At 61.0% G+C, this 56,164-nt stretch carries 54 protein-coding genes and 3 pseudogenes (2 of these 57 running past the window's edge); 38 read left to right on the top strand and 19 right to left on the bottom strand.

What is annotated here, in order from left to right; all coding sequences use genetic code 11:
* Together NPS56_RS02915 and edd are read right to left on the bottom strand one after the other, a co-directional pair.
* A protein-coding gene (locus tag NPS56_RS02915) for a glucokinase (protein WP_274073379.1) crosses the window boundary here: on the bottom strand, positions 1–314 show its 5' portion. 646 nt of this gene lie to the left of the window's left edge; the window shows 314 of its 960 coding nt (coding positions 1–314); the start codon lies at positions 312–314; its stop codon lies beyond the left edge, outside the window.
* Positions 311–2,137 (bottom strand): phosphogluconate dehydratase, encoded by a 1,827-nt coding sequence (gene edd / locus NPS56_RS02910; RefSeq protein WP_008056761.1) that lies wholly within the window; start codon positions 2,135–2,137, stop codon positions 311–313. Before edd ends, NPS56_RS02915 begins: the two co-directional genes overlap by 4 nt.
* A 220-nt stretch (positions 2,138–2,357) precedes the next feature.
* On the opposite strand from edd, the gene gap reads away from it, so the two are divergent.
* The 12 genes and pseudogenes from gap (at position 2,358) to NPS56_RS02855 (ending at position 14,820) form a co-directional block, all read left to right on the top strand.
* Positions 2,358–3,359 carry a type I glyceraldehyde-3-phosphate dehydrogenase gene (gene gap / locus NPS56_RS02905; protein WP_274073378.1) on the top strand — a complete coding sequence of 334 codons (1,002 nt, stop codon included), beginning with the start codon at positions 2,358–2,360 and terminating at the stop codon, positions 3,357–3,359.
* Positions 3,360–3,493: 134 nt separating this feature from the next.
* On the top strand, positions 3,494–3,958 hold the full coding sequence (locus NPS56_RS02900; protein ID WP_274073377.1) for a methylglyoxal synthase: 465 nt from the start codon (positions 3,494–3,496) through the stop codon (positions 3,956–3,958).
* A 77-nt stretch (positions 3,959–4,035) separates the two neighbouring features.
* Positions 4,036–4,557 carry an RNA polymerase sigma factor gene (locus NPS56_RS02895; protein WP_274073376.1) on the top strand — a complete coding sequence of 174 codons (522 nt, stop codon included), beginning with the start codon at positions 4,036–4,038 and terminating at the stop codon, positions 4,555–4,557.
* Between the two features lie 84 nt (positions 4,558–4,641).
* Positions 4,642–5,607 (top strand): FecR family protein, encoded by a 966-nt coding sequence (locus tag NPS56_RS02890; protein WP_274073375.1) that lies wholly within the window; start codon positions 4,642–4,644, stop codon positions 5,605–5,607.
* Positions 5,608–5,728: 121 nt separating this feature from the next.
* The gene (locus NPS56_RS02885) at positions 5,729–8,320 is read left to right on the top strand and encodes a TonB-dependent receptor (RefSeq protein ID WP_274073374.1); all 2,592 of its coding nucleotides are present in this window, start codon (positions 5,729–5,731) and stop codon (positions 8,318–8,320) included.
* Positions 8,321–8,431: 111 nt separating this feature from the next.
* On the top strand, positions 8,432–9,040 hold the full coding sequence (locus NPS56_RS02880; protein ID WP_274073373.1) for a biliverdin-producing heme oxygenase: 609 nt from the start codon (positions 8,432–8,434) through the stop codon (positions 9,038–9,040).
* Between the two features lie 145 nt (positions 9,041–9,185).
* Positions 9,186–9,566 (top strand): YbaN family protein, encoded by a 381-nt coding sequence (locus NPS56_RS02875; RefSeq protein WP_274073372.1) that lies wholly within the window; start codon positions 9,186–9,188, stop codon positions 9,564–9,566.
* 131 nt (positions 9,567–9,697) lie between these two features.
* Positions 9,698–10,996, top strand: a pseudogene (locus NPS56_RS31275) (PDC sensor domain-containing protein); the annotation flags it as partial.
* 150 nt (positions 10,997–11,146) lie between these two features.
* Complete coding sequence (locus tag NPS56_RS31270; RefSeq protein ID WP_408601063.1) at positions 11,147–11,902, top strand: methyl-accepting chemotaxis protein; 756 nt, start codon at positions 11,147–11,149, stop codon at positions 11,900–11,902.
* A gap of 147 nt (positions 11,903–12,049) precedes the next feature.
* Positions 12,050–13,396, top strand: coding sequence for a CoA transferase (locus NPS56_RS02865; RefSeq protein ID WP_274073370.1), 1,347 nt, complete (start codon positions 12,050–12,052; stop codon positions 13,394–13,396).
* A 4-nt stretch (positions 13,397–13,400) separates the two neighbouring features.
* On the top strand, positions 13,401–14,369 hold the full coding sequence (locus NPS56_RS02860) for a hypothetical protein (protein WP_274073369.1): 969 nt from the start codon (positions 13,401–13,403) through the stop codon (positions 14,367–14,369).
* A 133-nt stretch (positions 14,370–14,502) separates the two neighbouring features.
* Positions 14,503–14,820, top strand: a complete 318-nt coding sequence (locus tag NPS56_RS02855) for an XRE family transcriptional regulator (RefSeq protein ID WP_274073368.1) — start codon at positions 14,503–14,505, stop codon at positions 14,818–14,820.
* A 50-nt stretch (positions 14,821–14,870) separates the two neighbouring features.
* Here NPS56_RS02855 and NPS56_RS02850 read toward each other — a convergent pair whose 3' ends face one another.
* A complete protein-coding gene (locus NPS56_RS02850) occupies positions 14,871–16,349 on the bottom strand; it encodes an amidase family protein (RefSeq protein WP_274073367.1) in 1,479 nt (492 codons plus the stop codon).
* 152 nt (positions 16,350–16,501) lie between these two features.
* Entirely contained in the window at positions 16,502–17,560 is a 1,059-nt protein-coding gene (locus NPS56_RS02845) for an MBL fold metallo-hydrolase (protein WP_274073366.1), read from the bottom strand.
* Positions 17,561–17,775: 215 nt separating this feature from the next.
* On the opposite strand from NPS56_RS02845, the gene NPS56_RS02840 reads away from it, so the two are divergent.
* Positions 17,776–18,387, top strand: coding sequence for a TetR/AcrR family transcriptional regulator (locus NPS56_RS02840; protein ID WP_274073365.1), 612 nt, complete (start codon positions 17,776–17,778; stop codon positions 18,385–18,387).
* A 124-nt stretch (positions 18,388–18,511) separates the two neighbouring features.
* Positions 18,512–19,045 carry a DUF1003 domain-containing protein gene (locus tag NPS56_RS02835; RefSeq protein ID WP_274073364.1) on the top strand — a complete coding sequence of 178 codons (534 nt, stop codon included), beginning with the start codon at positions 18,512–18,514 and terminating at the stop codon, positions 19,043–19,045.
* Between the two features lie 5 nt (positions 19,046–19,050).
* Here the strand turns inward: NPS56_RS02835 and NPS56_RS02830 are convergent, their stop codons facing one another.
* Positions 19,051–19,992 (bottom strand): LysR family transcriptional regulator, encoded by a 942-nt coding sequence (locus NPS56_RS02830; protein ID WP_274073363.1) that lies wholly within the window; start codon positions 19,990–19,992, stop codon positions 19,051–19,053.
* A gap of 15 nt (positions 19,993–20,007) precedes the next feature.
* On the opposite strand from NPS56_RS02830, the gene NPS56_RS02825 reads away from it, so the two are divergent.
* Positions 20,008–20,715: a CTP synthase C-terminal region-related (seleno)protein gene (locus NPS56_RS02825; protein WP_274073362.1), complete on the top strand. Its 708-nt coding sequence runs from the start codon at positions 20,008–20,010 to the stop codon at positions 20,713–20,715.
* Positions 20,712–21,059 (top strand): antibiotic biosynthesis monooxygenase family protein, encoded by a 348-nt coding sequence (locus NPS56_RS02820; protein ID WP_274073361.1) that lies wholly within the window; start codon positions 20,712–20,714, stop codon positions 21,057–21,059. Before NPS56_RS02825 ends, NPS56_RS02820 begins: the two co-directional genes overlap by 4 nt.
* Before the next feature lie 245 nt (positions 21,060–21,304).
* Here NPS56_RS02820 and NPS56_RS02815 read toward each other — a convergent pair whose 3' ends face one another.
* A complete protein-coding gene (locus tag NPS56_RS02815) occupies positions 21,305–21,631 on the bottom strand; it encodes a DUF2025 family protein (RefSeq protein ID WP_274073360.1) in 327 nt (108 codons plus the stop codon).
* On the opposite strand from NPS56_RS02815, the gene NPS56_RS02810 reads away from it, so the two are divergent.
* The 5 genes from NPS56_RS02810 (at position 21,630) to NPS56_RS02790 (ending at position 26,322) form a co-directional block, all read left to right on the top strand.
* A complete protein-coding gene (locus NPS56_RS02810; RefSeq protein ID WP_274073359.1) occupies positions 21,630–21,812 on the top strand; it encodes a hypothetical protein in 183 nt (60 codons plus the stop codon). The two genes, NPS56_RS02815 and NPS56_RS02810, sit on opposite strands and share 2 nt — an antisense overlap.
* 40 nt (positions 21,813–21,852) lie before the next feature.
* Positions 21,853–22,980: a glycerophosphodiester phosphodiesterase gene (locus NPS56_RS02805; protein WP_274073358.1), complete on the top strand. Its 1,128-nt coding sequence runs from the start codon at positions 21,853–21,855 to the stop codon at positions 22,978–22,980.
* Positions 22,981–23,068: 88 nt separating this feature from the next.
* Positions 23,069–23,374, top strand: a complete 306-nt coding sequence (locus NPS56_RS02800; protein WP_274073357.1) for a PepSY domain-containing protein — start codon at positions 23,069–23,071, stop codon at positions 23,372–23,374.
* A gap of 162 nt (positions 23,375–23,536) precedes the next feature.
* On the top strand, positions 23,537–24,559 hold the full coding sequence (locus tag NPS56_RS02795; RefSeq protein WP_274073598.1) for a transporter: 1,023 nt from the start codon (positions 23,537–23,539) through the stop codon (positions 24,557–24,559).
* A 149-nt stretch (positions 24,560–24,708) separates the two neighbouring features.
* Positions 24,709–26,322 (top strand): inorganic phosphate transporter, encoded by a 1,614-nt coding sequence (locus tag NPS56_RS02790; protein ID WP_274073356.1) that lies wholly within the window; start codon positions 24,709–24,711, stop codon positions 26,320–26,322.
* Between the two features lie 101 nt (positions 26,323–26,423).
* Here NPS56_RS02790 and NPS56_RS02785 read toward each other — a convergent pair whose 3' ends face one another.
* Entirely contained in the window at positions 26,424–26,861 is a 438-nt protein-coding gene (locus NPS56_RS02785) for a multidrug/biocide efflux PACE transporter (protein WP_274073355.1), read from the bottom strand.
* 89 nt (positions 26,862–26,950) lie between these two features.
* Between NPS56_RS02785 and NPS56_RS02780 the strand changes: the two genes are divergently transcribed.
* The gene (locus NPS56_RS02780; RefSeq protein ID WP_274073354.1) at positions 26,951–27,805 is read left to right on the top strand and encodes a LysR family transcriptional regulator; all 855 of its coding nucleotides are present in this window, start codon (positions 26,951–26,953) and stop codon (positions 27,803–27,805) included.
* 129 nt (positions 27,806–27,934) lie between these two features.
* Here NPS56_RS02780 and NPS56_RS02775 read toward each other — a convergent pair whose 3' ends face one another.
* The 3 genes from NPS56_RS02775 to NPS56_RS02765 form a co-directional block, all read right to left on the bottom strand.
* Positions 27,935–29,170: an RNA polymerase sigma factor gene (locus tag NPS56_RS02775; protein ID WP_274073353.1), complete on the bottom strand. Its 1,236-nt coding sequence runs from the start codon at positions 29,168–29,170 to the stop codon at positions 27,935–27,937.
* A gap of 1 nt (position 29,171) precedes the next feature.
* Positions 29,172–29,516, bottom strand: a complete 345-nt coding sequence (locus tag NPS56_RS02770; RefSeq protein WP_274073352.1) for a YciI family protein — start codon at positions 29,514–29,516, stop codon at positions 29,172–29,174.
* A gap of 67 nt (positions 29,517–29,583) precedes the next feature.
* On the bottom strand, positions 29,584–30,009 hold the full coding sequence (locus NPS56_RS02765) for a YybH family protein (protein WP_274073351.1): 426 nt from the start codon (positions 30,007–30,009) through the stop codon (positions 29,584–29,586).
* A 140-nt stretch (positions 30,010–30,149) separates the two neighbouring features.
* Between NPS56_RS02765 and NPS56_RS02760 the strand changes: the two genes are divergently transcribed.
* Positions 30,150–30,635, top strand: a complete 486-nt coding sequence (locus NPS56_RS02760; RefSeq protein ID WP_274073350.1) for a GNAT family N-acetyltransferase — start codon at positions 30,150–30,152, stop codon at positions 30,633–30,635.
* A gap of 123 nt (positions 30,636–30,758) precedes the next feature.
* Here the strand turns inward: NPS56_RS02760 and NPS56_RS02755 are convergent, their stop codons facing one another.
* The 3 genes from NPS56_RS02755 to NPS56_RS02745 all read right to left on the bottom strand — a co-directional run bounded on the left by NPS56_RS02755 (position 30,759) and on the right by NPS56_RS02745 (position 32,560).
* Complete coding sequence (locus tag NPS56_RS02755; protein ID WP_274073349.1) at positions 30,759–31,247, bottom strand: GNAT family N-acetyltransferase; 489 nt, start codon at positions 31,245–31,247, stop codon at positions 30,759–30,761.
* Between the two features lie 98 nt (positions 31,248–31,345).
* A complete protein-coding gene (locus NPS56_RS02750; RefSeq protein WP_274073348.1) occupies positions 31,346–31,831 on the bottom strand; it encodes a GyrI-like domain-containing protein in 486 nt (161 codons plus the stop codon).
* A 66-nt stretch (positions 31,832–31,897) separates the two neighbouring features.
* Positions 31,898–32,560: a LysE family translocator gene (locus NPS56_RS02745; protein ID WP_274073347.1), complete on the bottom strand. Its 663-nt coding sequence runs from the start codon at positions 32,558–32,560 to the stop codon at positions 31,898–31,900.
* Between the two features lie 139 nt (positions 32,561–32,699).
* On the opposite strand from NPS56_RS02745, the gene alaC reads away from it, so the two are divergent.
* Together alaC and NPS56_RS02735 are read left to right on the top strand one after the other, a co-directional pair.
* Positions 32,700–33,917 (top strand): alanine transaminase, encoded by a 1,218-nt coding sequence (gene alaC, locus NPS56_RS02740; RefSeq protein WP_274073346.1) that lies wholly within the window; start codon positions 32,700–32,702, stop codon positions 33,915–33,917.
* A gap of 199 nt (positions 33,918–34,116) precedes the next feature.
* The gene (locus tag NPS56_RS02735; RefSeq protein ID WP_274073345.1) at positions 34,117–34,368 is read left to right on the top strand and encodes a hypothetical protein; all 252 of its coding nucleotides are present in this window, start codon (positions 34,117–34,119) and stop codon (positions 34,366–34,368) included.
* Positions 34,369–34,904: 536 nt separating this feature from the next.
* Here NPS56_RS02735 and NPS56_RS02730 read toward each other — a convergent pair.
* Positions 34,905–36,257: a GntP family permease gene (locus NPS56_RS02730; RefSeq protein WP_274073344.1), complete on the bottom strand. Its 1,353-nt coding sequence runs from the start codon at positions 36,255–36,257 to the stop codon at positions 34,905–34,907.
* Between the two features lie 81 nt (positions 36,258–36,338).
* Positions 36,339–36,872, bottom strand: coding sequence for a gluconokinase (locus NPS56_RS02725; protein WP_274073343.1), 534 nt, complete (start codon positions 36,870–36,872; stop codon positions 36,339–36,341).
* Between the two features lie 215 nt (positions 36,873–37,087).
* On the opposite strand from NPS56_RS02725, the gene NPS56_RS02720 reads away from it, so the two are divergent.
* The 3 genes from NPS56_RS02720 (at position 37,088) to NPS56_RS02710 (ending at position 40,454) form a co-directional block, all read left to right on the top strand.
* Positions 37,088–38,119, top strand: coding sequence for a LacI family DNA-binding transcriptional regulator (locus NPS56_RS02720; protein WP_274073342.1), 1,032 nt, complete (start codon positions 37,088–37,090; stop codon positions 38,117–38,119).
* 134 nt (positions 38,120–38,253) lie between these two features.
* Entirely contained in the window at positions 38,254–38,892 is a 639-nt protein-coding gene (locus NPS56_RS02715) for a glutathione S-transferase family protein (protein ID WP_274073341.1), read from the top strand.
* A gap of 140 nt (positions 38,893–39,032) precedes the next feature.
* Positions 39,033–40,454 (top strand): MFS transporter, encoded by a 1,422-nt coding sequence (locus NPS56_RS02710; protein WP_274073340.1) that lies wholly within the window; start codon positions 39,033–39,035, stop codon positions 40,452–40,454.
* Between the two features lie 49 nt (positions 40,455–40,503).
* Here NPS56_RS02710 and NPS56_RS31265 read toward each other — a convergent pair.
* From NPS56_RS31265 to NPS56_RS02700, 3 genes and pseudogenes are all read right to left on the bottom strand, one after another.
* Positions 40,504–40,920, bottom strand: a pseudogene (locus NPS56_RS31265) (methyl-accepting chemotaxis protein); the annotation flags it as partial.
* A 129-nt stretch (positions 40,921–41,049) separates the two neighbouring features.
* Positions 41,050–41,718 (bottom strand): annotated as a pseudogene (locus tag NPS56_RS31260) (PAS domain-containing protein); the annotation flags it as partial.
* Between the two features lie 528 nt (positions 41,719–42,246).
* Entirely contained in the window at positions 42,247–42,906 is a 660-nt protein-coding gene (locus tag NPS56_RS02700; protein WP_274073338.1) for a peptidase inhibitor family I36 protein, read from the bottom strand.
* 226 nt (positions 42,907–43,132) lie between these two features.
* Here NPS56_RS02700 and NPS56_RS02695 point away from each other — a divergent pair, with 226 nt between their 5' ends.
* The 8 genes from NPS56_RS02695 (at position 43,133) to NPS56_RS02660 (ending at position 52,897) form a co-directional block, all read left to right on the top strand.
* Complete coding sequence (locus tag NPS56_RS02695) at positions 43,133–45,583, top strand: penicillin acylase family protein (protein WP_274073337.1); 2,451 nt, start codon at positions 43,133–43,135, stop codon at positions 45,581–45,583.
* 193 nt (positions 45,584–45,776) lie between these two features.
* Complete coding sequence (locus NPS56_RS02690) at positions 45,777–46,802, top strand: ligase-associated DNA damage response exonuclease (RefSeq protein ID WP_274073336.1); 1,026 nt, start codon at positions 45,777–45,779, stop codon at positions 46,800–46,802.
* Positions 46,799–48,484: an ATP-dependent DNA ligase gene (locus tag NPS56_RS02685; protein ID WP_274073335.1), complete on the top strand. Its 1,686-nt coding sequence runs from the start codon at positions 46,799–46,801 to the stop codon at positions 48,482–48,484. The genes NPS56_RS02690 and NPS56_RS02685 overlap by 4 nt, the downstream gene beginning before the upstream one ends.
* A 217-nt stretch (positions 48,485–48,701) precedes the next feature.
* Positions 48,702–49,484 (top strand): transporter substrate-binding domain-containing protein, encoded by a 783-nt coding sequence (locus tag NPS56_RS02680; RefSeq protein WP_274073334.1) that lies wholly within the window; start codon positions 48,702–48,704, stop codon positions 49,482–49,484.
* 56 nt (positions 49,485–49,540) lie between these two features.
* Complete coding sequence (locus NPS56_RS02675) at positions 49,541–50,269, top strand: ABC transporter permease (protein ID WP_274073333.1); 729 nt, start codon at positions 49,541–49,543, stop codon at positions 50,267–50,269.
* Positions 50,266–50,976 (top strand): ABC transporter permease, encoded by a 711-nt coding sequence (locus tag NPS56_RS02670; RefSeq protein ID WP_274073332.1) that lies wholly within the window; start codon positions 50,266–50,268, stop codon positions 50,974–50,976. The genes NPS56_RS02675 and NPS56_RS02670 overlap by 4 nt, the downstream gene beginning before the upstream one ends.
* Before the next feature lie 24 nt (positions 50,977–51,000).
* Positions 51,001–52,119, top strand: a complete 1,119-nt coding sequence (locus NPS56_RS02665; protein WP_274073331.1) for a succinylglutamate desuccinylase/aspartoacylase family protein — start codon at positions 51,001–51,003, stop codon at positions 52,117–52,119.
* Positions 52,120–52,132: 13 nt separating this feature from the next.
* The gene (locus NPS56_RS02660; protein WP_020797089.1) at positions 52,133–52,897 is read left to right on the top strand and encodes an ABC transporter ATP-binding protein; all 765 of its coding nucleotides are present in this window, start codon (positions 52,133–52,135) and stop codon (positions 52,895–52,897) included.
* Positions 52,898–52,943: 46 nt separating this feature from the next.
* Here the strand turns inward: NPS56_RS02660 and NPS56_RS02655 are convergent, their stop codons facing one another.
* Complete coding sequence (locus NPS56_RS02655) at positions 52,944–53,324, bottom strand: hypothetical protein (protein ID WP_274073330.1); 381 nt, start codon at positions 53,322–53,324, stop codon at positions 52,944–52,946.
* A gap of 188 nt (positions 53,325–53,512) precedes the next feature.
* On the opposite strand from NPS56_RS02655, the gene NPS56_RS02650 reads away from it, so the two are divergent.
* The gene (locus tag NPS56_RS02650) at positions 53,513–55,999 is read left to right on the top strand and encodes a ligase-associated DNA damage response DEXH box helicase (protein WP_274073329.1); all 2,487 of its coding nucleotides are present in this window, start codon (positions 53,513–53,515) and stop codon (positions 55,997–55,999) included.
* Positions 55,999–56,164 carry the beginning of a ligase-associated DNA damage response endonuclease PdeM gene (gene pdeM, locus NPS56_RS02645; protein ID WP_274073328.1) on the top strand. Its footprint extends 500 nt past the window's final position, so 166 of the gene's 666 nt are visible here — the first part of the coding sequence; the start codon lies at positions 55,999–56,001; its stop codon lies beyond the right edge, outside the window. The genes NPS56_RS02650 and pdeM overlap by 1 nt, the downstream gene beginning before the upstream one ends.

Below are 56,164 nucleotides of genomic sequence, written 5' to 3'. Positions count from 1 at the left end.
GCCATGGCCGAGAAATCGTTGACCAGCAGCAGCTGATCGACCTGCAAGGTCTTGCAGAAACCCTTGCGGCTCAAACGCCAGTGATTGTTGGTGAATTTGAATTCGTCGCCGCTCACGGGGCCTGCCACCGACAGGCATACCGAGCCGATGGAACCCGGCGCCAAGCCGAGTCCGCTCAGGTAGAGGCTGATCGCCTCTTCCGGGCTGGCGTGATCGGCCGTCGCCAGCACCTGGACGCTTTCCAATTGCTGGTTTTTCCACAACGCGAAACGTGCGTTGGTGCCTCCGATGTCACCGACCAAAGCCAGTTTCAATTAAGCGTCTCCAGGGCAGAAGTGAAGGCGCTGGCCCCCTGCTCCGCCGAGCTGAAGGCCATGCGCATGAAACCAAACAGTTCGCGACCGGTGCCGATGTTGTTGCCCAACAAACCCTTGGCTGGTGTGCGCGCTGCAAATTCTTCGGCGTCCACCTTAAGCTCCAGGGTGCCTTTGACGCCATCGACGCGGATGATATCGCCCTCTTGCACCCGTGCCAAAGCGCCGCCCACATAAGCTTCGGGGCTGACATGGATGGCCGCCGGGATTTTCCCCGAGGCACCGGACATGCGCCCGTCGGTGACCAGTGCCACCTTGAAGCCGCGATCCTGCAGCACGCCAAGGAACGGCGTCATCTTGTGCAGTTCCGGCATGCCGTTGGAACGCGGGCCCTGGAAGCGCATCACCGCGACAAAATCCTTCTCCAGCAAACCGGCCTTGAACGCATCGGCCAGGTCCTGCTGATCCTGAAACACCATGGCGGGCGCTTCGACGATCTGGTTTTCCAGTGCTACGGCGGAAACTTTCATGACGCCGCGACCGAGGTTGCCTTCCATCACCCGCAAGCCGCCCTCGGGCGAGAATGCGCGGGCGACCGGACGCAGGATGCTTTCATCGAGGCTTTCGGTAATGCCTTCGCGCCAGACCAGTTCGCCGTTGTCGAGGAACGGCTCCATGGTGTAACGGCGCAGGCCGTGACCGAGCACGGTGTTGACGTTTTCGTGGAGCAGCCCGGCGTCCAGCAGTTCGCGAATCAGGAACGACATGCCGCCCGCAGCCTGGAAGTGGTTGATGTCGGCCTTGCCGTTCGGGTAGACGTGGCTCAGGGTCGGCACCACCTCGGAGAGGTCGGCCATGTCCTGCCAGGTCAGCTGGATGCCTGCCGCCATGGCGATCGCCGGCATGTGCAAGGTGTGGTTGGTCGAGCCGCCGGTGGCGTGCAGGGCGACGATGGAGTTGACCAGCGAACGCTCGTCGACGATTTCACCGATCGGCAGGTAGTCGCCGTTCTGCTTGGTGATGCGCGTCACCTGGTGCGCCGCTTCGCGGGTCAGGGCGTCGCGCAACGGCGTGTTCGGGTTGACGAAGGAAGCGCCCGGCAAGTGCAGGCCCATGACTTCCATCAACAGCTGGTTGGTGTTGGCGGTGCCGTAGAAGGTGCAGGTGCCGGGGCTGTGGTAGGAGTTCATTTCCGACTCCAGCAGTTCTTCGCGGCTGGCTTTGCCTTCGGCGTAGCGCTGGCGCACGTCGGCTTTCTGCTTGTTGGAAATACCCGACACCATCGGCCCGCCCGGGACGAAGATCATCGGCAGGTGGCCGAAGCGCAGCGCGCCCATCATCAGGCCCGGGACGATCTTGTCGCAGATGCCGAGCATCAGCGCGCCATCGAACATGTTGTGGGACAGCGCCACGGCGGTGGACAGCGCGATGACTTCGCGGCTCGGCAGGCTCAGCTCCATGCCCGGCTCGCCCTGGGTCACGCCATCGCACATGGCCGGGGTACCGCCGGCGAACTGGCCGACGGAGCCGATTTCGCGCAGGGCCTTCTTGATCAGTTCGGGGAAGACTTCATACGGCTGGTGCGCCGAGAGCATGTCGTTATATGACGAAACAATTGCGATGTTGGCGGAGTTCATCATCCGCAGGCTGTTCTTGTCGTCGCTGCCGCAACCGGCCACGCCGTGGGCGAAGTTGGCGCATTGCAGCTTGCCGCGCATAGGACCGTCGCTGGCGGCATCGCGAATCAGTGCAAGGTAAGCCTCACGCGTGGCGCGACTGCGGGCGATAAGCCGTTCGGTGACCTCAAGGACGCGGGGATGCATGTGTAGAACTCCAGGCTAACGGATGTGGCGACCTGATTGTCTATGCTGATCAAAGGCCGGTGTCGATGGGATGACAGACGGTTTTCTTGATCGGTTGGACCAGTTGATTCAGGTCACTCGTTGTAGATTGAATAAAATATTGCCATTAAAAAGGCTTGTTTTCTATTTTTTTGCGAATAATCTTGTAATTCCAACAACAAAACGACGGCGGCGCTGATAAATGACTCTACGAATCGCAATCAATGGTTTTGGCCGCATTGGTCGTAACGTCCTTCGAGCACTCTATACCCAAGGCTATCGCCAGGATTTGCAGATCGTCGCCATCAACGACCTGGGAGACAGCGCTATCAATGCGCACTTGCTCAAGTACGACACGGTTCACGGCACGTTCGAAGCCGATGTCCAGCATGACCAGGAAAGTCTGACCGTCAACGGCGACCGCATTTCGGTTAGCGCCATTCGCAATCCGGCCGACCTGCCCTGGGCCGCGGAAAAGATCGATGTGGTGTTCGAATGCACCGGTCTGTTCACCGACCGCGCCAAAGCCGCCGCGCATATTACGGCCGGCGCACGCAAAGTGATCATCTCGGCCCCGGCCGCAGGCGCCGACGCCACCGTGGTATATGGAGTCAACCACGACATTCTGCGCCAGTCGCACCAGATTATTTCCAACGCCTCGTGCACCACCAACTGCCTGGCCCCGGTGGCTCAGGTGCTGCACCGCGAACTGGGCATCGAAAGCGGCCTGATGACCACCATCCATGCCTACACCAACGACCAGAACCTGACCGACGTCTACCACAGCGACCCGTACCGCGCCCGTTCGGCCACCCAGAACATGATCCCGAGCAAGACCGGGGCTGCCGAAGCGGTCGGCCTGGTGCTGCCGGAACTGGCGGGCAAACTGACCGGCATGGCCGTGCGCGTGCCGGTGATCAACGTCTCCCTGGTCGACCTGACCGTGCAGCTCAAGCGCGAAGCGTCGAAGGAAGAAGTCAACGAACTGCTCAAGCAAGCCGCCCAGCACTCGAAAATCCTCGGCTACAACACCTTGCCGCTGGTTTCCAGCGACTTCAACCACAACCCGCTGTCGTCGATCTTCGACGCCAACCACACCAAGTCCAGCGGCAAGCTGCTCAAGGTGCTGGCCTGGTACGACAACGAATGGGGCTTCTCCAACCGCATGCTCGATAACTGCCTGGCGCTATGCCACGCCGAATAATTCGGCGCCTGCATGATCGCCATCGCCAGCAAGCCGGCTCCTACAGGAATCGCATACGACGCGCCTTGTAGGAGCCGGCTTGCTGGCGATGGCGTCCTCAGAATCACCCTCGCAAATCGCCTGTGGAACACTCCATGATCGGTATCAGCTTCACCCAAAAATCCATCGCCGCGCGCAAGCGCATCGCCCTGGTCGCCCACGACCACTGCAAGGTATTCCTGCTGGACTGGGCAGAGCGCCAGAAAGACCGCCTGGCCCAACATGAACTGGTCGCCACCGGCACCACCGGGTTGTTGTTGCAACAACGCCTGGACCTGCCCGTGGAGAGCATGATCAGCGGCCCCCTGGGCGGTGACCAACAGCTCGGCGCACGCATCGCCGAGCAAAGGGTCGACATGCTGGTGTTCTTCTGGGACCCGTTCGAACCACAGCCACACGACCCCGACATCAAGGCATTGCTGCGGGTCGCGGCGGTCTGGAACATCCCGGTGGCATGCAACGAATGCAGCGCCGACTACCTGCTCAGCAGCCCGCTGATGGATCAGGCACACGCCCATCGGATTCCCGATTACGCGACGTATTTGCAGGGTCGTGCGTAAACCTTCACAAATCAGGACTTGACCATTCAAGTAGATGATAAGCATTATCATTCGCTTAAAATGGATCAGGTCCTCCCGTGAGTCAATCGCGCTTCAACGACGTCTTCATCACCCAGCGAGTCTCCCTGCTGCGCACGCTGGAGCGGATGGTCAACAATCACAGCACCGCCGAAGACCTCCTGCAGGAGACCTACCTGCGCGTGACCCGGGCGCTCGGCGAGCGGGCCATCGATCACCTCGAACCCTTCGTTTTCCAGACCGCCCGCAACCTGGCGCTGGACCACCTGCGTGCGCGGCGCATCCACTCGCGCACCATGGTCGACGACGTGCCACTGGAGGTGGTGGAAAGCGTCGCCGCCCCCGCCAGCAGTGCCGAAGACGCCGCCCATGCCGAACAACTGCTCGAGCGTTTGAACGTGCGCCTCAGTCAACTCAGTGCCCGCCAGCAGCAAATTTTCATCCTCAGCCGCCTGCACGGCCACAGCTACCTGGAGATCGCCGAGAAACTCGGCGTCTCGCTCAGTACCGTGCAGAAAGAGCTGAAACTGATCATGACGATATGTATGGCTGTCGCAGAGAACAGCAGCGGCAAGCTTTAAGCTGCAAGCTCCACCGCCGAACCGAGCTTGCAGCATGTAGCTTGAAGCTTGAAACTGCATCTCTCAACCTTCCGAGTAAACACCGTGACGGACACCCACCGCGCCCCTTCGCCTGCCCCGGCGCAGGCTACAGCCGAGGCGATGGACCAGGCCCTGGACTGGCTGATCGTGCTGGACAGCCCGAGCGAAGAGCAGACCCGCCAGTTCCACCAATGGCTCGCGGCCGACCCGGCGCACGCCGAAGCGTTTGCCAGGGCCCAGGCGATCTGGAACGGTGCGCCAGTCACCCAATGCGCGCAAACCCTGGCAACGCAGCCCACAAAAGTCAGCGTGCTGTCGCGCCTGCGTCCGCACTGGAAACCCCTGGCCACGGCCGCCGTGCTGATCCTCGGTTTGTTCAGTTTCAGCAATCTGCCCATGCGCCTGCAGGCCGATCACCTGACCGTGGTCGGTGAGCGCCAGCGCCTGCAACTGGAGGACGGCTCGCAAGTCCTGCTCAACACCAACTCGGCCTTATCCAGCACCATCAACGATCAGAAGCGCGTGGCCCGCCTGTATCAGGGCGAGGCGTTTTTCGACGTGCAGCCCCATCGCGGCCTGCCGCTGGAAATCGACGCCGGGCGAGTTACGGCGAGTGTCCGCGATACCGCGTTTGCCGTGCGTTACCTCGACGGAGTGACCCAGGTTCGGGTGCAGCGAGGGGATGTCGACTTGCGCGCCAGCGGCGACAACGCCCTGGTACGCCTGACCGCTGGGGAAAGCATCCGCATCGGCCCCAACGGTTTCGACCGCCCGGCCAAACTGGATGCAGCCACCGACCTGGCCTGGGTCCAGGGCCGCCTGGTATTTGAAAACTGCCCGCTGAGCCAGGTGCTGGCGGAATTGCGTCGCTACTATCCGGGCTGGATCATCAACAACAACGAGCAGTTGGCTGATGTCGCCGTGACCGGAAACTACCGTCTCGACCAGCCGCTGGACGTGGTCCGCTCCCTGGCGCACATCACATCGGCCCGGCTCCAGGAATTCCCGGCACTGGTCATCTTGAACTGAATGAGAATTATTTTTACTCGATAGCCGAAGCTCGTACGTCTCGTTATAGCCAATGCAATTGATTCGCATCCTTGATGCCAATCAGCACCTATAAAGATTCGTGCGACACGGAGCGCTATCGATGTCCTCTCGCCTTACCCGCCCAGCCTCTTCACCTTCCCGCGTACTGTCGCTGCTGACCGCCGCCATCCTGATGGCCGGTACTGCACCGGTCATGGCCGCCACTGCAGCCGAGCAGCCGTCGCGCAAAATGGGCGATTACGCGTTCACCATTGCGCCACAGCCGCTGGTCTCGGCACTCAATGCCTTTACCGCCGTGACAGGTTGGCAAGTGGGCTTGCCGGCAGAACTGGCAGAAGGTGTGTCGTCGCCGGGCGTGCGCGGCTCGCTGCCCCCGGAAAAAGCCCTGGATCGCCTGTTGGTGGGGACCAACCTGAGCTATCGAAAACTGGGCAGCAACAACATCGTGCTGGAGCGCCGCAGCAATGCCGGCACCCTGAACCTGCAACAGGTGACGATCAGCGCCACGCGTAACGAGCAGGACGTGAACAGCGTCCCCAGCACCGTCACCGTCCACACCCGTGAAGAGCTGGACCGCAACAACGTCAACACCATCAAGGACCTGGTGCGCTACGAGCCAGGCGTTTCGGTGGGTGGTGCCGGTACCCGTGGCGGGATCAGCGGCTACAACATCCGCGGCATCGACGGAAACCGAGTTCTGACCCAGATCGACGGTGTCGAGATTCCCAACGGTTTCTTCAACGGTCCCTACGCCAAGACCCAGCGCAACTACGTCGACCCCGAGATCATCAAGCGCGTGGAAATCCTTCGCGGTCCGGCTTCGGTGCTCTACGGCAGCAACGCCATCGGTGGTGCCGTCAGCTACTACACCCTGGACCCGGACGACATCATCAAGCCAGGCCAGGACGTCGGTGCCCGCCTGAAGACCGGCTACAGCTCCGCGGACGAAAGCTGGCTGAAATCCGCCACCGTGGCCGGTCGCGCCGACCAGTTCGACGGCCTGCTGCACTACAGCCAGCGCGACGGTCATGAAACCGAATCCTACGGCAGCAACAACAGCACCGGCCTGACCCGCACCGCCGCCAACCCTGAAGATGTGCGCGCCACCAACGTGCTGGCCAAGCTCGGCTGGAACTACAAGGACGATGCACGCCTGGGCCTGACCTACGAGAAATACAAGGACGATCGCGACACCGATCAGAAAAGCGCCTATGGCGGTCCTTACTTTGCAGGCGCGCCGACCATTCCCGACAGCATCCTGCCCGGCGGCATGTACCAGTCGCGTACCGGCAACGACACCATTACCCGTGAACGCTTCGGCCTGGAGCACAGCTTCGCGCTCGACAGCCTGTTGGTGGATAACGTCAAGTGGAGCCTGAACCACCAGATCGCCAAGACCGACCAGAGCACTGACGAGGTCTACTTCCCGATCACCCGCAAGGTGTTGCGTACCCGGGACACGGTCTACGAAGAAAAGCAGTGGGTCTTCGACGCCCAATTTGAGAAGGGCTTCAGCATTGCCGACACCGAACACCTTCTGACCTACGGCACTACCCTCAAGCAGCAGAAAGTCACCGGCTCACGCAGCGGCAACGCCACCTGCCTGGCGGTCGGTCGCGGCTGCACCGCCATCGGTGCTCCCAGCCCGGCGGACGTGCTGAAGAAATCCAGCGACTTCCCGGACCCGACCATCAACACCTACAGCCTGTTCGCACAGGACCAGATCAGCTGGAACGACTGGACCTTCCTGCCCGGCCTGCGCTACGACTACACCGAACTCAAGCCGGACATCACCCAGGAGTTCCTCAACACCGTGGACCCGGACGGCCTTGGTACCGTCAGCGACGGCAACAAGACCTGGCACAAAGTCTCGCCCAAATTCGGCCTGACCTATGCCCTGACGGAAAACTACACCTGGTATGGCCAGTACGCCGAAGGGTTCCGCACCCCGACCGCCAAGGCGCTGTACGGGCGCTTTGAAAACTCCGCTACCGGCTACCGGGTGGAACCGAACCCGGACCTGGACCCGGAAAAAAGCCAGAGCTACGAGACCGGCCTGCGGGGCAACTTCGAGCAGGGCTCCTTCGATGTGGCGGTGTTCTATAACAAGTACCGCGACTTCATCAACGAAGACGCGGTCACCCCGGGCTACGACGAACCGACCTTCCAGAGCGCCAACATCAAGCACGCCACCATCAAGGGTGCGGAGGTCAAGGGCCGCCTGAACCTCGACGCCTTTGGCGCCCCCCAAGGCCTCTATACCCAGGGCTCGGTGGCCTACGCCTACGGTCGCAACAACGACAACGGCGAGCCGATCAACAGTGTCAATCCACTGACCGGCGTGTTCGGCCTCGGTTATGACCAGGACCATTACGGCGGCCTGCTCAGCTGGACTCTGGTGAAAAAGAAGGACCGCGTCGACGACAGCAACTTCAAGTCTCCGGACGGCGTCAGCAGCCAGTTCAAGACCCCGGGCTTCGGCATTCTCGACCTGAGCGCCTACTACAAGGTCACCGACGACGTGACCGTCAGCGGCGGCGTCTACAACCTGACCGACAAGAAGTACTGGCTGTGGGATGACGTGCGTGGCTACGACAACGTCGGCGAAGCGTCGGTGACGCAACCGGCCAACCTCGATCGCCTGACTCAGCCTGGACGCAACTTCGCGATCAATCTGGTCTGGGACATCTGAACCTGTGCACACCGGGCGGCGCTCTGATAGCCGCCCGGTGAGGATTTTTTACTGTCACGCGCCTGCTCATTCGTCTCGTTACCAAGCGCCTCTTCTTTTAAAGGATTTGCCATGACCACCCAGGACACCGCCCAACGCCCCACCCTGCGCTCGCAACGCTTGAACCAGGTCACCAACGAGCCCCACAGCAAGCTCGATGCACTGGTCAAAGCCCACGCACCCTTTGAAACCCAGGCCAACTTCGCCCGTTTTGTGGTGGCGCAATACCTGTTCCAATCGGAGCTGGTGGCGCTGTACAACGATGCCGAACTGACAGCCATCGTCCCGGACCTGCCGGCCCGATGCCGTGCCGATGCAGCCAAGGCCGACCTGGCAGACCTCGACACCGAAGTTCCGGCGCCCGTGGCCGGTGCGCTGCAAAACCCGAGCAAGGCCCAGGCCCTGGGCTGGCTTTTCGTCTCCGAAGGCTCGAAGCTGGGCGCAGCGTTCCTGATCAAGCGTGCCGTGGGCCTAGGCCTGAGCGAAACCTTCGGCGCCCGCCACCTTGGCGAACCTGAAGGTGGCCGCGCGCAAGGCTGGAAAAATTTCGTCAAGACCCTCGATGAACTGAAACTCAGCGCAGAGGAAGAAGCCGAACTGGACAAAGGCGCCATCGACGCCTTCAACCGCTTCACGGTATTGCTGGAACAAGCGTACGCCACCACCCCGGAAATCGCCTGACACCCCACCCCTCCCCTGTGGGAGCGGGCTTGCTCGCGAAGGCGTCGTGTCAGTGATATCAATGTCGCCTGACACACCGCCTTCGCGAGCAAGCCCGCTCCCACAGGGGACCGAGTCAGTCCAAAGAATTCTGATCAAGCGCCCCATGCCTGCCTCCTCCAAACTCGCCCGCTTCCTCTTCGGCCTGCTGGCCTACGTCAGCCTCGGCATCGGCCTGGTCGCCATTGTCATACCCGGCCTGCCGACCACCGAATTCATCCTGCTGGCCGCCTGGGCTGCCACCCGAAGCTCACCGCGCCTGAGTGCCTGGCTGGAAAACCATCGGCTGTTCGGGCCCATTCTCAGTAACTGGCGCAACGGCAAAATCATTGCGCGCCGGGCCAAGGTCAGCGCCACTGTCAGCATGCTGTTATGTGCCGGGCTCATGCTGGTGATGCTCGATCATGGCTGGCCGATCTACCTGGCGATTGCCGGCATGAGCCTGGGCAACCTGTGGATCTGGTCGCGACCGGAATCACTGGCATAACGCCGACAAACTTCCCCGTTTTTCACCGGCTTTTCGGCACATTCCCCCGCGCAAACGTTCAAACATGACCGTTCGTCGGCAGCCCACTCATGCAATCTGTCCCCCCCGCCGATGTGCTGGAATGGCGCTAAATGGATTTGGCGTGTCGAGCCGCCATGGCTCACAGCCAACCTCTCATCCATTCGCGAGCTCGCCCCATGTTCGACTCACTGTCCATCCGCCTGAAAATCGTCCTGCTGTCCGGTCTGTGCCTGCTTGGCGTGGTCGCAGCGATCGTGGGCATGAACCTCTACCAGACCAATCAGAACGATGAACTGGTCAGCGCTTCCAGCAGCACAATGCTCACCGACAGTGTGCAAGACCTGCTCCAGGCCAAGGCCGCCGAGCAAGCGGTGCGGGTGCAGAAGACGTTCGGTGAAACCCTGACGGTGGTGACCGCCCTGGCGGACCAGATCAAGGACCTGCGCACCATGGCCGCCAAGCGTTCGCTGGACGCCGGCACCCTGCGCGAGGAGCTCAACCAGAGCCTGAAGACCGCCTTCGAGCGCAACGGCAAGGTGCTGGGGATCTGGCTGGCGTTCGAACCCAATGGCCTGGATGGCAAGGACAGCGAATTCGTCGGAGACGCCGCCCGCCAGTCCAACGAAATCGGTCGTTTCGCCTCTTACTGGAGCCGTAGCGCAGGGACCGCACTCAACACGATCATGGTCGAAGAAGACATGACCAAGACCACCCTGAACCTCAGCGGCACACCCTACAACGTGTGGTACACCTGCCCCCGGGACAGCAAGCGTACCTGCCTGCTGGACCCGTACGCCGACACCGTCGCGGACAAGGAAGTGTTGATGACCACCATTTCCCTGCCGCTGCTGGTGGATGGCAAGGTCATCGGCGTCGTCGGTATCGATATCGCCCTCGACACCCTGCAAGCCGCGGCCTTCGACTCCCAGCGCGAGCTGTTCAACAACGCCGGGCACATGCTGATCGTCTCCGGCACGGGCGTGCTCGCCGCCTACAGTGTCGACGCTGGCAAGGTCGGCAAAAGCATCGGCGACACCCTGGGCGCAGAGGGTAAGGACATCCAGCAATCGCTGGCCGGCGGTGCGCCGAAGATTCTTCAACAGGGCGACCTGATCCGCGCGGTGTACCCGGTCAGCCCGATTGCCGACGCCAAGCCCTGGGGCGTGGTGATCGACTTGCCCAAGCAAGTGCTGCTGGCCGATTCGGTGAAGTTGCAAGCAGTGCTCGACGATGCCCAGCAAAGCGGCACGCTCAAGGCGATCCTGGTCGCCGTCGTTGCCGGCCTGCTCGGCCTGCTGCTGATGTGGCTGACCGCGTCAGGCGTGACCCGGCCGATCAATAGCGTGGCCGTGATGCTCAAGGCGATTGCCAGTGGCGACGGCGACCTGACCCAGCGCCTGCATTACAGCAAGAAGGATGAACTGGGTGAGCTGGTCAGCTGGTTCAACCGTTTCCTCGACAAGCTGCAGCCGACCATCGCGCAGATCAAGCAGAGCATCACCGATGCCCGCGGCACCGCCGACCAGTCTTCGGAAATCGCCCGCCAGACCAGCGAAGGCATGCAGGTGCAATTTCGCGAAATAGACCAGGTCGCCACCGCGTCCAATGAAATGAGCGCCACCGCCCACGACGTCGCCAACAGCGCATCGAACGCCGCCAGTGCGGCAAAGGGCGCCGATCAGTCGGCCCGCGATGGCATGCAGATCATCGAGCGCAGCACCCGCGACATCAATCAACTGGCCGACGAAGTCAGCAAGGCCGTGACTGAAGTCGAGGCATTGGCGGTCAACAGCGAGCAGATCGGCTCGGTACTGGAGGTGATCCGCAGCATCGCCGAACAGACCAACCTGCTGGCGCTCAACGCGGCGATCGAAGCTGCCCGGGCCGGCGAGAGCGGTCGCGGCTTTGCGGTGGTCGCCGACGAAGTGCGCAACCTGGCCAAGCGCACCCAGGACTCGGTGGAAGAGATTCGCCTGGTGATCGAGCGCATCCAGAGCGGCACCCGCGGTGTGGTCGCCACCATGCACTCGAGCCAGACCCAGGCCCACAGCAACGCCGGGCAGATCCAGCAAGCGGTCCAGGCCTTGGGCAAGATCAGCGACGCGGTCACGGTGATCAGCGACATGAACCTGCAGATCGCCAGCGCCGCCGAACAGCAAAGTGCCGTGGCCGAAGAGGTCAACCGCAACGTCTCGGCGATCCGTACCGTCACCGAAACCCTGACCGGACAAGCCACCGAATCGGCGCAGATCAGCAGCCAGCTCAATGCCCTGACCACCCAGCAGATGAAACTGATGGATCAGTTCCGGGTGTGATCCTTACCTGTAGGAGCTGCCGAAGGCTGCGATCTTTTGATCTTGAAAAATCAAAAGATCGCAGCCTTCGGCAGCTCCTACGGGGTTTTCATCAGCTCTGAGGTTTTTTTGTTTTATGCTCGGGCTCTCGTTCCGGAGAGCCCTTCGATGACTGATCTACTCACGTCCATTCAAGCCGAACTCGGCTTGCCGCTCACCCCCCTGACATTCACCTCCAGCGGCGCCCTGCCCTCGGCGTTCGCCGTCACCGACCTGGCGTGCGCCAGCATCGCCGCCGCCGGCCAGGCGGTCAGCGAATTGCTGCATCAACAAACCGGACGCTTGCCCGGCCTTGAAGTCGACCGGCGCCTGGCCTCCTTCTGGTTTTCCAGTTCGATCCGCCCGCTGGGCTGGAAGGTCCCGCCACTGTGGGACCCGATTGCTGGCGACTACGCCACGAAGGACGGCTGGATTCGTCTGCACACCAATGCGCCCCATCACCGCGCCGCCGCTGAAGCCGTGCTGGGCGCTTGCATCGACCGCAAGTCGATGGCAGCTAAAGTGGCGCAATGGGCCAGGACTGACCTGGAACAGGCCGTGGTCGATGCCGGTGGCTGTGCCGCCGAAATGCGCACGTGGGAACAGTGGCAGGCCCATCCGCAAGGGCTCGCGGTCAACGCCGAACCGCTGGTTCAGTTCAGCGCCGGCCACACTCCGCAGAACACAATCTGGCAAGGTTCGGTGGCGCGCCCCTTGGCCGGAATCAAGGTGCTGGACCTGACCCGCGTACTCGCAGGCCCGGTCGCCAGCCGCTTTCTCGCGGGCCTTGGCGCCGATGTATTGCGCATCGACCCACCCTCCTGGAACGAGCCGGGCGTGGTGCCGGAGATGACGCTGGGCAAGCGTTGTGCACGCCTGGATCTGCACGACCAAACCGATCGCCAGGTATTCGAAAGCCTGCTCAAGGACGCCGACATCGTGCTCCACGGTTACCGCGCCGATGCCCTGGAGCGCCTGGGGTATGGTGCCGCCGAACGACAGCAGCGGATCCCCGGCCTGATCGACGTTTGCCTCAACGCCTACGGCTGGAGCGGTCCGTGGCAGAACCGTCGCGGCTTCGACAGCCTGGTGCAGATGAGCAGCGGCATCGCGCACGCGGGCATGCTCAGCCAGCAGGCGGACAAACCGACGCCCTTGCCACTGCAGGCGCTCGATCACGCCACCGGGTATCTGATGGCGGCCAGTGCGATCCGCTTGTTGGCAGAACGCTTGAACAACGGCCTGGGTGGTTCGGCGCGGCTGTCGTTGGCGCGTACGGCGAAGCTGTTGATCGACCAGGGTCCCGGTAGCGCCGAGCCATTGCGGGCTGAAGACGAACAGGATCAGGGCATGCTGGTCGAACAGACGCCATGGGGCCCGGCACATCGCCTGCATGTGCCGCTCAAGATCACCGGGACGCCCGTGCAGTGGACGCTTGCAGCGTCTGAACTGGGTTCCCATCGGGCGCAGTGGTAACCCCATGAAATTCGACCTCGCCTATTGCCTCGGCCTCGAGGAAAAACTGTCGATCTATGACGTGCGCGACCTGAATTTCGACGAGTCGATGGCGTTCGATTCCGCACAGGAACATTTCCAGTGCCCCAACGATGCCTGTCGCCTGGCGTTTGATGCGGCGAACGGTTTGGGCACGTTCAACGCCAAAAACGTCAACTACGTGCGCACGCCGCACTTCAAGAATCTGCCGAGTACGCGGCATGTCGCGGGTTGTCCTTATGCAAGCCTGAAAACCCCGGCTTCGGTCGGCGAGGAAACGGATGACAGTCGCGAGGAACATTTCCCGTCGGAATTGTTACTCAGTCGGCGTGAGTATGTGCGCAAGCCGTCGCACCCGACGGTGGCTGCCGATCTGCAAGGAGCCGAGCCAGCAGCGGCATCGACGATCAGCAGCGTCGAGCAATCCGGCCGCGAGTCGGCGCCGGACAAGACCAGTGTCTTCGCCCATCCGGTGGAATGTTTCGTGTCGAACTTCGAGGACAAGGCGCTGCTCAAGCGCATGCCGCTGAAGATTGGCCAGCACACCGCGCCCTATGCCTCGTTTTTCAAGAAGATCGAGTACCTGCAAGACAACCCGGGACTGATTTACTGGGGCAGGATCAAGCAGATCAAGGACTACACCCAGAGCTTTCGCATCGACTTCGAAAAGAAGGTCTGGTTCGAGAAGACGCCCTACTCGGTCAACGTTTACCTGAACAAGAAGCTGATCGACAGCTACCGCAAACGCAAGGCGTTCCTGGAGGAAATCAAGCACGCCATCGAGAGCGGGAAGCCATTGTATTGCTTCTTTTATGGCGTCCAGCCTGCGTTGCGGCAGGTGCCCAGCAAGAAAAACCCCGAGCAGACGTTCGGGGTGTTCAGCGCCAATATCGAGAATCTGGATCACTTTATCGTACGCGAGGCACCAGTTTTGGATGAGTCATCCAAGCCATAAAGGCAGTGACCTTCCGTCTGGCCATGGGGGTATGAAACAGAAAAATCGAAAAATGCGTTTGATCCGGATCGAAAACAACTGTACAAAAACACAGTATATTTAAAACCAGTACTCTCGAGCCCGGAGAACCCCCATGGCCTCTCAAGCGATGAAAATCACCCTGGAACGTATCGCCCTTTTCCAATTCACCCCGGCCCACTGCGCCCAGGCCCGAGCGATGCTGGGCTGGAGCGTGGAAATCTTGTCCCGCGAAGCCGGGGTTTCCATGCAGGCCATCGAGCGCTTCGAGGCGCGGCAGGAGGTGCTGGATGTCACTCGTCTGGCCTTGGCATACAGGCTTGAAGCTGAGGGGCTGGTGTTTTTCCCGGGGTTTGCGCCGGGTAGAGGGATGAACGTGAAAGGCCCTACGCCGAATCCGGTGGCGCGGGCGGATTTTGCGATGGTTGAATGAGGTCGCAGCGCCATCACTTGCGCTACGACCAGACGTGCATGGAACTGAAACTAGGGCCTGAATGCAGGTATTGGCCGCGCATGGGAGGCTTGTTCATAGCCATACGCCAATGCCAGGAGGCTGGCTTCGCTCCAGCGTGCACCGAAGAATAATGCCGACGTGGGCAGCCCGTCTTCATCCGCTCCGGTAGGCACCATGATGCTGGGGTAGCCCGCCAGCGGAACGACATTCAACCCCGGTGAGCCGACATCGAGCACCACGGCATCCAGTTGGTGCTGCACCAGGACGTCATCGATGGCGGCGGCGTTTTCACTCTGGATGGTCTGCCACAGTTGCTCGTAGGTAAGTGGGTCAAACACCAGGTTGTTGGCCGCGATCAACACGCTTTGCCCATGGTCTTCGACCCCAGGTATGCGTTGATTGAAACGGACAAGGTCTTCCAGGCTCTTGATGGGCAGGCCGGTGCGTTGCGCGAGGTATTCAGGCAGGTGTCGTTTGATTCCCATGGACAGGGCCTCCTCCACCTGCGCCGACTGCGGGTCTTTGAGCTCAATGGGTATCAATTTTGCGCCGGCGGCCTGCATGACTTCCAGCGCCCGGGAAAACTGAGGATCGCTCTGCGCGGCCTCGCCGCTCACATCGAACTTGAGTGGGTAACCGAGGCGTCGCCCCACCAGCGAACCAGGTCGGAGCAATGCCGTGTAATCCACGCCATCGAGGGCTCGGGGTTTACTGACCGGATCGGCGGCGTCATTGCCCGTCATGGCGTTGAGCAACAGTGCCGCATCGCGAACGCTGCGAGCCATCGGCCCAGGGGTGTCGAGTTTGTGTGTCACAGCGACAATGCCACTGCGACTCAACAACCCCACGGTGGGCTTGACCCCCACCACCCCATTGAGCGATGCCGGACAGATAATCGAGCCGGCGGTTTCCGTCCCTACGCTCAAGGGTGCAAAACCTGCGGCCACTGCCGCACCGGACCCGGAGCTTGAACCGCAGGGCGTCTGGCTTAACAGATGCGGGTTCCTGGTTTGCCCGCCTCGGCCACTCCAGCCGTCGGGGACCGCGGGGTCACGAAAGTTTGCCCACTCGCTGAGGTTGGTCTTGCCCAGAATGATCGCGCCTGCGGCCCTTAGCCGTTGCACGATAAAGGCATCCTCGGCGGCGGGTTGCCCGATCATGGCCAATGATCCGGCGCTGGTCTGCATCTGGTCAGACGTATCGATGTTGTCTTTCAACAACAGCGGAATACCGTGCATGGGGCCGCGAACATGCCCGCGTTCTCGCTCCCGATCCAGCGACCTGGCAATCGCCAGCGCATCGGGGTTGAGCTCGATGACCGAATTGATCGTGGGTCCGTTTTTATCGAGCCTGTCGATGCGTTGTTGCAGGTGTTGCACCAGCGCCTCGGCACTCAGCTGGCCGCGCTGCATTTCCTTGCTGATTTCATCGACACTCAAGTACTCCAATGGTTGTGCGTTGGCGTAGCTTGCGATCGAAAGCAGAACAACTTGGGCCAGCCGCGTCATGCAGCCTTTTATCCTTACATCCATGTGAATGACATCCTTGTGGTAGCGAGTGAATGAGCTCACTCGCTTTCCAGCCTACAGACATGGCCGGAAATGTCCGTCATCACTTGCCCACGGGTCACATAGGAAAACTCGCCTTGACCTGTAGTGCTTCACACCAGGCTTTGCTGATCCTGGTAGACCTGCCGTTCGACTTCATACCACCACGCCGTACCGCGCTGCGCCGCCAGCATATTGAACGCCTCGCCCATCCGCGGCGTGGTGATCGAGACATTGCGCTCCCAGGCCAGGGCCAGGATGCGGTCGAAGGGTTCGTACCAGGCATGCGTCGACAAATCGAAGGTGCCGTTGTGAATCGGCAGCAGCCAGCGCCCCTTGAGGTCGAGGTGGGCTTGCAAGGTTTGCTCAGGCTGCATGTGCACATGGGGCCAGTCGACGTTGTAGGCGCCGGTTTCCATGAGGGTCAGGTCGAAAGGGCCGTATTGTTCACCAATGCGTTTGAAGCCGTCGAAGTAGCCGCTGTCGCCACTGAAAAAGATCCGCGTATCGCCATCGATCATCACCCACGAGGCCCAGAGGGTGCTGTTGCCATCGAACAGGCCGCGACCGGAAAAGTGCTGCGAGGGGGTGGCGACGAACTGGACGCCCTCGACCTCGGTACCCTGCCACCAGTCCAGCTGGCGGATTTTGCTGGCGTCGATTCCCCACTTGATCAGGGTGTCGCCCACGCCCAGCGGGGTCAGGAAGTACCTGGCCTTGTCGGCAAGCTTGAGCACCGCGTGATAGTCCAGGTGATCGTAATGATCGTGGGACAGGATCACCGCTTCAATCGGCGGCAATTGCTCGAGGCTGATCGGCGGCTGGTGAAAACGCTTGGGGCCGGCCCATTGCACGGGGGAGGCGCGTTCGGCGAAGACCGGGTCGGTGATCCAGAATTTGTCCCGCAGCTTGAGCAATACCGTGGAATGACCGAGGCGATAGACGCTGTGGTTGGGCGCTGCCAGCAACGCCGCTTGCGTCAGGGGTTGCATCGGTACAGGCGCCGTCGGCCGGGTGTTGCGCGGTTTGTGGAACATCGCGTTCCAGAGAATGCGCAAGGTTTTGCCAAGGCTTAAACGCTGAATCGGCCTGTGGTTTTGAAACTGTCCTTGAGCCTGTCGGGAAGCTTCAGGTTGGGAGGCGCTGTTCGCCGCGGAAGTTGATTTGGCCATGGGGCAATGACTCCAGGAAAACCGCAGGCTTCACGGTTTTCCGTTTTTGGGACGATAAATGGCCGAGACACGCACGCATCAGCCGAGCACTCTAGTTTTACCGGGCAGGATTAACAAAACATTACACTGCACAGTGTAGTTTCAAGGTTGCATCAAAGCCGATCACAAGTAAACTACCGAGTGTAATTTTCCTTTCTTCCTGCCGAAGCGTATTTATGACAGCTCCACAGCGCCTCACCGACCGCAAACGCGAAGCCATCATTCAGGCGGCGATTGTCGAATTCCGTGCCAATGGATTCGACATCACCAGCATGGACAGGATTGCCGCCACCGCCGGTGTGTCCAAGCGCACGGTGTACAACCATTTCCCCAGCAAGGAAGAGTTGTTCGCTGAAATCCTCAATCAATTGTGGGTCCGGGTCACGGCGGAACAGGAAGTGCCTTACCGTCCCGACCTGCCCCTGCGTGACCAGATGCGTCATATGCTGACGGTAAAGCTTTTGGTACTGAGCGATGAAAATCTGCTCGATCTGGCGCGGGTGGCCATCGCCGCCACCATCCATTCTCCCGAGCGCGCGCAAAGCATGGTGACGCGAATGGGGGAGCGCGAAGAAAACCTCACTATATGGATTCGAGCCGCCCAGGCCGATGGACGCCTGAAAGCGGTCGCCCCGGAATTTGCCGCGCAACAGCTCCATGGCATGCTCAAATCCTTTGCCTTCTGGCCGCAGATTTCCCTGGGCTTGCCGGCTTTGTCGACCGAGATGCAAGGCACCGTGGTGGAATCGGCGCTGGACATGTTCCTGGCCTGCTATCAGGTGCAATAATTGACAATCTCGACAGCGGCGTCGAAGAACTGTTCGCTTCAATGTGTACGGCGCAATGTGTTTCAGAATGAAACTCGTGCCGAGGCTATAGTGAGCCTCAGTCCCAGCGCCTGCAGAGAGCATCATGAATTCCACGAGCAACGAAACCACCGCCCCCGTCGATCACCTGCGTTTCCATCGCCGTCATGCCCACCTGGCGCCGACCTTCGGCAATGACAAATTCGCCCTGCGTGCCGAGGCCTTTGCGCGGTTCTTCGGTACACCGACCTTTCTCGGCGCACAAACACTGATCGTGGTGATCTGGGTGTGCATGAACCTGTTCGGCGTCGCCCACTTCGACGCCTACCCGTTCATCCTGCTCAACCTGGCTTTCAGCCTGCAATCGGCCTATGCCGCCCCCCTGATCCTGTTGGCCCAGACCCGTCAGGCCGCGCGGGACAAAGCGCAATCCGATGCCGATGCGCAACACCGCGAAGCGCTGGCGATCGCCAACAGTGAGCGACAGGCGGAAGCGGCGAAAAACAGCGCGCAACTGCTGGCGCTGCTTGAGCAAAACACCCGCCTCACGGAAATGACCAAGGCCCTCACCGAGCGCATCGAAAACCTGACCACGGAAATGCATCAGCACTTCGTGCACAAGGACGAGCCAAAGGCCTGAACCGCCTAGGGTAACTTCAGCGCCCGCCCCAGCTCGTCAAACAGCGTCACTACCGAGCGCAAGGCTCGGCAATCCGGGCGGGTCAGCAGCCACAGCGCGGTGTCGTATCCGTGCAACGGCTCGCCCAGTGGCTGTAATCCATCACCGATCAGAAAGTCCGGCAACGCCGCCACGCCCAACCCCGCCCGCACCAGTTCGGTGACCGACAGCATGCTGTTGCAGCGATAAGCCGGCATCACCCCAGGCATTGCCTGACGTCGCCAGGCCACTGTCGGGTGATCGGGCAGGAAGTCGTCAGGGGCGATCCAGGTCAGTGATACCAGATCGGTCGCATCGACCCCTTGCAGATAACCGGCGCTGGCACACACTCGGTAGCCAATCCCTGCAAGGCGTCGCCCCACCAGGTGCTCAGGTGGCGTACGGGTCAGGCGCAAGGCGATGTCGGCATCGCGGCGGCTGAGGTTGGCAAAGTCGTTGGACGTACTGAGTTCAAGGATCAACGCCGGATAGTTCGGCATGAACTGCGCCAGCGCCGGCAGCAGTAAGCCTTGCAGGACCGAATCGGTGCAGGTCAGGCGCACGGTGCCGCTGACCACTTCACCGCCCTGCTCCACACCGACCCTTGCGGCTTCCAATGCCTGTTCGGCGCGCTCGGCCTGTTCCGCCAGGGCCTGCGCCAAGGTCGTGGGCAGGTAGCCGGCGCGACTTTTTTCGAACAACGGCTGGCCCAGTGCGGCTTCCAGTCGACGCACGGCGCGAAACACCGTCGAGACATCCACTTTCATCAGCTGCGCGGCCCGGGCCAGAGAGCCGCCGCGCACCAATGCGAGCACCAGGGCCAGGTCTGGGTAGTCCAGTCGATAGTGCGTCGCTGCATTGATCACTTGGGATAACGCCAATATTGAGTGCGTGAACGCCAATCTATAGTGGCTGCCAGGAATCAACAAGCGCCGAGGTCACCCATGGAAAACCGCGTCATTCGCATCGCCCTGATCGGTGATCAAGACCCTCAAGTCACCGCCCACCAGGCCATCCCGGTGGCGCTCGGCCTGGCCGCCGAACACAGCGGCCGAAACGTGCAAGGGCAGTGGCTGGCCACCGATAGCTTGCATGCCAACACGCCGCTCGCCGGGTTCGACGGTTTCTGGTGCGTGCCCGCCAGCCCGTATCGCAGCATGAACGGTGCCTTGCGGGCGATTCGCTTTGCCCGTGAACAGCGGCGACCTTTCCTCGGCACCTGCGGCGGGTTTCAACATGCGGTGCTGGAATATGCGCGCAACGTGCTCGGCTGGGCGGATGCCGAACATGGCGAGACGGCTCCCGATGCATCGCGGGCATTGCTCACGCCGCTGGCGTGTTCACTGGTTGAGGCTGTCGACATTATTCATTTGCGGGAAGGCTCGCTGATCGCCAGGGCATATGAAACCTGTGAAATTCGTGAGGGCTATCGCTGCCGCTACGGAGTGAATCCCGAGTTCGAACGGGAACTGCTCCAGCACGCGCTTCATGCCGTCGGCCATGATGCCGAACACGGTTTGCGCGCGGTCGAGCTCAGCGGTCATCCGTTCTATGTCGCCACGCTGTTCCAGCCGGAACGCGCTGCCCTCGAGGGTACCCTGCCACCGCTGGTGCGGGCCTTGATCGCAGCGTGCGTGGAGCGGCGGTCATGATTGCTGCGCCCTATTACGCAGTGATCTTCACTTCGCTACGAACCGATGGTGACCAGGGGTACGCCGAAGCGGCCGGACGGATGGTGGCGCTGGCGCGTGAGCAGCCGGGGTTCCTCGGTGTAGAGTCGGCGCGGGGCGATGATGGGCTGGGGATTACGGTGTCGTATTGGGCCAGTGAGGCGGCGATCCTGGCGTGGAAGCAGCATCCCGAACACCGGGCGATTCGTGAGCTTGGGCGTTCGACCTGGTATGCGCAGTGTCATACCCGGGTTTGCCTTGTTGAGCGGGCTTATGAGTTCACCCCAGCCTCTGCAGGAGCGGGCTTGCCAGCGATGACGGCCTGACAGCCAACTGGAATTTCGCGGCTGTACGCGATACCTGTGGGAGCGAGCTTGCTCGCGATGGAGGTCAACGATGACGCGGGGAGCCTGACACCCCACGGTGCTCTCAGGTTTTTCGCGAGCAAGCTCGCTCCTACAGGGGCCCGCCGCGCTGGACAGAACCGGAACGAAGCCTCTCGATGGGACAAGAAGATCAAGATCAAAAGCCAAAGCAACAGCAACAGCAACAGCAACAGCGAGAAAGCCCACTAACCCCGCACCAGACTCCTCACCGCCGAAATCTCCGGCACTTCCCGCCTGTTCATATACACCCGCAGCGGTTCAGTGATGTTTATTCGGTCGTCGATGTTCTGATCCAGCAACAACTGGATCAACTCGCGCTTGAGCGTCATGGTCTGCTCCGGGCCCGGCACCCAGACGAATTCGCTGGTGGGGATGATGCCGTCGTCAGCCACGTCCATGCCGAACGAGTCTTCGCTGAAACGCACGATGTAGTGGCCAGTCTTGCGATTGAGGCCGACGAAGCCCTGGAGCTGGTCGGCGGCCTGGCAGATGAGCTGGGAAGTAATGCGCATGGAAACCTCACAAGAAGTGATCGATGGTTTACACGCATGGCCAGCGAATGGTTTTCCCTCTGCCGGGGAAGTTGCCGGGACGAAGAATAATGCAGACAAGAACACAAAAACGCTGACCGACATCAGCTTTCAACACGTTTATGTCGGTCTCGCGATAGCGCTGGCAACGCTCAGTTGTTAAAAGAGACCTCTTTGAAACCTGTCACGAAAGGATCTCGACCATGCCGGCCACCTTCACCCACAGCGCCCTGCTCCTGAGTTTGCTGCTTGGCCTCGGCCAGGCCCAGGCCGCCAGCGAGCCCGGCCCCGCCGCGCTGGCCACCCGAATGGGCATTCCGCACCCGGCGGTGATCGCCCACCGTGGCGCATCTTTCGATGCACCGGAATCCACCGCCGCCGCCTACAAACTGGCCCGCGACCTCGGCGCCGATTACCTGGAGCTGGACCTGCAGCGCAGCAAGGATGGCGTGCTGTTCGCCCTGCACGACAATAACCTGCAACGCACCACCGACGTCGCCAGCAAGTTCCCCGAGCGCAAGGACAGCCCGGCCAATGCCTTCACCATGGCCGAGCTGAAAACCCTGGATGCCGGCAGCTGGTTCAACGCGGCCTACCCGGATCGCGCGCGTCCTGCGTTTGCCGGCCTGAAAATCCTCACCCTCGATGAAATCATCGACATCGCCCAGGGCAATCCGCTGCACAAGCCCGGCCTGTACATCGAGACCAAGGAGCCCAAGCAGTTTCCGGGCATAGAACACGACCTCAAGGAAAAACTCCAGGATCGCGGCTGGCTGAGCCCCGCGGGGTCGAAACTGGCTAAAAGCGAGCTGTCCGTCGGCCAGGGCAAAGGCAAGGTGGTGCTGCAAACCTTCGAGAAAAGCAGCCTCGAATTGCTGCAAAAGGAAATGCCACAGGTGCCGAAGATTCTGTTGTTATGGGTCGGTGAAGGCAACATCGAGCCAAAATCGACAGTGACCTTTGCTCAATCCGGCGACAAGGACAAAGCCGCTTACTACGCCAAACAGCAACCCAAGGACAAAGCCGAGTTCCAGCGCTGGGTCGACTACGCCAAGGCCCAGGGCGCGATCGGTACCGGCCCGTCCGCCGCGCTGACCCAGGGTGGCGATCAGAGCTACGCCGACCTGGTACAACCGTGGATGAACCAGTACACCCACGACCAAGGGCTGCTGGTGCACGTCTACACCATCGATGAAGCGGTGGACTACCAGAAGGTCATGGCGGCTGGCGTCGACGGTATCTTCACCAACCGCGCCAGCGAGCTTCTGAAGTTCTATAAGCGCCCGGCGGCGGCGAGTGTGGCGCAGGTGATACGCAATAACGGCTATTGATCATTCGATTCAAGGGAATTTAAGTCTGAATTAAGTTGCCACAGTTATTCTGATCCCACTTAAACAGCTCATCCAAGGAAAGAAGCTTATGAAAACCCTGACTGCCCTGTTCGCCGCTGCAACCCTGACCCTCACCGCTGGCCTGGCCCAGGCTGATGTTCCCGTCGACCAGATCCCTCAGTTGGTCAAGGACGGCAAGATCAAGCCACTGGAGGAACTGAACCAGATCGTGCTGAAGCTGCACCCGGGTGCCACGATTACCGACAGTGACCTGGACAACCACTTCAATAGCTACGAGTACGAAGTGGAACTGCGCGACGCCAACAACGTTGAATGGGACGTGGACGTGAACGCCGCCACCGGCGAAGTCCTGAAGAACAAGAAAGACGACTGATGCACCCGAAAAAAAGCCGCACGATGCTCCCCATCGTGCGGCTTTTTTGCGTTTGGGTGACCGATCAGGCCGAGGTCACAAACCCGTCATCCAGCCTTGCGATGATGCCGCTCACGTGAACCTGTAAAACACGCGACAGGCGTCCCCCCCATGCGAGCCCTCATGAACCACAGCATCGATCACAGCCATCGCGATCCGGATCTGTTCGGCCTGCTTTACGGTTTCAGTTTTCGCCCCGGTGAGCGCGGCCAGGAAATCGATTCGGCCAGGGCCTTGCAGTACCTGCAACACCCGCAGGACGCCGAGCAATTTCTCTGGCTGCACCTGAACCTCGCCCATGCCGCATGCGAGCGCTGGATGAAGAGCCACCTGGAACTGCCCGACGAGTTTTTCGAAGCCTTGCATGAAGGTTCACGATCGACGCGCATCGAACATGTCGATTCGGCGTTGCTGGCGGTGGTCAACGACGTGGTGTTCAACCTCAGCAGCATGACCTCCTCCGATGTCTCGACCCTGTGGGTCTGTGCCCGCAGTCGACTGATCATCAGCGCGCGCCTGCAACCGCTGCATTCGGTGGACAAGCTGCGCTCGTCGGTCAAGGCCGGTGAATGCTTCCGCTCGCCGCTGGAGTTGTTGGTGCATCTGCTGCGCGACCAGGGCGAAGTGCTGACCCAGATCGTGCGCAAGACCAGCCTGAGCGTGGATCAGATCGAAGATGAACTGCTGTCCTCGCGCCTGTCGACCAACCGCGCGGAACTGGGGGCCAATCGCCGGGTGCTGGTGCGCCTGCAACGCCTGCTGGCGCTGGAGCCGGGGTCGTTGCTGCGCCTGCTCAATCGCCCGCCACCCTGGCTGCAAAAGGAGGACGTCAAGGAACTGCGCAAGTCCACCGAGGAGTTTGCCTTGATCATCAACGACCTCACGGCGCTGGGTGAACGGATCAAGCTGCTGCAGGAGGAAATCGCCGCCAACCTCAACGAACAGAGCAACCGCACCCTGTTCACCCTGACGGTGGTGACGGTGCTGGCCCTGCCGATCAACATCATTGCCGGTTTCTTCGGCATGAACGTGGGTGGGGTGCCGCTGTCCCAGGACCCTGAAGGGTTCTGGATCCTGGTGGCGCTGGTGGCGACCTTTACCTTGATTGCGGGACGTTGGGCGTTTCGCAAGCGCCAGGATTATTAAGATCAAAAGATCGCAGCCCCTGTAGGAGCTGCCGCAGGCTGCGATCTTTCAAGAACCATAAAAAACCAAACACTGACACAGGGCAGTCTCTCTGTAACATTTTGCAACGATCATCAACGACACTCCTTCCCTCCTCAGGAATGTCCGGCATGGCTACCCCCTCCTTTACCGCCGCCCCGGCGCCCGCCAGCAGCGCCAAACCGCAATTCGATAAAAAACCCGGTGCGCTCACCCTCGTGGTGTTTTTTGCAGTGCTGGGCATCGGGCTGCTGTTCACCGCCTACAGCCTGATGCACGACATGAACGAACTCGGCACGGAGGTGACCACCTGGACGCCATTCATCCTGCTGGGCGTGGCCTTGCTGATTGCCTTGGGCTTCGAGTTCGTAAACGGTTTCCACGACACCGCCAACGCCGTCGCCACCGTGATCTACACACACTCGCTGCCACCGAATTTCGCGGTGGTCTGGTCCGGGTTCTTCAACTTCCTCGGGGTGCTGCTGTCCAGTGGCGCGGTGGCGTTCGGCATCATCGCGCTGCTGCCGGTGGAGTTGATCCTGCAAGTCGGTTCATCCGCCGGTTTCGCGATGATCTTCGCCCTGCTGATCGCCGCGATCCTGTGGAACCTCGGCACCTGGTGGCTGGGCCTGCCGGCCTCGTCGTCGCACACCCTGATCGGCTCGATCATCGGTGTCGGCGTGGCCAATGCGCTGATGCACGGGCGTGACGGCACCAGCGGCGTGGACTGGGCGCAGGCGACCAAGGTGGGTTACGCCCTATTGCTCTCGCCGCTGGTCGGCTTCGGCTGCGCCGCGCTGTTGCTGTTGGCCCTGCGGGCCTTCGTCAAGAACCGCGCGCTGTACAAGGAGCCCAAGGGCAACACCCCGCCGCCATGGTGGATTCGCGGCATGTTGATCCTGACCTGCACCGGCGTGTCCTTCGCCCACGGTTCCAATGACGGCCAGAAAGGCATGGGGCTGATCATGTTGATCCTGGTCGGGACCTTGCCGATGGCTTACGCACTGAACCGCACCATGCCTGCAGACCAGGCGTTGCAGTTCGCCGCCGTGGCCGAAGTGACCCAACAGGCGCTGGTCAAGAGTGCGCCGTTGCCGGCACCGGCCGATCCGCGACCGATCCTCTCCGATTACGTGCGCAGCAAGGAGGTCACGCCGCAACTGATCCCCGCCCTCGCGGCACTGGCCGGCAACATCGGTAATGAAGTGAAGGGCTATGGTTCGCTGTCCAAAGTCCCGGCCGAAGCCATGGGCAACGTGCGCAACGACATGTACCTGACCAGCGAAACCATCCGCCTGATGGACAAGAACAAGGTCGGTAACTTCGACGCCGATACCAACGGCAAACTGCAGCTGTTCAAGCAGCAGATCGACAACGCCACGCGCTTCATTCCGTTGTGGGTGAAGATCGCCGTAGCAATTGCGCTGGGCCTGGGCACCATGGTCGGCTGGAAGCGCATCGTGGTAACCGTGGGAGAGAAAATCGGCAAGACCCACCTGACCTACGCCCAAGGCGCCTCGGCGGAAACCGTGGCCATGCTGACCATTGGCGCCGCCGACATGTTCGGCTTGCCGGTCTCGACCACCCACGTGTTGTCGTCAGGGGTGGCCGGGACCATGGTCGCCAATGGCGGCGGCTTGCAGATGAAGACCATCCGCAACCTGCTGATGGCCTGGGTGCTGACCTTGCCGGCGGCGATAGTGTTGTCGGGCAGTTTGTACTGGTTGTTCACCCAGATTTTCTGAATAAAGCAGCCCTTGCAGGAGCCCGGCTTGCCGGCGAAGGCGTCCGAAAGACCAACGCCATGTTGGAGGACGCCTTCGCCGGCAAGCCGGGCTCCTACAGGTTACGCGTTACAGGTAGAGCGAATGACCAACCGCTCCCGCACCACGTCATACACCCAGTGGTAAACGTAGGTGTACGGCAGGAAAAACAGCAGCACGCCGATATCCAGCAGGAACGCTTGCCACAGACTGACTTTCAGCCACCACGCAATCAACGGTACGCCGAGGGCGACCAGCCCGCCCTCGAACAACAGCGCGTGCACCACGCGGACCCAGGCGTTGTGCGCAATGGCGAAACGCTTGAGCACGCGGTCGAACAGACCGTTGAAGACCACGTTCCACGCCAGGGCCAACACGGCAATGACCACTGTGACAGCGCCCATTTCCAGCATCGGTTTGTCCATGATCCAGGCCAGCAACGGCGTACAGATCAGGATGGCCAGCAGTTCGAAACCAATGGCCTGGAAAATACGTTCGGTAATGGATTTATTGGCGCTCATGGCCCGACTCCTTGAGTGACGATGGTTGCCATCATCCATCTTCTTACCGATACTTCATAACCAATAACCATCGATCAAGGCGATAGTTCATGGCATCCCAGGAAGTGTTGCAGGCGTTCGTCCAGGCCGCGACCCAAGGCTCGTTTTCCGCGGCGGCACGCAAATTGGGCCGTAGCCAGTCGACCATCAGCGCCGCCGTGGCCAGCCTGGAAATCGATCTGAACCTGACCCTGTTTGACCGCAGCAGCCGCAAGCCCAGCCTGACCCCCGCCGGGCACGTCGTACTGCAACGGGCCGAAGAGATCCTGGCCGCCACCAGCCGGCTGGAGATGACCGCCAGCCAATTGTCCCAGGGCGTCGAGGCGAAGCTGACCGTGGCGCTTTCCGACACTTACCAGTCCGATCGTTTCGAAGTGGCACTCAGTGCCTTCGAGTCGCGTTATCCAGACCTGGAACTCGAATGCCTGATTGCCGAATGCGAGGACCTGGTGGCACTGGTGCAAAGCGGTCGGGCCCACGTCGCCTTCGCCGAAATGCAGGACAGCTACCCGCCTGACCTGGTCAGCTCGACCGTGGACGAACGCACGGAATTCGCCCTGTTCGTGTCGCGTAAACATCCACTGGCCAAGCAGAAAAATATTGACCAGGACACGCTGCAACAGCATCGCGAGCTACGCTTGGCGACCATCGTCAATCCCTATGAAAGCCGCGCCAAGGGCAGGGTCTGGTCGGCACCGAGTTACCTGATGCTGCTGGAAATGGCCCAGGGCGGATTCGGCTGGGCGCCACTGCCACGCTGGTTGGTAGGGCGTTTTGGCGCGGGGACGTTGCAGGAGTTGGAGGTGCGCGGTTGGCCGAAAACGGTGTCGGTGGATGCCTTGTGGTCGCGCTTGCATCCGCCGGGGCCGGCGGGCAGCTGGTTGCTGGGCAAGATGCTGGAATAGGGGTGCGGCCACTGGCCTCTTTGCGAGCAAGCCCGCTCCCACAGTGATCACTGCTGTACACAAAAATTGTGGTCGACTCATTACCCTGTGGGAGCGGGCTTGCTCGCGAAGGGGCCAGCAAACATCACATCACTCCAACGCCCGCAACCGAGCCTCGATAAACCGCCGCTCCGGCGCCTGCTGCGTCAACTCCAGCGCCCGCTCATAGGCCGCCCGCGCCTGCTCCACCCTGCCCAACTGCCGACAGAACTCCGCCCGCGCCGAATGCGCCAGGTGGTAATCGAGCAGATCCCCCCGCGCAAGAATCGCCTCGACCAGCGTCAGCCCCGCCAACGGCCCATCGCGCCTGGATATCGCCGCCGCCCGGTTCAATTCGATCACCGGCGACGGCCACGCTCGCAGCAACACGTCATACAGCCCGACGATCTGCACCCAGTCGGTTTCCTCGATCGACGGCGCTTCGGCATGCACCGCGGCAATCGCCGCTTGCAGGCAATACGGGCCGAATCGCCGAGTACCCAATGCCCGTTCCACCAGCGCACAGCCTTCGGCGATCATCTGCGCGTCCCACAGCGAGCGGTCCTGGTCATCCAGCAAAATCAGGTCGCCGTCCGCGCAGGTCCTGGCCAGGCGTCGGGACTCGTGCAACAACATCAAAGCGAGCAAGCCCATGACCTCCGGCTCCGGCAGCAACTCCAGCAACAAACGCCCCAGGCGAATCGCTTCGCGGGTCAGGTCTTCGCGGGTCACTTGCGCGCCGCCGGACGCCGAATAGCCTTCGTTGAACACCAGGTAAATCACCCGCAGCACGCTGTCGAGGCGCTCGGGCAGTTCCGCCAGGGATGGCACCTGATAGGGGATTTTCGCATCACGGATTTTCGCCTTGGCGCGCACGATGCGCTGGGCGATGGTGGCGGGTGCCGAGAGAAAGGCCCGGGCGATTTCTTCCGTGGTCAGGTCGCAGACTTCACGCAGGGTCAACGGCACCTGGGCGTCTGCCGCCAGTGCCGGGTGACAACAGGTGAAGATCAGGCGCAGGCGATCGTCTTCCACGTCTTCGTCACTCCAGTCGGCCTGCTCCAGCGCCTCCAGCTGCGCCTGTAACAATGGCCGCGAAGCCTTGAACCGCGCGCGCCGGCGCAGCACATCAATGGCCTTGAAACGCCCGGTGGACACCAGCCAGGTACGCGGATTGTCCGGCACGCCGTCCTGCTGCCAACGTTCCACGGCAACGAAAAACGCTTCGTGCAAGGCCTCCTCGGCCAGGTCGAAATCGCCGAGCAGGCGAATCAGGGTCGCCAGGATCCGTCGCGACTCCTGGCGATAAACCTGCTCGACCCTGGCCTGTACCGGCAGCCCCGGCATCTTAAGTATTCAACTGCCGGACGGGGCGCACTTCGACACTGCCGACCCGTGCCGCCGGGATGTTCCCGGCGACCTGCAGGGCTTCGTTGAGGTCCTTGGCATCGATCAGGTAGAAGCCGGCCAACTGCTCCTTGGTTTCGGCGAACGGGCCATCGGTGATCGACAACTTGCCGTTGCGCATGCGCACCGTGGTGGCGGTCTGCACCGACTCCAGCGCCTCGGCGGCAACCATCCGGCCGCTGCCCTGGATTGCCTCGGCGTAGGCCATGCACTCCTCGTCCTTGGGGCTTTCCGGCAGCGAATGCAGCAGGCGCTCATCGCTGTAGACCAGGCATAAATACTTCATCGCGCTCTCCCGATTGAACGGATCAACTATGGTCGCAGATGGGCCGTTTCGCACGGCTTGCCGACGATCAGGGTTCCAGGTTGAACAAGGTCGTGCCGCTCATCATGTCGAACGGGGCCGACCAGTGTTCGTGGACGATGCGCCATTGCCCGGCCTCGCGCCGGTAGCAGGCGGTCACGCGCATCCAGCAGGCCTGGGTTTCGCCCTTCTCGTTGGTGCCGCCGCAATGGGCCAGCCAATGGGCGAAGGCGATGTGCTCGTCGGCCACGATGTTCATGTGGTCGAAATCAAACTTGTGCTGGCCCTGGCACATTTCCATGCATTCCAGCCAATGCGCGCGATAGGCCGCCTTGCCGCGAAATTGCAGGGCCTTGACGGCGTCGTAGGAGACGATGTCGTCGGCGTACAGGGCCATGATTTTATCGACGTCCTTCGAGATGACCGCCTCACGGTAATTGGCGATCAGGGTCTGGATTTCATTGGTATCACTCATGGTGGTTCTCCGTGGTTTTTCTTGGAAGACACCCTTAGTCGTCCGGCGATCCGCCAGATCGACAGTCGAAATAAAAATAATCCACGAGCGCAAACTCGCTAGAATCCGAGGCTCATTTCTATTGGAAAAAGGACACTCCAGTGACAGCCCGACTCGTGCCTTACGAAAGCCTGAATGCGCTGCAGCGCCAGCAGGTGGAGGCCATCGAAGTGCATCCGGAACAGATCAGGTTTTCCGGCGACATTCACGGTGCATTGCACACCCTGCTATCGAAGCCCGGCCCCGGCGTCAAAGGCTTTGCCTTGCTGGCTGATGCGGTGCCGGTTGCCTTTCTGCTGCTCAAACGCCCACCGGTGTTGCCCGCCTGGGCTGACGAACACAGCGCTACGCTGCACGCATTGCAGGTCGATCAACGCGCCCAGGGCAAAGGTTATGGCAAGGCTTGCCTGCAAGCGCTACCCGAAGCGGCGCGCCTGGCGTGGCCGGAAATCCGCGGGCTGGAATTGTCGGTGGATGCCGACAACGACGCCGCCATTGCGCTGTATGCCAGGTATGGTTTCGTCGACAGTGGCGAGGCGTACAAGGGGCGGATCGGGTATGAGCGGCGGATGGGTTTGATGTTCTAGGATTGCCACAATCCCCTGTGGGAGCGGGCTTGCTCGCGAAAGCGGTCTGATATTCAACTGAGATGTTGACTGATCTGCCGCCTTCGCGAGCAAGCCCGCTCCCACAGGGGGTCTGCGTCGGGTTCAGAGATTGAGCACCATCTCGTGCCACGCCATGCCGCCATGGTCGGACGCCGAGGGCTTGACGTAGGCAAAGCCAAAGCCTGCATACAACGGAATATGCCGCTCCTTGCACATCAGGTCGATGCTGGTTTTGCCCATCGCGCGCATTCGCTCGATGAACTCGCCCATCAAGTGCTTCGCCAGGCCCTGGCCCTGATAGTCCGGGTGCACCACCACCGACATGATCACCACGTGCGGTCCGGCCGGGTCGTGGCCGATCAGTTCCTTGAAAGCCTCGTCGGACATTTCCACCTGGAACGCCGCGCCGGAATTGATGAAACCGGCGACCACGCCGTCCACTTCAGCAACGATGAAACCCTCGGGCCAAGTGGCGATGCGGGTGGCGATTTTCTCCCGGGTCGCGGCTTCGTCGCCTTCGTAGGCAAGGGTTTCGATGGCGTAGCAGCGGTCCAGGTCAGCAGGCGTGACGTGGCGGATGACAGTGTTCATGGCAGCTCGGAATCGGCGAGGGAAAGACCGGGGATGATAAATCAGCAACGGCGCAACATCGAGAGACGAACCGGCTGATCCGCCTCCCGATGCACTTGTCACGCCTTGAGCGGTAGCCAGAGTTCCAGCGTGCCGGTATTGAGCCTGGGGTTGAAGTCTTCGCTGTAGCGTTCGAATTCCGGGGCGTTCAACAGCTCGCGCCCGGACTGCGGCAGCCAGGTGCCATGGATGTACTGGAAGGTTTGCGGCAAGGTGTCCAGCGAGCCTTTGTGTTCGAACACCACATACTGCTGAGGCTGAACCTCTACCCAGCGGTACTGTTCAGGCAAATCATCGAGCTTGCTGATCTCGACGCCAGCGATGTAATCAAAGCCGCCCTTGCCGTCGAAATTGCAGCAGACGCCGTAGGTCACTTCGCCTTTTTGCCCCGGAACATTGCCAATGTGAGGGGTGAATTTTTCCCAGAGATCAGGAATGCTTTTTACGGTTTGCTGGGTAAATTGTCCGCCAAGCCCCGCAATCAGCAGGAAGTGACCGTGTTCGAAGCGTGGTTCCGTCACTTCGACGCGTGTTTGCTCATCCATGACTCGACTCCTGGAAGTAAAAGTGGATTCGGCTGGGAGTATAGAAGCCAAAGCCGATTCGCCCAGTTACAGGGCGTGCAACTGCTCGACGGCGGCAGCACCGACAAACTCGTTGTAACCCGATAGGATCACGTACACCGCGAAATAGCAGAAGATCGCCGCCGATGCCATATAGGAATAGCGCAGCAACTTGTCGCCGAGCAACTTGCCGCCGTGACTCGCCGCGAAGCACAGGCCAGCGGACCACAACAGCCCGGCGCAGAGGAATCCACCGAGGAACAAGGCCGAGCTGAGCGCACCGCCACCACCGGAGCGGGCGATCAACGTGCCACCAACCGCGGCGAACCAGAGAATGGCGCTGGGCGACGACATGGCGAGAAAAATTCCACGGAAAAACTCCTTGCGATGGGAGTTGTGGCCGACCTCGGCGGTTTCGGCCAGCAGCGCCTCATGGTGGATCGCCGAGTAAATCATCTTCGCCGCGAAATACACCAACAGCGCCGAACCACCGATCCATAGCACCCAGCGCACCGTTTCGTATTGCAGCAACACGGTCATGCCGGCCAGCGCCAGCACGGCGTAGATCAGGTCGCCGACGCAGGTGCCCAGCCCCAGGGCGAAGCCTTGAAAGTATCCGCGTTGCATCGCCAGGGTGATCATCGCGATATTGGCCACGCCGATGTCCAGGCACAGCGACAGGCTCAACAAGAAGCCACTGGTAAACTCCATCTAACCCTTTCCTTCGCAAAATTTTGTTTACTTTGAGGCTGGACAGTCTGCCACAGCTGCCATTACATTCCGCCACAGGTCACCGCAGTGACCAGCGTCGCTCGGACGGTTCCGGGCGCTTACGTTATCCGAGGCAACAATGGCCGAACAAGGTTCGCCGCGCCGCTTTGCGCGCATAGATCGACTCCCCCCCTACGTTTTCAACATCACCGCCGAGCTGAAGATGGCCGCCCGTCGTCGTGGCGAAGACATCATCGACTTGAGCATGGGCAACCCCGACGGCGCCACGCCGCCGCACATCGTCGAAAAACTGGTGACCGTCGCCCAGCGCGAAGACACCCATGGCTACTCCACGTCCAAGGGCATTCCGCGCCTGCGCCGGGCCATTTCCAATTGGTACAAGCAACGCTACGAGGTCGACATCGACCCGGAAAGCGAAGCCATCGTCACCATCGGTTCCAAGGAAGGCCTGGCACACCTGATGCTGGCCACCCTCGACCAGGGCGACACCGTGCTGGTGCCCAACCCGAGCTACCCGATCCACATCTATGGTGCCGTGATTGCCGGCGCCCAGGTGCGTTCGGTGCCGCTGGTGCCGGGCGTGGACTTCTTCGCCGAACTGGAACGGGCGATTCGCGGTTCGATCCCGAAACCGAAGATGATGATCCTCGGCTTCCCGTCCAACCCCACCGCCCAGTGCGTGGAGCTGGATTTCTTCGAGCGAGTGATCGCCCTCGCCAAGCAATACGACGTACTGGTGGTGCATGACCTGGCCTACGCCGACATCGTCTACGACGGCTGGAAAGCCCCGTCGATCATGCAGGTGCCCGGCGCCAAGGACATCGCCGTCGAATTCTTCACCCTGTCCAAGAGCTACAACATGGCGGGCTGGCGCATCGGTTTCATGGTCGGTAACCCGGAACTGGTCAACGCCCTGGCGCGGATCAAGAGCTACCACGACTACGGCACCTTCACCCCGCTGCAAGTAGCGGCCATTGCCGCGCTGGAAGGCGATCAGCAATGTGTGCTCGACATCGCCGAGCAGTACAGGCAGCGGCGCAACGTGCTGGTCAAAGGCCTGCATGAACTGGGCTGGATGGTGGAAAACCCGAAAGCGTCGATGTACGTCTGGGCCAAAATTCCCGAGGCCTACGCGCACTTGGGCTCGCTGGAGTTCGCCAAGAAACTGCTGGCCGAAGCCAAGGTCTGCGTCTCGCCGGGTGTCGGTTTTGGCGAGTACGGCGACGACCATGTGCGATTCGCCCTGATCGAGAATCAGGACCGGATTCGCCAGGCCGTGCGCGGGATCCGCGGAATGTTCCGGGCGGATGGGCTCGTCACCAAATCCAACGCCTGACACATAACAACTGTGGGAGCGGGCTTGCTCGCGAAAGCGGTGTATCAGTCAACATTGATGGTGTTTGACACACCGCATTCGCGAGCAAGCCCGCTCCCACATTTGGTTTTGCCCTGGTAGTTCTGTCAGTTCCCGGCTCTGGAACAACCTGTAATGCTGAAGGCCTTTATTGACTCGTCGTCAAACAAAGAGGCTTCCCATGTCCCCATTCAATCCCGCCAATCACACATCCCGCCCCTGGCAACAAACCTTGCTGTTGGCGAGCGACTGCAAAAACTCTGTGCTCGCCGAAATGGATGGCGCCATCAATCGCATGGCGTACACCCCCTATGGTCAGCAATCCGCCCTGCGCAACGCCTGGACGCACCTGGGATTCAACGGTGAACTGCGCGAGGCGAGAACTGATTGGTATTTTTGGGGAATGGTTATCGCACCTACAACCCGCGATTGATGCGCTTTCACAGCCCGGACAAATTGAGTCCGTTCGGAAAAGGCGCCCCCCCCAATTATATCGACTGGGGGAAAAAGCCGACGACACGCCGCCCCCTCATGGAAGGGTATACAAGGCAGCGATCGCTCCAACACCCTACGCGTTCACTGGGCAGCGCAGACCGATAGTTTGGGAACCTCGAAGCACACCACGACAACGCCTGCTGCGCCAAGTGAGTCCAGTTCTCGCAGACCCTCTATCAGCAGCAACTCCAGCTCTGCTTCCACTCCCAGCACTGTCAGCACCATTTCGAGCATAAGCCAATACAGTAATGATTCAGGTTATGCGAGCTCTAATCCAGGCTCCATCAGAAGTAATGGTTCTGCCGACAATCAACTCCAAGCGCGTCTTGATGACCTTCGAAAAAACTAGCCCCTGATGCAAAGCACTGTGGGAGCGAGCCTGCTCGCGAAGGGGGCGTGTCAGTCAACATGGATGCTGATTGACACACCGCTTTCGCCAGCAGGCTGGCTCCCACATTTGTCTTGCGGTGTTGCTTAGACGAACAGCGACAACAACAGGATAAAGCCCAGGCCGACTACGGAGAGGATGGTTTCCATCGCCGTCCAGGTCTTGAAGGTTTCGGCCACGGTCATGTTGAAGTACTGCTTCACCAGCCAGAAACCGGCGTCATTCACGTGGGACAGGATCAACGAACCGGCACCGGTCGCCAACACCAGCAGCTCACGGTTCACGCCCGGAATCATCCCCACCACCGGCACCACGATGCCAGCGCCGGTAATGGTTGCCACGGTCGCCGAACCGGTCGCGATGCGGATCACCGCCGCCACCAGCCAGGCCAGCAGGATCGGCGAGATCTGTGCGTTGACCGCCATATGACCGATCACGTCACCCACGCCGCTGGTCACCAGCATCTGCTTGAAGCCACCGCCGGCACCGATGATCAGGATGATCGCAGCGGTCGGCGCCAGGCTCGCATCCAGCCATTTCATCATTTGGCTGGAACCGATGCCCTGCTTGTAGCCGAAGGTGTACAGCGACAGCAGCAATGCCAGCAGCAACGCCGAAATCGGGTGACCGATCAGGTCCATGAACGAACGGAAGATGTTGCCATCCGGCAGCGCCACGTCGGCAAAGGTCTTGAGCAGCATCAGGAACACCGGCAACAGCACGGTCACCAGAGTGATGCCGAAGCTCGGCAGTTCAGCCGAATCCGTTTCGCGGGCCAGTTGATCCACCAGCTCCTGGTTTGGATGACCGGGAATGTGCTTGGCAATGAACGTACCGAAGATCGGGCCAGCGATGATGGCGGTTGGCAGCGCAACGATCAGGCCGTACAGAATGGTCTTGCCGATGTCGGCACCGAATACGCCAATGGCCAGCAACGGACCCGGGTGCGGCGGCACCAGGCCGTGTACCGCGGACAGACCCGCCAGCAGCGGGATACCGATCTTGATGATCGACACGCCGGTGCGTCGGGCAACGATGAACACCAGTGGAATCAGCAGTACGAAGCCGATTTCGAAGAACAGCGGAATGCCGACCAGGAAGGCCGCGAACATCATTGCCCACTGCACCTTGTCCTTGCCGAAAGCGCGGATCAGGGTCTGGGCGATCTGGTCCGCCCCGCCCGACTCGGCCATCATTTTGCCGAGCATTGTGCCCAGCGCGAGGATGATGCCGACGAAACCGAGCACGCCACCGAAGCCGTCCTGGAACGCCTTGATGATGGTGCCGATCGGCATGCCGGAAGTCAGGCCGAGGAAGGCGGCGGCAATGATCAGGGCAAGAAAGGGGTGCAACTTGAACTTGGTAATCAGGACGATAAGCCCGATCACCGTAACCACTGCGTCGAGCAGCAGGAACGTCTCGTGGGACATGCCAAACATTAGGGGTGTCTCCTGGTTGTTGTTGTTATTAAAGCGGGTTAATCAGAAGTCGCGTGGACAGCGCTGTCTTTGCAAGCACGTTCATACCGCCTGCTTCAGGCCGTTGGCCTGCCACCAGGTGTGGGCCTGAACGGCCAGTTCTTCAACGCTGTGGATCGAGGCATTGAGCGCCAGTGTCAGCGGCTCGCCCTTGGGAGACTCGAGGGTGGCGAACTGACTTTCGATCAAGGTGGCCGGCATGAAATGACCCGGGCGATGGGAGACGCGTTCAGCGGCAACTTCCGGGGTTAACTCCAGGAACACGAAGCCCAGGCCCGGCAAGGCGCTGCGCAGGCGTTCGCGGTAGATGTGCTTGAGCGCCGAGCAGGTCAGCACCGGGCGCTGACCCTGGGCATCGATCCGGCGCAGTTCATCGCACAGGCTGTCGAGCCAGCCGGCACGGTCTTCATCGTTCAGGGGGATTCCCGCGCTCATCTTGTCGATATTGGCGGCAGGGTGGAAAGAGTCGCCTTCGATGGCAGTGGCGCCGCTCAATTGGCACAGGGCCTCGCTGACGCACGTCTTGCCGCAACCGGCAACGCCCATGATGACCAGGGCGGTGATGGGATGATTCATGTAACACCTCAGCGCGCAGACAGCGCTACCTTTGCCAGTTATGACACTAGACCAAAAGCAGAAGTTGCCGACGCCTTTCTTGTCATTTTGTGGGTTGCAGCATGTGTGTTCCCAACGCCAAAAAGCGAGGATCAGGCGAACCCCCGCTCACGCATTTGCAGCTGCATCGAGACAGCGCTACCTTAGTGCCTTGAATTTTGTTTGGCAAGCCGTCGATGACTCCAACTAAAAACGATAAAAATACCCGCACCACTGGCCGCCCTACTCTCAATGAAGTGGCACGCCTGGCCGGTGTCAGTCCGATTACCGCCTCCCGGGCCCTGCGCGGGGTCAGCACGGTGGCCACGGAACTCGTGGAAAAAGTCCAGAAAGCCGCGCTGGAACTCAACTACGTGGTCAACCCCGCGGCCCGTGCCCTGGCCTCGGCGCAAAGCCATTCGGTGGTGGTGTTGGTGCCGTCCTTGTCCAACCTGCTGTTCATCGACACCCTGGAAGCCATTCATCAGGTGTTGCGCCCCAAGGGCTTCGAAGTGCTGATCGGCAACTTCCATTACTCGCGCGACGAAGAAGAAAACCTGCTGCGCAACTACATGGCCTATCAGCCTCGCGGCTTACTGCTGACCGGTTTCGATCGCACCGAAAGTTCGCGGCGGATGATCGAAGCCAGCAACATCCCGTGCGTGTACATGATGGAACTGGACAGCGCGGCCGGTCTCAATTGCGTTGGCTTTTCGCAACTGGCGGCGGGTGAAACGGCGGCCGAGCATCTGCTCTCACGCGGGCGCAAGCGCCTGGCGTACATCGGCGCGCAACTGGATCAACGCACGCTGCTGCGCGGTGAAGGTTTCCGCAAGGCCCTGAAAAATGCCGGCCTCTACGACCCGGACCTGGAAGTGCTGACCCCGCGCTCTTCGTCCGTCGGCCTGGGTGGCGAACTGTTCCTGCAACTGCTGGCCAGTCATCCGGACGTCGATGCGATCTTCTTCGGCAACGACGACCTGGCCCAGGGCGCCTTGCTTGAAGCCATGCGCTGCGGGATCAAGATCCCCGAACAGGTGGCGATCCTGGGTTTCAACGATTTGCCGATGTCAGAACACATGGTCCCGCGCCTGAGCAGCATCAACACCCCTCGCGAAGCCATCGGCCGTCGCGCGGCGGAGCAGATGCTGACGCTGATGGCCGGTAATACCGTGGCCAGACCGGTGCAGGACATGGGGTTTGAGTTGAAGGTGCGTGAGAGTACCTGATGCTATAACTCGCTTCCTGTAGGAGCTGCCGCAGGCTGCGATCTTTTGATCTTCGCTCTTGAAATCAAGATCAAAAGATCGCAGCCTGCGGCAGCTCCTACAATTGGATATACGCCTCTCGCTGGAGTAGTTCGATGGAACACACACTGAAGATTCTGGGAAAAGCCTCGTCGATCAACGTCCGAAAGGTCCTGTGGACCTGTGAGGAACTGGGCCTTTCCTACGAACGCGAGGATTGGGGCAGCGGTTTTGCCTCGACTCACAGCCCCGAGTTTCTGCGGTACAACCCCAACGCACAGGTGCCAGTGATCATCGATGAGGCGGGCGTGCTGTGGGAATCCAACACCATCTGCCGCTACCTGAGCGCCAGGCACCAGCACCACCACACGGAGCTGCTGCCCAGCGACCCGGCCGCGCGCGCCCGGGTGGAGCAGTGGATGGACTGGCAGGCTACCGATCTCAATTCGTCCTGGAGCTATGCGTTCATGGCGCTGGTGCGCAAGGATCCGGAGTACCAGGAAGCCCATCGCATCGAAGTCGGCGTGCGTGGTTGGAACCAGAAAATGGCCATCCTCGAACACCAGCTCGCGACCACCAAAGCCTATGTAGCCGGGGCAAAATTCAGCGTGGCCGACATTGTCATTGGCCTCTCGGTCAACCGCTGGCTGATGACGCCCATGGAGCGGCCCGATTATTCGGCCGTCGACGAGTATTTCAAACGTCTGGCGCAGCATCCGGGCTTCCTTAAACACTGCTGTAACGGCCTGCCTTGAGCGGTCGAGCGCTATAAATCAGCAAAATGTAACCATTCATTGCAATAACTTGGCGAATCTCGGTGTTCAGGCACCGGGATTCACAATCATTGATATCCGATAGCAGGCTAAGCTTCTCCATCATAAAATTGGACCAGCCCATGACTGCTCACGCCCCTGCTGCCCAGGCAGATGACATCGACCCACTGCGCGCCGCGCAGATTTCCGCCCGCATCGATCGCCTGCCCGCCGTCTCCACTCTCTGGCGCCTGGTGGCGTTGCTATCAATCGGTGGGTTCTTCGAGCTCTATGACCTGTTCCAGACCGCCTACATCAGCCCCGGCCTGATCAGCGACGGCATCTTCGCCACCGGCAACCAGGGTGTGTTCGGTTTCTCCGATCAAGCCGCCTTCGCTTCGGCGACGTTTCTTGGCCTGTTCCTCGGCGCCAGCCTGTTGAGCCCTTTGGCCGACCGCTTCGGCCGGCGCGCGATCTTCACCTTCGCGTTGATCTGGTACACGGTCGCCACCGTATTGATGGGTGTGCAGAGTTCGGCGTTGGGCATCATCTGCATGCGCTTCCTGGTGGGCATCGGCCTGGGCATCGAACTGGTGACCATTGATGCCTACCTCTCGGAGCTGGTGCCCAAGCGCATGCGCAGCTCGGCCTTCGCCTTCGCGTTTTTCGTGCAATTCCTGTCGGTACCGGCAGTGGCGCTGATGTCATGGTGGCTGGTACCCCAGGCGCCGTTCGGTGTGTCGGGCTGGCGTTGGGTGGTTTTGGCCAGCGCGGTGTTTGCGTTGTTCATCTGGTGGTTGCGCTCACGCTTGCCGGAATCGCCGCGCTGGCTGGCGCAGCATGGGCGGTTCGAGGAGGCCGACCAGATTCTCGCCCGCATCGAAGCACGCTGCGTGAAGGATCAGGGCAAACCGCTGGACGAGCCGGAACTGGCAGCGGTGGACATCCAGGGCAAGGGGCGTTTCGCCGATATCTGGCAGCCACCGTATCGCCGCCGGGCCTTGATGCTGATCGTGTTTCACGTGTTCCAGGCCATCGGTTTCTTCGGTTTCGGCAACTGGTTGCCAGCGTTGCTCAATGGCCAGGGTGTAAGCATCACGCATAGCTTGATGTATGCGTTCATCATCACCCTTGCCTATCCGCTGGGGCCGTTACTCTTCGTGAAATTTGCCAACCGTTTCGAGAACAAGTGGCAGATCGTCGGCTCGGCACTGGGTGCCATGACCTTCGGCACATTGTTCGCCCTGCAAACCAGCGCGTTCGGCCTGATCTTTTGCGGGGTGATGATCACCTTCTGCAACGCCTGGTTGAGCTTCAGCTATCACTCGTACCAAAGCGAATTATTCCCTACCAACATCCGCGCCCGGGCGGTAGGGTTCTGCTATTCGTTCAGCCGTTTGTCGACTGTCTTCAGCAGTTTGTTGATCGGTATTTTCCTCGAACACTTCGGCACCCCGGGCGTACTGGCGTTCATCGTCAGCAGCATGTTGATCGTCATGTTGACCATCGGCATGTTTGGCCCGCGCACCCGCAACCTGGCACTGGAAAACATTGCCCATCGCTGAAGACCTTACGGTAACTGCAGAAGCCGGCTTGCAGGCTCCTGCAATTCGGTCAGTTCAACTGCAACGTCGAGTTGAACTGGCTGATGGCGTCCACCACATGTCGCGAGCCCTGCTGGATCTCCAGGATCACCTCCCCCGCCTCGTTCGCCAGCTCCACGCCGAGCCCGGTTCGACTCAGGCTCGACTGCATGCTCGACACCGCACTCAATGACAGGTCGTGGTTCTTGCGCACCACATCGACAATCTCCAGGGTGGCCTGGCTGGTGCGTGCGGCCAGGCTGCGCACTTCATCGGCCACCACGGCAAACCCGCGCCCGTGCTCGCCGGCGCGGGCCGCTTCGATGGCGGCGTTGAGCGCCAGCAGGTTGGTCTGATCGGCAATCCCGCGGATGGTCTGGACGATGGTGCCAATGATCTCGGACTGCTTGTTCACCGCATCGATGCTCAGCGCCGCCTGGTTCAAGTCCCTGGAGATGTCCTGGATGATCTGCACCGTCTGCTGCACGACCTCGGAGCCCTTGCGCGCGCAGGCGTCGTTTTGCACCGAGGTGCTGTGGGCCGAGTCCGCGGCGGATTGCAGGGTGGTCATCTGTTGGGTGATGTCGCTGGCGAACTTGACCACCTTGTACAGGCGGCCCTTGGCGTCGAACAACGGGTTGTAGGAGGCCTCCAGGAATATCGTCTGGCCCTGCTTGCTCTTGCGCTCGAATCGATGGGAGTGATATTCGCCGCGGTTCAGCGAGGCCCAGAAGTTCTTGTAGCCCTGGGATTCCGCTTCGGCGCGATGGCAGAACATGCTGTGATGCTGACCGACGACTTCATTGAGCGAGTATTGCGTGGTTTTCAGGAAGTTGTCGTTCGCCGTGATCACACGGCCTTCGGGGGTGAACTCGATCACCGCCATGGAGCGGCCAATGGCGGCGAGCCTGCTTTGGTTTTCGTGTTCCTGGTTGACCCGGGCGGAAATGTCGGTAGCCACCTTGATCACGCTGCGCACCTGCCGATCGGGACCCAGCACCGGCATGTAGCTGGCTTCGAGCCAGATCTCCTTGCCGCTCTTGTTCAAGCGCAGGAAAGCGCCGCTGATCGGTTCGCCCCGGGCGAGATCACGCCACAACCTGGCGTACTCCTCGCTGCGGTAAAACGCCTCTTCACAGAATATCCGGTGATGTTTGCCGCGTACTTCTTCGGCACTGTATCCCATGGCCTTGCAAAAATTCTCGTTGGCCTCAAGGACGACGCCATCGGGGGTGAATTCAATCATCGCCATTGACCGACTGACCGCAGCCAGCTTGGCGTTGGCTTCGGTCAGCGCGCAGCTGAAACGTTCGATTTCCAGCAGGTCAGCCTTGTGATGCAGGTTAAACATGGTCGTATCACCTTTGCGCGTTTATGAAAGTTGCCGGTCTTTCAAATCCACCACTACGTTCAACAGAACAGGCACACGCGTTCCTCCAAGGAGGAGGAACCCATCAGGTGATTGGTGATGTTCGATCGGAGGGGGTCCTTATAACGACACTCTCATCAAGACATCCTTCTCTTGATAGCCCGGGGTCGGGCCAGCCCTAACGTGCTCATAAGCGAACTCCATTTCCGGATAACGTCCTGCAAGTGTGTTGGTGCCTTGGGTTGCGCACTCTGACAGTCTGGTTCGAGGGACCACATCCACCGATAACGGTCGACATGGTTAGTTACGCGTCAGCATAGACATCGGCCTTGGGCTTGCAAGGCCACTAGTCGGCCAGTATTGAGGACAAAATCGGTTCAGCGAGTGGATGATTTGTCCGACTGCCTATTGCGCAAACAACATGGACATGGGGGCGAATGCGATGCTCACGATCCGAGCGTTATGCCCGGTCAGTCGGCGCTGGGCAGTGATCTCCGTCCAGGTGTCGATGATGCGGATATCTTCGGGAATACTGAACGGACAGCAGCCTTTGCCAAGGATCACCTCCCTGATATTGCTCATCACCATGTTGCCCCTGGCGCCAGGCCCATCCACGCCGAAGATCTTCACTGAGTGGGCCTTGTTGTTGTGCTGCCAGGAGGCGACCTGGGCACTCATACCGTAATCGGACAGATTGACCGGCCGGCTTTTCGAAGTGCTGAGCAACGACAATTTCCTGCCTGCGAAATCCGCAGCGCTCCACAGACACACGTAACCGTAATCACAGGCGCGATCTGACTGACCTTCGTCGCCGGGTACCGGAAAGGTCAGCACAACGGCACCGTTGTCGTAAATCACTTGAGTCGAACTGACTTGATGCCCTCCGGACTGACTAAGGAGTTGTCGGTCGATTTGCTGTTGCACCTCGGCTTTTTGCCCGACAGACATGGGCGGTTCAAACAAGGCATAGGGGCTGCGCTCGACCGTCGCCTGCTTCGCCGAAAAGAACAGTACGCCGACACCGAGGCAGAGTGCCACGAAGCCAACCAGCCATTTGCTGTTCATGCACAAACTCCGTCGCCTGGAACGCTGAACACCCTCAGCGTGAGCAGGAAACCAGAGTCCCTTCGGCACAATTGATTGTCTACTGTCAGAAATAACAGGCTCGACGGATGGCACCATCAGGCGAGTTGTTGAAATAACCCCGCGCCCCGCTTGCGCGGGCCCCTCCTGCTCACTAACGTAGCGCCTTTATTGCGCGCCGCCGCCTCTACCCCGCAGGAGCTTTGCCATGGCCTCGCCAGCCCTTTCACATTTTCTACCCCGGTTCGGCGTTGCCGCAGCAGTGGCGGGTATTTTAAGCCTGACCGGTTGTCAGAGCTTCAATGCCCAGGACACCCTCCCGCCCACCTCTGGCGTACAGCCGCTCAAAGGGCTGGCGCAGAACGTTTCGGTGCGGCGCAATGCCATGGGCATGCCGTTGATCGAAAGCAACAGTTTTCACGATGCGCTGTTCGCCCTCGGCTATGTGCACGCCAGTGACCGCATTACCCAGATGGTCACCCTGCGCTTGCTCGCCCAGGGTCGATTGGCCGAGATGCAGGGCTCGGACGTGCTGGACGCCGACCGCTATATGCGCGCGGTCAACCTGAAGAAAAACGCCGGCGAGTTGTACAAGGCCTCTTCTGCGCGCCTCAAGCGCTTCTTCGAAGTCTATGCCCGCGGGGTCAACGCCTATCTGTTCCGCTACCGCGACAAGCTGCCAGCCGACCTCGTCGCCACCGGGTACAAGCCCGAGTACTGGCAGCCGGAAGATTCGGCGCTGATTTTCTGCCTGTTCAACTTCAGCCAGTCCGCCAACCTGCCCGAGGAGATTGCCTCGCTGGTGCTGGCCCAGACCGTCACCACCGACAAACTGCCGTGGCTGACCCCTTCGGCCCCGGATGAAAAACTGCCCCTGGGCGAAAGTGAAAAGCTTCAGGGCATCAAGCTCAACGGCCAAGTACCGGGGCTGGCTGACATCAGCAAGGCCACCGACCAGCTGTCCGGGCTGAATCTGCTGGGCGCCACTTCATCGAACAACTGGGCCATTGCCCCGCAACGCAGCCGCAGCGGTAAAAGCCTGCTGGCCAGCGACAGCCATGGCCCGATGGGGGTGCCATCGCTGTTCAGCTACGTGCAGATCCGCGCACCGAAGTATCAGGCTTCCGGGGCGACCATCGCCGGCTTGCCGATGATATTGGACGGGTTCAACGGCAAAGTGGCCTGGAGCATGACGACCGTCATGGGCGATAACCAGGACCTGTTCCTGGAAAAAATCAAACGCCAGGGCAACGGGCTGTCCTACGAAACCGCTGGCAAGTGGCAGCCGGCGATCGTGCGCAACGAAACCTACTTCGTCAAAGGCCAGCGGCCGATTCGCGAAGCCGTGTTCGAAACCCGCCACGGTCCCCTGCTCAACAGTGCCCAGGGCCTGGCCCAGGGCAGCGGTTTCGGCCTGGCCTTGCAAACGCCAAGCTTTACCGACGACAAGAGCCTGGACGCCTTCTTTGACTTGTCCCGTGCGCAGAACGTCGAGAAAGCCTCGGACGCCAGTCGCGAAATTCGCGCCATTGCCCTGAACCTGGTGTTTGCCGATGCCAGCAACATTGGCTGGCAGGTCACCGGTCGCTATCCGAACCGCCGCGAAGGCGAAGGCCTGCTGCCCTCGCCGGGTTGGGAGGGGCGTTACGATTGGGACGGTTACGCCGACCCGATGCTGCACCCCTACGACCAGGACCCGGCCCAGGGCTGGCTCGGCACCGCCAACCAGCGGGTCATTCCCCATGGCTATGGCATGCAGCTGTCCAATTCCTGGTCGGCACCGGAACGTGGCGAACGCCTGGCCGAGCTGGCCGGCGTGGGCAAACATGACACCCGCAGCCTGATCGCCATGCAGTACGACCAGACCACCACCTTCGCCGCCAAGCTGAAGAAAATGTTCGAGGCACCGGGTATGTCCCAGCCGCTCAAGCAGGCCATCGAGGCTTTGCCAGTGGCCGATCGTGGCAAGGCTCGCGAGGCCTTGACCCGCCTGATGGCGTTTGACGGCAAACTCAGCCCGACTTCTGCCGACGCGGCGATCTACCAGCTGTTCCTGCAGGAAAGCACCCGGCAGATTTTCCTCGATGAATTGGGACCGCAAGGCAGCCCGGCTTGGCAAGCCTTCATCGCCAATGGCTCGCTGTCCTACGCGGCGCAGGCCGATCACTTGCTGGGGCGTGAAGACAGTCCGTTCTGGGATGATGTGCACACCGCACAGAAAGAAGACAAACCGGCGATCCTCGCCCGCAGCCTGGCCGCCGCGATCAGCGCAGGCGACAGTCAGTTGGGCGGCGATCACAAAGCCTGGCAGTGGGGCAAACTTCACCGCTATGAGTGGAAGAACACCAGTGGCCAGACTGTGCGCGGGCCTCAGCCGGCTGGCGGCGACCAGACGACCCTCAACACGGCCGCGTTCGCCGTGGGCCAGGACTTCAACACCACGCGGGCACCGGCCATGCGTCTGATCGTCGACTTCGGCCAGCCCGAACCGTTGATGGGCCAGATCGCCACCGGCCAGTCCGGCAACCCGGCCAGCCCGAACTACCTCAACGGCATCGAGCCGTGGCTGAAGGGGCAGTACCAGAGCTTGCCGATGCAGCCGGCGAATTTTGACCGGGTGTATGGGACCAAGCGGTTGACCCTGACACCTGGCAAATAACGCCTAGCCAAAATGTGGGAGCGGGCTTGCTCGCGAAGGCGGAGTACCAGTCAACATACATGTTGAATGTGAAGCCGCTTTCGCGAGCAAGCTCGCTCCTACAGGGGTAGGTGGTTTACCCGGGAAATCCCGATAGAACTTCTCCCTGCGCGCCAGCCTCCTAGCTAACAAGCCCCTCCACCTGGATAACAACGTGGACCTTGTCATCGCGCGACCCGAAGGCTTGTACTGCCCTGCTGGCGATTTCTACATCGACCCGTGGCGGCCGGTCGAGCGTTCGGTCATCACCCACGCCCATGGCGACCACGCCCGTACTGGCAACCAGCATTACCTGGCGGCGGCACCCGGCGAGGGGATTCTGCGTGCGCGACTGGGCCAGGACATCGACCTGCAAACCCTGGCGTATGGCGAGCGGCTGCTGCATCACGGCGTCACCCTGAGTTTCCACCCCGCCGGCCACGTACTCGGCTCGGCCCAGGTGCGCCTGGAATATGGCGGAGAAGTCTGGGTGGCGTCAGGCGACTACAAGATCGAACCCGATGGCACCTGCGCCGCCTTCGAGCCAGTGCGCTGTCACACCTTCATCACCGAGTCTACATTCGGTTTGCCGATCTACCGCTGGCAGCCCCAGGCGCAGGTGTTTGCCGAGATCAACCAGTGGTGGCAAGCCAACGCCGCGCAAGACAAAACCAGCGTGCTGTTCTGTTATTCCTTCGGCAAGGCCCAGCGCATCCTCCACGGCATCGATGCCAGCCTGGGGCCCATCCTGGCCCATGGCGCGGTCGAGCCGCTGAACCGTGTTTACCGCGAGAGTGGAATAAACCTGCCACCGACGCTCTATGCCGGCGACTTCCAGAAAAACGATCCAATCCTGCGTAAAGCGCTGGTCATCGCTCCACCCTCCGCCGGTGGCAGCACCTGGATGCGCCGCTTCGGTGACTTCAGCGACGGCTTCGCCAGCGGCTGGATGCGCTTGCGCGGGGCACGTCGGCGACGCGGTGTGGATCGCGGCTTCGTGCTGTCCGATCACGCTGACTGGCCCGGTTTGCTCTGGGCCATCGAACAGACGGGTGCGCAACGGGTGATGGTCACCCACGGTTCAGTCGCAGTACTGGTGCGCCACTTGCGTGAACAAGGCCTGGACGCCCAAGGCTTCAGTACCGAGTACGGCGACGAAGAGGAGGCATCGACAGCCGAAGCCATCGAGGCGTCTCCATGAAGGCGTTTGCCCAGTTGTACGCCGAGCTCGACGCCACGACGTCGAGCAACGCCAAGCTGGCGGCGATGCAGGATTACTTTGCCCAGGCTGCACCGGAAGATGCCGCGTGGGCGGTGTACTTTTTGTCCGGAGGTCGCCCCAGGCAGTTGGTGCCGGTGCGCGTGCTGCGGGAGTTGGCCGTCGCGTATTCCGGGCTTTCACCCTGGCTGTTCGAAGAGAGTTACCAGGCGGTCGGCGACATGGCGGAAACCATTTCCCTGGTGCTGCCGGAGATGCCCTACCGCTCCAACGACGGCCTGGCGGTGTGGATCGAAGAAAAACTGCTGCCATTGCGCGGCGAATCCCCGCAGGTGCTCGCCGAGCGCCTGCCGGTGCTCTGGTCGCAACTGGACCGTCCCAGCCTGATGCTGTGCATCAAATTGATCACCGGCAGCTTTCGCGTCGGCGTCTCCAAGTTGCTGGTGACCCGGGCCCTGGCCGCCATGGCGCAGCTGGACAGCAAGCGCGTGGCCCAGCGCATGGTGGGCTACACCGACCTGTCCAACCGGCCGAGTGCCGCCAGCTACCTGAAGTTGATCGCCGCGCAATCGCCCGACGAGCATGCGCAACGCGGCGGTCAGCCGTATCCGTTTTTCCTCGCCCATGCCCTGGCGCAACCGGTCGAACAATTTGAAGCGCTGCTCGGTGCCGCCAGCCATTGGCAGGTGGAATGGAAGTGGGACGGCATCCGGGCGCAGATCGTCAAGCGCGATGGGCGCCTGTGGATCTGGTCGCGGGGTGAAGAGCTGGTCACCGATCGCTTTCCGGAATTCGACAGCCTGATCCACTGCCTGCCCGACGGCACCGTGATCGACGGGGAAATCGTTGCCTGGAAAACCACTCGATCAGCGACCGAAGATGCCTTTGATCCGGCCCCGGATGCCCCCGCCGTGCAACCTTTCGCCCTGTTGCAGCAGCGGATCGGCCGTAAGAACCTCACCCGCAAGATTCTCAATGACGTGCCGGTGGTCATCCTCGCCTACGACTTGCTGGAATGGGAAGGCGCGGACTGGCGCAACCAACCGCAAAGCCGACGGCGCAGTCAGCTGGAGCAGGTGATCGCCCAGGCCAACAATCCACTGCTGCTCGCCTCGCCGCTGTTGACCGGTGAAGACTGGTTCGACCTGGCCCGGCAGCGGGAAGCATCGCGCAAGCTCGGGGTCGAAGGCATGATGCTCAAGGCTCGGGACGCCCTCTACGGCGTCGGTCGCACCAAGGACATGGGGGTCTGGTGGAAATGGAAAGTCGACCCCTTCAGTGTCGACGCAGTGCTGATTTATGCGCAGCGCGGTCATGGCCGCCGGGCCAGTCTCTACAGCGATTACACCTTCGCCGTCTGGGACGCGCCACCGGACGCCAGCGAGCGCGCGCTGGTGCCGTTCGCCAAGGCCTATTCGGGGTTGACCGATGAGCAGATGCGCCAGGTCGACAGCATCGTGCGCAGAACCACGGTGGAAAAATTCGGCCCGGTGATCAGCGTCAAGCCGAGCCTGGTGTTTGAACTGGGTTTCGAGGGTATTGCCTTGTCCAAACGCCACAAAAGCGGGATTGCCGTGCGGTTTCCACGGATGCTGCGCTGGCGCCAGGACAAGTCGGTCGAAGAAGCTGATCACCTGGGTACATTGCAGGATTTGCTCGGCTGAACCCAATCTTTGCGAGCACCGCGCAGAACCAAAAAAGTGCGGGCTTTTCATCACGCCCAATTTCGTGCACTAATCGCCTCCTGCAATTTCCCGAAAACCTTTTAAACGCTTGTTCGGCACTATGGTTCGGAAATTGCTACTTTCATCAGGGCTTACGCTTACCAGTAACAATAATTCTGCGCCACAAGCGCTCATATTGGTTCTTAGGGATTGAATAATGAAAAAAGCATTGCTGACCCTTTCTGCACTGGCGTTGTGCGTGGCAGCCGGTTCCGCGCTGGCAAAGGAATACAAGGAATTGCGTTTTGGTGTTGACCCTTCCTATGCACCGTTCGAGTCGAAAGCGGCCGACGGCAACCTGGTAGGTTTCGACATCGACCTGGGGAACGCGATCTGCGCCGAGCTGAAGGTCAAGTGCAAATGGGTCGAAAGCGATTTCGACGGCATGATTCCTGGCCTCAAGGCCAATAAATTCGACGGCGTGATCTCTTCGATGACCGTCACCCCAGCCCGCGAAAAAGTCATCGACTTCTCCAACGAGCTGTTCTCCGGTCCGACCGCCTACGTGTTCAAGAAAGGTTCTGGCCTGACCGAAGACGTCGCTTCGCTGAAAGGCAAGACCGTCGGCTACGAACAAGGCACCATCCAGGAAGCCTACGCCAAGGCCGTGCTGGACAAGGCAGGGGTGAAAACCCAGGCTTATCAGAACCAGGACCAGGTGTATTCCGACCTGACTTCCGGTCGTCTCGATGCCGCGATCCAGGACATGCTGCAAGCTGAACTCGGCTTCCTGAAGTCGCCAAAAGGCGAAGGCTACGAAATCAGCAAGCCAGTCGACAGCGAACTGCTGCCAGCCAAGACTGCAATCGGTATTAAGAAAGGTAACACCGAGCTGAAAGCCCTTTTGGATAAAGGTATCAAAGCGTTACACGATGATGGCACCTACGCCACCATTCAGAAGAAACACTTTGGCGATCTGAACCTGTACAGCGGCAAGTAATGCCCGGCGCCCATCTCGCGATGGGCGCTTTTTTCATCCGATCAGGTTGCTGATTTATGTTCGAAAACCTCTTACAAAACCTGGGGCTCTCCGCCTTCAGCCTCAAGGGCTTTGGCCCGCTGCTGATGGAAGGCACCTGGATGACCATCAAGTTATCGGCGATGTCGCTGCTGGTGGCCGTATTGCTCGGCCTGCTCGGCGCCAGTGCCAAGCTGTCAAAAGTCAAATTGCTGCGCCTGCTTGCCCAGTGCTACACCACACTGATTCGCGGAGTGCCGGACCTGGTGCTGATGCTGCTGATCTTCTACAGCCTGCAAACCTGGCTGACGTCGCTCACCGACTACATGGAATGGGAATACATCGAGATCAACCCGTTCAGCGCAGGCGTTTTGACCCTGGGCTTCATTTACGGCGCGTACTTCACCGAAACCTTCCGCGGTGCCATCCTCGCCGTGCCTCGCGGCCAGGTCGAAGCGGCCACTGCCTACGGGCTCAAGCGCGGCCAGCGTTTTCGCATCGTGGTGTTCCCGCAAATGATGCGCTATGCCCTGCCGGGTATCGGCAACAACTGGATGGTGATGCTCAAGGCCACTGCACTGGTGTCGATCATCGGCCTCGCCGACCTGGTCAAGGCTGCCCAGGATGCGGGTAAAAGCAGCTATCAACTGTTCTACTTCCTGGTACTCGCCGCCCTGATCTACCTGATGATCACCAGCGCCTCCAACTTCATTCTGCGCTGGCTCGAACGTCGCTACGCCGCCGGTACCCGGGAGGCCGTACGATGATCGAACTCCTGCAGGAATACTGGAAAGCCTTCCTCTACACCGACGGCCAGAACATCACTGGCCTGGCCATGACCCTGTGGTTACTCAGTGCGTCGATCTTCATCGGCTTCATCGTCTCGATTCCGCTGTCGATCGCCCGGGTCTCACCGCACGCCTACATCCGCTGGCCGGTGCAGTTCTACACCTACCTGTTCCGCGGCACGCCTTTGTATATCCAGTTGCTGATCTGCTACACCGGGATCTACAGCCTGGCCGCCGTGCGCGCGCAACCGGTGCTCGACAGTTTCTTCCGCGATGCGATGAACTGCACCATCCTGGCGTTTGCCCTGAACACCTGCGCCTACACCACGGAGATTTTCGCCGGGGCGATCCGCAGCATGGCCCATGGTGAAGTCGAAGCGGCCAAGGCCTACGGCCTGACAGGCTGGAAGCTGTATGCCTACGTGATCATGCCTTCGGCGCTGCGTCGCTCGTTGCCGTACTACAGCAACGAAGTGATCCTGATGCTGCACTCGACCACCGTGGCGTTCACCGCGACCATCCCGGACATCCTGAAAGTCGCGCGGGACGCCAACTCGGCGACCTTCCTGACCTTCCAGTCGTTTGGCATCGCCGCGCTGATCTACCTGACCGTCACCTTTGCGCTGGTCGGCCTGTTCCGCCTCGCCGAACGCCGCTGGCTGGCCTTCCTCGGGCCGACCCACTAGGACCCGCTTCGGGATACAAGAAAAATGCGCCACCAGATACACGACCTGCTGGCCCCCTTGCCGGGGACCGCACGACAGATCCACAGTTTTCACTTCGGCCCACAACCGGCCAAGGGCAAGATCTACATCCAGTCGTCCCTGCATGCCGATGAAATGCCCGGCATGCTGGTGGCCTGGCACCTCAAGCAACGCCTGGCGGAGCTGGAAGCCGCCGGCCGGCTGCGCAGCGAAATCGTCCTGGTACCCGTGGCCAACCCGGCCGGCCTGGAACAGGTGCTGATGGATGTACCGCTGGGCCGCTATGAGCTCGAAAGCGGGCAGAACTTCAACCGCTGGTTCGTTGATTTGAGCGAAGAGGTCGGCAACGCCATCGAGGGCCAACTCGGCGACGATCCGCAGCGCAACCTCGAACTGATCCGCGACAGCCTGCGCCATGCCTTGGCGCGCCAAACCGCCAGCACCCAATTGCAATCCCAGCGCCTGACCCTGCAACGGCTGGCCTGCGACGCCGACATGGTGTTGGACCTGCATTGCGATTTCGAGGCTGTCGCCCACCTGTACACCACGCCCGAGGCCTGGCCGCAGGTCGAGCCGCTGGCCCGCTACATTGGTGCGCAGGCCAGTCTTCTGGCGACCGATTCCGGCGGCCAGTCGTTCGATGAATGCTTCACCCTGCTCTGGTGGCAGCTGAAAGAGCGCTTCGGCGAACACTTCGACATTCCCCATGGCAGTTTTTCGGTCACCGTCGAACTGCGCGGCCAGGGCGACGTCAGTCACCCAATGGCCAGCCTCGACAGCCAGGCGCTGATCGATTACCTGATTCAATTTGGCGCGATTGCCGGAGAACCGGCGCCATTGCCCGACCTGCCCTACCCGGCAACTCCCCTGGCCGGGGTAGAACCTGTGGCGACCCCGGTCGGCGGCTTGCTGGTGTTCAGTGCCCTGCCGGGGCAATACCTCGAAGCCGGGCAACTGATCGCCGAAATCATTGACCCGATCAGCGACCGCGTCACGCCTGTCCATTGCACCGCCGCCGGCTTGATGTACGCCCGTTCGCTGCGCCGCATGGCCACGGCCGGCATGGTGATCGCCCACGTCGCGGGCGCCGAAGCCTATCGCAGCGGCTACCTACTTTCGCCTTGAGGATGCATGCTCCATGTACAAACTGACCATTGAAGGCCTGCATAAAAGCTATGGCGATCATGAGGTGCTCAAGGGCGTTTCGCTCAAGGCCAACACGGGTGACGTCATCAGCCTGATCGGTGCCAGCGGCTCCGGGAAAAGTACCTTCCTGCGCTGCATCAACTTCCTCGAACAACCCAACGACGGCGCCATGAGCCTCGACGGCCAGGCCATCCGCATGATCAAGGATCGCCACGGCATGCACGTGGCCGATGCCGATGAACTGCAACGGATCCGCACCCGCCTGGCCATGGTGTTCCAGCATTTCAACCTGTGGAGCCACATGACGGTGCTGGAAAACATCACCATGGCCCCGCGCCGGGTGCTGGGCTGCAGCAAGCAGGAAGCCGAAGACCGTGCCCGGCGTTACCTCGACAAGGTCGGGCTGGCGGCGCGCGTAGCGGATCAGTACCCGGCGTTCCTCTCCGGCGGCCAGCAACAACGGGTGGCGATTGCCCGCGCGTTGGCGATGGAGCCGGAAGTGATGCTGTTCGATGAACCGACCTCGGCGCTGGACCCGGAACTGGTGGGCGAAGTGCTCAAGGTGATCCAGGGCCTGGCCGAAGAAGGCCGGACCATGATCATGGTCACCCACGAAATGAGCTTCGCGCGCAAAGTGTCGAGCCAGGTGCTGTTCCTGCACCAGGGCCTGGTGGAGGAAGAAGGCGCGCCGGAGGACGTGCTGGGCAACCCGAAGAGCGAACGCCTGAAGCAGTTCCTCAGCGGCAACCTGAAGTAACGGTCGCCGATGAAAGGGAAGCACGGGCTTCCCTTTCATTTGAAACTCAGCCACTGGCGTGCTCGAGCCTGAAGCTGCCGTTCTCCACCTCGATACCTTCGGCGTCCAGGCCACGGAAACTTCCGGCAAACTGTGCGTCGCCCCCTACCATCAAATCAAGCGACCCTCGATACAACTCCGTTTCCGAGTCGCCCGTCACATGAATGATCATGGGCGAGCGCTCACACAGCCCCAGAGGAAATCCGCCACTCTCGATACCCTGCGGCAGATAGATGTAAAACGTTTTGTCCTTACCATTGCTCGCCCCAAGGCAGTGCAGGCCTGGCAACTCGTAGTATTCGAGCATTGGCGCTGCTCGAAACGCGAGATGCCTCCCACCCTCCGTGATCATATCGGCGTGCAAATGCCCCGTACGAACTGACTTCATCTGAATGTTCCTTTTCATGTTCATGGACAACAGCGCTGCGATAAAACCACGGCCAATCGGCCAATAGGTTTCAACCAAACACACAGTTATTTCCGAATATGAGAAATTCTGAATCGCGTTCAGTCATTAAACCTTTCGCGCTGCGCCGTGGTCACTGAAGGAACACTCTCAGAGCGCACACCGCCGGCATGGGAACCACCACCGACTTCGCAAAACGCTGGTTTGCCGCGCGCGACTGGAAGCCGTTCGACTTTCAGAAACAGGTATGGGCCGCAGTAAAACAAGGACAGTCCGGTTCGTTGCACGCCAGCACCGGCGCCGGCAAAACCTACGCGGTCTGGTTCGGCGCGCTCAATCGCTTCGCCCACTCTTCGCCTGCGCTTGAAACACCTCGCAAACGCAAACCTGTGGCCGCTCCCCTGACCGTATTGTGGATAACCCCCATGCGCGCCTTGGCCGCCGACACGGCCCGCGCACTGGAGGCGCCGCTGCAGGATTCGCAGATTCCCTGGAGTGTCGGCCTGCGCACGGGCGATACCAGCAGCAGCGAACGGGCGCGCCAGAGCCGACGCCTGCCAACCGCGCTGATTACCACCCCGGAAAGCCTGACCTTGATGCTCGCCCGAGCCGACGCCCAAACAGCGCTCTCGACCTTGCGCATGGTGGTGGTCGACGAATGGCACGAATTGCTTGGCAACAAACGCGGCGTGCAACTGCAACTGGCCCTCGCCCGTCTGCGCCGCTGGCATCCGCAATTGATCGTGTGGGGCGTATCCGCGACCTTGGGTAATCAGTCCCACGCCGAACAGGTATTGATCCCACAGGGCGGCGGCATCAGCGTTCAAGGCCGCACGCCCAAGAAACTGCAGGTGGACACGCTGCTGCCGCCCGGGATCGAACGCTTTCCATGGGCCGGACATATCGGCCTGAAAATGTTGCCGCAGGTCGCCGCGCAACTGGATGCAAGCGCCAGCAGCCTGGTCTTCACCAATACGCGAGCGCAATCGGAAATCTGGTACCAGGCCTTGCTTGAAGCCCGGCCGGACTGGGCCGGGCTGATCGCACTGCATCACAGTTCGTTGTCCCGGGAAACCCGCGACTGGGTGGAACGCGCCCTCAAGGAAGGTCAACTCAAGGCGGTGGTCTGCACCTCCAGCCTGGATCTGGGAGTGGATTTCCTGCCGGTGGAACGGGTGCTGCAAATTGGCTCGGCCAAAGGCGTGGCGCGGCTGATGCAGCGTGCGGGGCGTTCGGGGCATGCGCCGGGGCGAATTTCACGGGTGACCCTGGTGCCGACCCACAGCCTGGAGCTGATCGAAGCCGCGGCGGCACAGGATGCAGTAGCGCAGCGCCGGATCGAACCGCGAAACTCCCCCCATAAACCCCTGGATGTGCTGGTCCAGCACCTGGTCAGCATGGCCCTGGGCGGTGGGTTTGTGCCCGATGAGTTGTTTGATGAGGTCCGCACAGCCTGGGCTTATCGCGATCTCAGCGTGGCGGACTGGACCTGGGCCCTGGCTTTCGTACGCCATGGCGGGTTTTCCCTGACAGCCTACCCGGATTACCGCCGGGTTGAACCGGATGATCAGGGCATCTGGCGTGTACCCGATGCGCGACTGGCCCGGCGCCACCGCATGAGCATCGGCACGATTGTCAGCGACGCGAGCATTCAATTGAAGTTCTGGAGCAAGGGCGGCGGTGGCAAGCAACTGGGCAGTGTCGAAGAAGGCTTCATCGCGCGGCTCAAGCCGGGTGACGGTTTTCTGTTTGCCGGTCGCCTGCTGGAGTTGGTGCGCGTGGAAAACATGACCGCCTATGTCAAGCGCAGCACCGTGAAAAAAGCCGCGGTACCGCGCTGGAATGGCGGGCGCATGCCCCTTTCCAATGAACTGGCGCAAGCGGTGGTGGAGCGGTTCAGTGCGGCGGCGCGCGGCGAGTTCAGCGGCCCGGAAATGCAGGCATTGCGTCCACTGCTGGAGGTGCAGCAACGCTGGTCTGGCTTGCCGACGTCGCAATCGTTGCTGGCCGAGGCGCTGAAGTCCCGTGAGGGCTGGCACCTTTTCCTGTATCCCTTCGCCGGCCGCCAAGTGCACCTGGGCCTGGCGAGTTTGCTGGCGTGGCGAGTCAGCCAGCAGCAGGCTCTGACGTTTTCCATCGCGGTCAATGACTATGGACTGGAACTGCTCAGCGCCACCCCTGTGGATTGGGTACAAGCACTGAACCCGGGGTTGTTGAGCCCAGAGCATTTGCTGGGGGACGTAGTCGCCAGCCTGAATGCCGGAGAGCTGGCCTTGCGGCGCTTTCGAGAAATCGCCCGGATCGCCGGGCTGGTGTTCGCCGGTTACCCCGGCGCACCGAAAAGCACACGGCAAGTTCAAGCCTCGAGCGGGTTGTTCTTCGAAGTGTTCAAACAGTACGACGCAGGCAATCTGCTATTGGCCCAGGCCGGCGAAGAAGTCCTACGGGAGGAACTGGATATTCATCGCCTGGAACAGACGTTGACGCACATCAGTTCACTCAGTCTCGACCTGCATCACGTCAAACGTCCTACGCCACTTGGGTTTCCACTGCTGGTGGAACGCATGCGCGAGAGCATGAGTTCAGAAAAACTCGCCGACCGCATCCGGCGCATGGTCAGCGACCTCGAGAAAACCGCCAGTACAGGGAAAGCCTGATGAGTACGCCCTACCCTGTGCAACTGGCCGGCGAGGAGCTCTGGCTGCTGCCGGAAAAAGCGATCTACTGGCCCGCGCAACAAGCCCTGTTGATCGCCGACGTGCATTTCGGCAAGGCCGCCGCTTACCGCAGCCTTGGCCAACCGGTGCCCCAAGGCACCACCC

This window comes from Pseudomonas putida, assembly GCF_028682635.1.
Classification (GTDB): Bacteria; Pseudomonadota; Gammaproteobacteria; order Pseudomonadales; family Pseudomonadaceae; genus Aquipseudomonas; species Aquipseudomonas putida_AE.
Note: the sequence above shows the minus strand (reverse complement) of the source record. Positions and strands in the feature narration are given on the sequence as shown.

Bases quoted from the DNA above. Each gene is read 5' to 3' on its own strand.
- edd (WP_008056761.1), bottom strand. From the start codon at position 2,137: ATGCATCCCCGCGTCCTTGAGGTCACCGAACGGCTTATCGCCCGCAGT.
- gap (WP_274073378.1), top strand. From the start codon at position 2,358: ATGACTCTACGAATCGCAATCAATGGTTTTGGCCGCATTGGTCGTAAC.
- NPS56_RS02900 (WP_274073377.1), top strand. From the start codon at position 3,494: ATGATCGGTATCAGCTTCACCCAAAAATCCATCGCCGCGCGCAAGCGC.
- NPS56_RS02885 (WP_274073374.1), top strand. From the start codon at position 5,729: ATGTCCTCTCGCCTTACCCGCCCAGCCTCTTCACCTTCCCGCGTACTG.
- NPS56_RS02880 (WP_274073373.1), top strand. From the start codon at position 8,432: ATGACCACCCAGGACACCGCCCAACGCCCCACCCTGCGCTCGCAACGC.
- NPS56_RS02875 (WP_274073372.1), top strand. From the start codon at position 9,186: ATGCCTGCCTCCTCCAAACTCGCCCGCTTCCTCTTCGGCCTGCTGGCC.
- NPS56_RS31270 (WP_408601063.1), top strand. From the start codon at position 11,147: ATGCAGGTGCAATTTCGCGAAATAGACCAGGTCGCCACCGCGTCCAAT.
- NPS56_RS02865 (WP_274073370.1), top strand. From the start codon at position 12,050: ATGACTGATCTACTCACGTCCATTCAAGCCGAACTCGGCTTGCCGCTC.
- NPS56_RS02860 (WP_274073369.1), top strand. From the start codon at position 13,401: ATGAAATTCGACCTCGCCTATTGCCTCGGCCTCGAGGAAAAACTGTCG.
- NPS56_RS02855 (WP_274073368.1), top strand. From the start codon at position 14,503: ATGGCCTCTCAAGCGATGAAAATCACCCTGGAACGTATCGCCCTTTTC.
- NPS56_RS02850 (WP_274073367.1), bottom strand. From the start codon at position 16,349: ATGACGCGGCTGGCCCAAGTTGTTCTGCTTTCGATCGCAAGCTACGCC.
- NPS56_RS02845 (WP_274073366.1), bottom strand. From the start codon at position 17,560: ATGGCCAAATCAACTTCCGCGGCGAACAGCGCCTCCCAACCTGAAGCT.
- NPS56_RS02840 (WP_274073365.1), top strand. From the start codon at position 17,776: ATGACAGCTCCACAGCGCCTCACCGACCGCAAACGCGAAGCCATCATT.
- NPS56_RS02835 (WP_274073364.1), top strand. From the start codon at position 18,512: ATGAATTCCACGAGCAACGAAACCACCGCCCCCGTCGATCACCTGCGT.
- NPS56_RS02825 (WP_274073362.1), top strand. From the start codon at position 20,008: ATGGAAAACCGCGTCATTCGCATCGCCCTGATCGGTGATCAAGACCCT.
- NPS56_RS02820 (WP_274073361.1), top strand. From the start codon at position 20,712: ATGATTGCTGCGCCCTATTACGCAGTGATCTTCACTTCGCTACGAACC.
- NPS56_RS02810 (WP_274073359.1), top strand. From the start codon at position 21,630: ATGGAAACCTCACAAGAAGTGATCGATGGTTTACACGCATGGCCAGCG.
- NPS56_RS02815 (WP_274073360.1), bottom strand. From the start codon at position 21,631: ATGCGCATTACTTCCCAGCTCATCTGCCAGGCCGCCGACCAGCTCCAG.
- NPS56_RS02805 (WP_274073358.1), top strand. From the start codon at position 21,853: ATGCCGGCCACCTTCACCCACAGCGCCCTGCTCCTGAGTTTGCTGCTT.
- NPS56_RS02800 (WP_274073357.1), top strand. From the start codon at position 23,069: ATGAAAACCCTGACTGCCCTGTTCGCCGCTGCAACCCTGACCCTCACC.
- NPS56_RS02795 (WP_274073598.1), top strand. From the start codon at position 23,537: ATGAACCACAGCATCGATCACAGCCATCGCGATCCGGATCTGTTCGGC.
- NPS56_RS02790 (WP_274073356.1), top strand. From the start codon at position 24,709: ATGGCTACCCCCTCCTTTACCGCCGCCCCGGCGCCCGCCAGCAGCGCC.
- NPS56_RS02785 (WP_274073355.1), bottom strand. From the start codon at position 26,861: ATGAGCGCCAATAAATCCATTACCGAACGTATTTTCCAGGCCATTGGT.
- NPS56_RS02780 (WP_274073354.1), top strand. From the start codon at position 26,951: ATGGCATCCCAGGAAGTGTTGCAGGCGTTCGTCCAGGCCGCGACCCAA.
- NPS56_RS02775 (WP_274073353.1), bottom strand. From the start codon at position 29,170: ATGCCGGGGCTGCCGGTACAGGCCAGGGTCGAGCAGGTTTATCGCCAG.
- NPS56_RS02770 (WP_274073352.1), bottom strand. From the start codon at position 29,516: ATGAAGTATTTATGCCTGGTCTACAGCGATGAGCGCCTGCTGCATTCG.
- NPS56_RS02765 (WP_274073351.1), bottom strand. From the start codon at position 30,009: ATGAGTGATACCAATGAAATCCAGACCCTGATCGCCAATTACCGTGAG.
- NPS56_RS02755 (WP_274073349.1), bottom strand. From the start codon at position 31,247: ATGAACACTGTCATCCGCCACGTCACGCCTGCTGACCTGGACCGCTGC.
- NPS56_RS02750 (WP_274073348.1), bottom strand. From the start codon at position 31,831: ATGGATGAGCAAACACGCGTCGAAGTGACGGAACCACGCTTCGAACAC.
- NPS56_RS02745 (WP_274073347.1), bottom strand. From the start codon at position 32,560: ATGGAGTTTACCAGTGGCTTCTTGTTGAGCCTGTCGCTGTGCCTGGAC.
- alaC (WP_274073346.1), top strand. From the start codon at position 32,700: ATGGCCGAACAAGGTTCGCCGCGCCGCTTTGCGCGCATAGATCGACTC.
- NPS56_RS02735 (WP_274073345.1), top strand. From the start codon at position 34,117: ATGTCCCCATTCAATCCCGCCAATCACACATCCCGCCCCTGGCAACAA.
- NPS56_RS02730 (WP_274073344.1), bottom strand. From the start codon at position 36,257: ATGTTTGGCATGTCCCACGAGACGTTCCTGCTGCTCGACGCAGTGGTT.
- NPS56_RS02725 (WP_274073343.1), bottom strand. From the start codon at position 36,872: ATGAATCATCCCATCACCGCCCTGGTCATCATGGGCGTTGCCGGTTGC.
- NPS56_RS02720 (WP_274073342.1), top strand. From the start codon at position 37,088: ATGACTCCAACTAAAAACGATAAAAATACCCGCACCACTGGCCGCCCT.
- NPS56_RS02715 (WP_274073341.1), top strand. From the start codon at position 38,254: ATGGAACACACACTGAAGATTCTGGGAAAAGCCTCGTCGATCAACGTC.
- NPS56_RS02710 (WP_274073340.1), top strand. From the start codon at position 39,033: ATGACTGCTCACGCCCCTGCTGCCCAGGCAGATGACATCGACCCACTG.
- NPS56_RS02700 (WP_274073338.1), bottom strand. From the start codon at position 42,906: ATGAACAGCAAATGGCTGGTTGGCTTCGTGGCACTCTGCCTCGGTGTC.
- NPS56_RS02695 (WP_274073337.1), top strand. From the start codon at position 43,133: ATGGCCTCGCCAGCCCTTTCACATTTTCTACCCCGGTTCGGCGTTGCC.
- NPS56_RS02685 (WP_274073335.1), top strand. From the start codon at position 46,799: ATGAAGGCGTTTGCCCAGTTGTACGCCGAGCTCGACGCCACGACGTCG.
- NPS56_RS02680 (WP_274073334.1), top strand. From the start codon at position 48,702: ATGAAAAAAGCATTGCTGACCCTTTCTGCACTGGCGTTGTGCGTGGCA.
- NPS56_RS02675 (WP_274073333.1), top strand. From the start codon at position 49,541: ATGTTCGAAAACCTCTTACAAAACCTGGGGCTCTCCGCCTTCAGCCTC.
- NPS56_RS02670 (WP_274073332.1), top strand. From the start codon at position 50,266: ATGATCGAACTCCTGCAGGAATACTGGAAAGCCTTCCTCTACACCGAC.
- NPS56_RS02665 (WP_274073331.1), top strand. From the start codon at position 51,001: ATGCGCCACCAGATACACGACCTGCTGGCCCCCTTGCCGGGGACCGCA.
- NPS56_RS02660 (WP_020797089.1), top strand. From the start codon at position 52,133: ATGTACAAACTGACCATTGAAGGCCTGCATAAAAGCTATGGCGATCAT.
- NPS56_RS02655 (WP_274073330.1), bottom strand. From the start codon at position 53,324: ATGAAGTCAGTTCGTACGGGGCATTTGCACGCCGATATGATCACGGAG.
- NPS56_RS02650 (WP_274073329.1), top strand. From the start codon at position 53,513: ATGGGAACCACCACCGACTTCGCAAAACGCTGGTTTGCCGCGCGCGAC.